55 protein-coding genes and 3 pseudogenes (1 of these 58 only partly in view) are annotated in these 56,262 nt (G+C 65.8%); 18 read left to right on the forward strand and 40 right to left on the reverse strand.

The genetic code is table 11. From position 1 onward, the window contains the following. The 4 genes from ACX80M_RS14730 to lysS all read right to left on the reverse strand — a co-directional run. On the reverse strand, nt 1-383 hold a 383-nt coding region (locus tag ACX80M_RS14730; protein ID WP_459309899.1), incomplete at its 3' end, for a hypothetical protein. Between the two features lie 323 nt (nt 384-706). After that, a complete protein-coding gene (locus ACX80M_RS14735) occupies nt 707-1,036 on the reverse strand; it encodes a histone-like nucleoid-structuring protein Lsr2 (protein ID WP_104060154.1) in 330 nt (109 codons plus the stop codon). A gap of 145 nt (nt 1,037-1,181) precedes the next feature. After that, entirely contained in the window at nt 1,182-1,361 is a 180-nt protein-coding gene (locus ACX80M_RS14740) for a hypothetical protein (RefSeq protein WP_252601721.1), read from the reverse strand. A 2-nt stretch (nt 1,362-1,363) separates the two neighbouring features. Next, entirely contained in the window at nt 1,364-2,896 is a 1,533-nt protein-coding gene (gene lysS, locus ACX80M_RS14745) for a lysine--tRNA ligase (RefSeq protein ID WP_252614478.1), read from the reverse strand. 67 nt (nt 2,897-2,963) lie between these two features. Between lysS and ACX80M_RS14750 the strand changes: the two genes are divergently transcribed. Genes ACX80M_RS14750 through ACX80M_RS14760 form a run of 3 tightly spaced genes read left to right on the forward strand, consistent with a single transcriptional unit; the run spans nt 2,964 to nt 5,615 of the window. Further along, nucleotides 2,964-3,848, forward strand: coding sequence for an alpha/beta fold hydrolase (locus tag ACX80M_RS14750; protein ID WP_252601726.1), 885 nt, complete (start codon nt 2,964-2,966; stop codon nt 3,846-3,848). Between the two features lie 38 nt (nt 3,849-3,886). Further along, nucleotides 3,887-4,750: an alpha/beta fold hydrolase gene (locus ACX80M_RS14755; RefSeq protein WP_256471135.1), complete on the forward strand. Its 864-nt coding sequence runs from the start codon at nt 3,887-3,889 to the stop codon at nt 4,748-4,750. Nucleotides 4,751-4,784: 34 nt separating this feature from the next. Next, entirely contained in the window at nt 4,785-5,615 is an 831-nt protein-coding gene (locus tag ACX80M_RS14760; RefSeq protein ID WP_252610929.1) for an alpha/beta fold hydrolase, read from the forward strand. An 89-nt stretch (nt 5,616-5,704) separates the two neighbouring features. Here ACX80M_RS14760 and ACX80M_RS14765 read toward each other — a convergent pair whose 3' ends face one another. Beyond that, nucleotides 5,705-7,168 carry a DHA2 family efflux MFS transporter permease subunit gene (locus ACX80M_RS14765; protein ID WP_459309900.1) on the reverse strand — a complete coding sequence of 488 codons (1,464 nt, stop codon included), beginning with the start codon at nt 7,166-7,168 and terminating at the stop codon, nt 5,705-5,707. A gap of 312 nt (nt 7,169-7,480) precedes the next feature. Between ACX80M_RS14765 and ACX80M_RS14770 the strand changes: the two genes are divergently transcribed. Further along, nucleotides 7,481-8,302, forward strand: a complete 822-nt coding sequence (locus ACX80M_RS14770; RefSeq protein ID WP_459309901.1) for a serine hydrolase — start codon at nt 7,481-7,483, stop codon at nt 8,300-8,302. A gap of 119 nt (nt 8,303-8,421) precedes the next feature. On the opposite strand, the gene ACX80M_RS14775 is transcribed toward ACX80M_RS14770, so the two are convergent. Beyond that, nucleotides 8,422-9,054 carry a TetR/AcrR family transcriptional regulator gene (locus ACX80M_RS14775; protein WP_252601742.1) on the reverse strand — a complete coding sequence of 211 codons (633 nt, stop codon included), beginning with the start codon at nt 9,052-9,054 and terminating at the stop codon, nt 8,422-8,424. A gap of 127 nt (nt 9,055-9,181) precedes the next feature. Between ACX80M_RS14775 and ACX80M_RS14780 the strand changes: the two genes are divergently transcribed. Next, a complete protein-coding gene (locus ACX80M_RS14780) occupies nt 9,182-9,463 on the forward strand; it encodes a hypothetical protein (RefSeq protein WP_252601745.1) in 282 nt (93 codons plus the stop codon). Between the two features lie 9 nt (nt 9,464-9,472). Here ACX80M_RS14780 and ACX80M_RS14785 read toward each other — a convergent pair whose 3' ends face one another. The 20 genes and pseudogenes from ACX80M_RS14785 to dacB form a co-directional block, all read right to left on the reverse strand. Next, on the reverse strand, nt 9,473-10,183 hold the full coding sequence (locus tag ACX80M_RS14785) for a GAF and ANTAR domain-containing protein (protein WP_252601747.1): 711 nt from the start codon (nt 10,181-10,183) through the stop codon (nt 9,473-9,475). A gap of 9 nt (nt 10,184-10,192) precedes the next feature. Next, nucleotides 10,193-10,888: a GAF and ANTAR domain-containing protein gene (locus tag ACX80M_RS14790; RefSeq protein ID WP_459309902.1), complete on the reverse strand. Its 696-nt coding sequence runs from the start codon at nt 10,886-10,888 to the stop codon at nt 10,193-10,195. Nucleotides 10,889-11,014: 126 nt separating this feature from the next. Next, entirely contained in the window at nt 11,015-11,239 is a 225-nt protein-coding gene (locus ACX80M_RS14795; protein ID WP_459309903.1) for a hypothetical protein, read from the reverse strand. A gap of 13 nt (nt 11,240-11,252) precedes the next feature. After that, complete coding sequence (locus ACX80M_RS14800; protein ID WP_252610921.1) at nt 11,253-11,474, reverse strand: hypothetical protein; 222 nt, start codon at nt 11,472-11,474, stop codon at nt 11,253-11,255. Nucleotides 11,475-11,766: 292 nt separating this feature from the next. After that, nucleotides 11,767-12,693, reverse strand: a complete 927-nt coding sequence (locus ACX80M_RS14805; RefSeq protein WP_252610919.1) for a 4-phosphopantoate--beta-alanine ligase — start codon at nt 12,691-12,693, stop codon at nt 11,767-11,769. 1 nt (nt 12,694) lies between these two features. Next, nucleotides 12,695-13,585, reverse strand: coding sequence for a Rossmann-like and DUF2520 domain-containing protein (locus tag ACX80M_RS14810; RefSeq protein WP_252601757.1), 891 nt, complete (start codon nt 13,583-13,585; stop codon nt 12,695-12,697). Further along, entirely contained in the window at nt 13,578-15,143 is a 1,566-nt protein-coding gene (locus tag ACX80M_RS14815; protein WP_459309904.1) for a PH domain-containing protein, read from the reverse strand. Before ACX80M_RS14815 ends, ACX80M_RS14810 begins: the two co-directional genes overlap by 8 nt. Next, a complete protein-coding gene (locus tag ACX80M_RS14820; protein ID WP_104060168.1) occupies nt 15,140-15,652 on the reverse strand; it encodes a PH domain-containing protein in 513 nt (170 codons plus the stop codon). Before ACX80M_RS14820 ends, ACX80M_RS14815 begins: the two co-directional genes overlap by 4 nt. Beyond that, nucleotides 15,633-16,166, reverse strand: coding sequence for a DUF3180 domain-containing protein (locus tag ACX80M_RS14825; RefSeq protein ID WP_252601763.1), 534 nt, complete (start codon nt 16,164-16,166; stop codon nt 15,633-15,635). Before ACX80M_RS14825 ends, ACX80M_RS14820 begins: the two co-directional genes overlap by 20 nt. Nucleotides 16,167-16,169: 3 nt before the next feature. Continuing rightward, nucleotides 16,170-16,709: a 2-amino-4-hydroxy-6-hydroxymethyldihydropteridine diphosphokinase gene (folK, locus tag ACX80M_RS14830; RefSeq protein WP_252601766.1), complete on the reverse strand. Its 540-nt coding sequence runs from the start codon at nt 16,707-16,709 to the stop codon at nt 16,170-16,172. Further along, nucleotides 16,706-17,107, reverse strand: coding sequence for a dihydroneopterin aldolase (folB, locus tag ACX80M_RS14835; protein ID WP_459309905.1), 402 nt, complete (start codon nt 17,105-17,107; stop codon nt 16,706-16,708). Before folB ends, folK begins: the two co-directional genes overlap by 4 nt. An 11-nt stretch (nt 17,108-17,118) precedes the next feature. Further along, nucleotides 17,119-18,039: a dihydropteroate synthase gene (gene folP, locus ACX80M_RS14840; protein ID WP_252610910.1), complete on the reverse strand. Its 921-nt coding sequence runs from the start codon at nt 18,037-18,039 to the stop codon at nt 17,119-17,121. 10 nt (nt 18,040-18,049) lie between these two features. Further along, entirely contained in the window at nt 18,050-18,694 is a 645-nt protein-coding gene (gene folE / locus ACX80M_RS14845; protein WP_252601775.1) for a GTP cyclohydrolase I FolE, read from the reverse strand. 10 nt (nt 18,695-18,704) lie between these two features. Beyond that, entirely contained in the window at nt 18,705-20,771 is a 2,067-nt protein-coding gene (gene ftsH / locus ACX80M_RS14850; protein ID WP_252601778.1) for an ATP-dependent zinc metalloprotease FtsH, read from the reverse strand. A gap of 187 nt (nt 20,772-20,958) precedes the next feature. Beyond that, nucleotides 20,959-21,902, reverse strand: a pseudogene (locus tag ACX80M_RS14855) (LacI family DNA-binding transcriptional regulator). 123 nt (nt 21,903-22,025) lie between these two features. Further along, the gene (gene hpt / locus ACX80M_RS14860) at nt 22,026-22,577 is read right to left on the reverse strand and encodes a hypoxanthine phosphoribosyltransferase (RefSeq protein ID WP_056347981.1); all 552 of its coding nucleotides are present in this window, start codon (nt 22,575-22,577) and stop codon (nt 22,026-22,028) included. Nucleotides 22,578-22,607: 30 nt separating this feature from the next. Further along, nucleotides 22,608-23,669 carry a tRNA lysidine(34) synthetase TilS gene (tilS, locus tag ACX80M_RS14865; protein ID WP_252601781.1) on the reverse strand — a complete coding sequence of 354 codons (1,062 nt, stop codon included), beginning with the start codon at nt 23,667-23,669 and terminating at the stop codon, nt 22,608-22,610. A 96-nt stretch (nt 23,670-23,765) separates the two neighbouring features. Further along, a complete protein-coding gene (locus ACX80M_RS14870) occupies nt 23,766-24,899 on the reverse strand; it encodes a zinc-dependent metalloprotease (protein ID WP_252601783.1) in 1,134 nt (377 codons plus the stop codon). Nucleotides 24,900-25,034: 135 nt separating this feature from the next. After that, on the reverse strand, nt 25,035-26,021 hold the full coding sequence (locus ACX80M_RS14875; RefSeq protein ID WP_252601785.1) for a hypothetical protein: 987 nt from the start codon (nt 26,019-26,021) through the stop codon (nt 25,035-25,037). A 496-nt stretch (nt 26,022-26,517) separates the two neighbouring features. Beyond that, entirely contained in the window at nt 26,518-28,014 is a 1,497-nt protein-coding gene (dacB, locus tag ACX80M_RS14880) for a D-alanyl-D-alanine carboxypeptidase/D-alanyl-D-alanine endopeptidase (protein ID WP_459309906.1), read from the reverse strand. Nucleotides 28,015-28,168: 154 nt separating this feature from the next. Between dacB and ACX80M_RS14885 the strand changes: the two genes are divergently transcribed. The 3 genes from ACX80M_RS14885 to ACX80M_RS14895 all read left to right on the forward strand — a co-directional run bounded on the left by ACX80M_RS14885 (nt 28,169) and on the right by ACX80M_RS14895 (nt 30,856). Continuing rightward, entirely contained in the window at nt 28,169-28,657 is a 489-nt protein-coding gene (locus ACX80M_RS14885; RefSeq protein ID WP_056347687.1) for an inorganic diphosphatase, read from the forward strand. A 160-nt stretch (nt 28,658-28,817) separates the two neighbouring features. After that, nucleotides 28,818-30,107: a carboxylesterase family protein gene (locus tag ACX80M_RS14890; protein WP_459309927.1), complete on the forward strand. Its 1,290-nt coding sequence runs from the start codon at nt 28,818-28,820 to the stop codon at nt 30,105-30,107. Next, nucleotides 30,104-30,856, forward strand: coding sequence for a DUF429 domain-containing protein (locus tag ACX80M_RS14895; protein ID WP_459309907.1), 753 nt, complete (start codon nt 30,104-30,106; stop codon nt 30,854-30,856). The genes ACX80M_RS14890 and ACX80M_RS14895 overlap by 4 nt, the downstream gene beginning before the upstream one ends. Here ACX80M_RS14895 and ACX80M_RS14900 read toward each other — a convergent pair. Then, nucleotides 30,853-33,316 (reverse strand): annotated as a pseudogene (locus ACX80M_RS14900) (phosphoketolase family protein). The gene ACX80M_RS14895 and the pseudogene ACX80M_RS14900 overlap by 4 nt on opposite strands. A gap of 143 nt (nt 33,317-33,459) precedes the next feature. Here ACX80M_RS14900 and ACX80M_RS14905 point away from each other — a divergent pair. Further along, complete coding sequence (locus tag ACX80M_RS14905) at nt 33,460-34,059, forward strand: hypothetical protein (protein ID WP_252601791.1); 600 nt, start codon at nt 33,460-33,462, stop codon at nt 34,057-34,059. A 22-nt stretch (nt 34,060-34,081) separates the two neighbouring features. Here ACX80M_RS14905 and ACX80M_RS14910 read toward each other — a convergent pair whose 3' ends face one another. After that, nucleotides 34,082-34,417, reverse strand: a complete 336-nt coding sequence (locus ACX80M_RS14910) for a DUF1761 domain-containing protein (RefSeq protein ID WP_252601793.1) — start codon at nt 34,415-34,417, stop codon at nt 34,082-34,084. A 149-nt stretch (nt 34,418-34,566) separates the two neighbouring features. Between ACX80M_RS14910 and ACX80M_RS14915 the strand changes: the two are divergent. Next, nucleotides 34,567-35,025, forward strand: a pseudogene (locus ACX80M_RS14915) (ThuA domain-containing protein); the annotation flags it as partial. 224 nt (nt 35,026-35,249) lie between these two features. Here ACX80M_RS14915 and ACX80M_RS14920 read toward each other — a convergent pair. After that, entirely contained in the window at nt 35,250-36,110 is an 861-nt protein-coding gene (locus ACX80M_RS14920) for an HAD family hydrolase (RefSeq protein WP_252610908.1), read from the reverse strand. A 171-nt stretch (nt 36,111-36,281) separates the two neighbouring features. Between ACX80M_RS14920 and ACX80M_RS14925 the strand changes: the two genes are divergently transcribed. Then, complete coding sequence (locus tag ACX80M_RS14925) at nt 36,282-36,659, forward strand: hypothetical protein (RefSeq protein WP_252601799.1); 378 nt, start codon at nt 36,282-36,284, stop codon at nt 36,657-36,659. 64 nt (nt 36,660-36,723) lie between these two features. Here ACX80M_RS14925 and serS read toward each other — a convergent pair whose 3' ends face one another. Further along, nucleotides 36,724-38,004: a serine--tRNA ligase gene (gene serS / locus ACX80M_RS14930; protein WP_459309908.1), complete on the reverse strand. Its 1,281-nt coding sequence runs from the start codon at nt 38,002-38,004 to the stop codon at nt 36,724-36,726. 92 nt (nt 38,005-38,096) lie between these two features. On the opposite strand from serS, the gene ACX80M_RS14935 reads away from it, so the two are divergent. Further along, the gene (locus tag ACX80M_RS14935; protein ID WP_459309909.1) at nt 38,097-39,155 is read left to right on the forward strand and encodes a diacylglycerol/lipid kinase family protein; all 1,059 of its coding nucleotides are present in this window, start codon (nt 38,097-38,099) and stop codon (nt 39,153-39,155) included. Between the two features lie 12 nt (nt 39,156-39,167). Here the strand turns inward: ACX80M_RS14935 and ACX80M_RS14940 are convergent, their stop codons facing one another. From ACX80M_RS14940 to ACX80M_RS14950, 3 genes are all read right to left on the reverse strand, one after another. Then, nucleotides 39,168-39,377, reverse strand: a complete 210-nt coding sequence (locus ACX80M_RS14940; RefSeq protein WP_056347667.1) for a hypothetical protein — start codon at nt 39,375-39,377, stop codon at nt 39,168-39,170. An 84-nt stretch (nt 39,378-39,461) separates the two neighbouring features. Beyond that, nucleotides 39,462-40,439 (reverse strand): prephenate dehydratase, encoded by a 978-nt coding sequence (gene pheA / locus ACX80M_RS14945; protein WP_459309910.1) that lies wholly within the window; start codon nt 40,437-40,439, stop codon nt 39,462-39,464. A 39-nt stretch (nt 40,440-40,478) separates the two neighbouring features. Next, nucleotides 40,479-40,805, reverse strand: a complete 327-nt coding sequence (locus ACX80M_RS14950) for a rhodanese-like domain-containing protein (protein WP_056347663.1) — start codon at nt 40,803-40,805, stop codon at nt 40,479-40,481. Between the two features lie 111 nt (nt 40,806-40,916). Between ACX80M_RS14950 and ACX80M_RS14955 the strand changes: the two genes are divergently transcribed. Both ACX80M_RS14955 and ACX80M_RS14960 read left to right on the forward strand, forming a co-directional pair. Continuing rightward, nucleotides 40,917-41,660: a Type 1 glutamine amidotransferase-like domain-containing protein gene (locus ACX80M_RS14955; protein WP_252610904.1), complete on the forward strand. Its 744-nt coding sequence runs from the start codon at nt 40,917-40,919 to the stop codon at nt 41,658-41,660. After that, entirely contained in the window at nt 41,653-43,107 is a 1,455-nt protein-coding gene (locus tag ACX80M_RS14960; RefSeq protein ID WP_252610903.1) for an amidase, read from the forward strand. The genes ACX80M_RS14955 and ACX80M_RS14960 overlap by 8 nt, the downstream gene beginning before the upstream one ends. A 357-nt stretch (nt 43,108-43,464) precedes the next feature. Here the strand turns inward: ACX80M_RS14960 and ACX80M_RS14965 are convergent, their stop codons facing one another. The 3 genes from ACX80M_RS14965 to ACX80M_RS14975 all read right to left on the reverse strand — a co-directional run bounded on the left by ACX80M_RS14965 (nt 43,465) and on the right by ACX80M_RS14975 (nt 47,650). After that, entirely contained in the window at nt 43,465-44,985 is a 1,521-nt protein-coding gene (locus ACX80M_RS14965; RefSeq protein WP_459309911.1) for a carboxyl transferase domain-containing protein, read from the reverse strand. A gap of 1 nt (nt 44,986) precedes the next feature. Then, nucleotides 44,987-46,204: a CaiB/BaiF CoA transferase family protein gene (locus tag ACX80M_RS14970; protein WP_252610901.1), complete on the reverse strand. Its 1,218-nt coding sequence runs from the start codon at nt 46,202-46,204 to the stop codon at nt 44,987-44,989. A gap of 78 nt (nt 46,205-46,282) precedes the next feature. After that, nucleotides 46,283-47,650, reverse strand: coding sequence for an SLC13 family permease (locus ACX80M_RS14975; protein ID WP_252610900.1), 1,368 nt, complete (start codon nt 47,648-47,650; stop codon nt 46,283-46,285). 133 nt (nt 47,651-47,783) lie between these two features. On the opposite strand from ACX80M_RS14975, the gene ACX80M_RS14980 reads away from it, so the two are divergent. Then, entirely contained in the window at nt 47,784-48,482 is a 699-nt protein-coding gene (locus ACX80M_RS14980; RefSeq protein WP_459309912.1) for a FadR/GntR family transcriptional regulator, read from the forward strand. A gap of 50 nt (nt 48,483-48,532) precedes the next feature. Here ACX80M_RS14980 and ACX80M_RS14985 read toward each other — a convergent pair whose 3' ends face one another. Beyond that, nucleotides 48,533-49,096, reverse strand: a complete 564-nt coding sequence (locus ACX80M_RS14985) for a DUF4190 domain-containing protein (protein ID WP_459309913.1) — start codon at nt 49,094-49,096, stop codon at nt 48,533-48,535. A 78-nt stretch (nt 49,097-49,174) separates the two neighbouring features. Beyond that, entirely contained in the window at nt 49,175-50,095 is a 921-nt protein-coding gene (locus tag ACX80M_RS14990; RefSeq protein ID WP_252601827.1) for a nuclease-related domain-containing protein, read from the reverse strand. A gap of 288 nt (nt 50,096-50,383) precedes the next feature. Between ACX80M_RS14990 and pgm the strand changes: the two genes are divergently transcribed. Further along, nucleotides 50,384-52,042, forward strand: coding sequence for a phosphoglucomutase (alpha-D-glucose-1,6-bisphosphate-dependent) (gene pgm, locus ACX80M_RS14995; RefSeq protein WP_459309914.1), 1,659 nt, complete (start codon nt 50,384-50,386; stop codon nt 52,040-52,042). Between the two features lie 120 nt (nt 52,043-52,162). On the opposite strand, the gene ACX80M_RS15000 is transcribed toward pgm, so the two are convergent. Next, nucleotides 52,163-52,768, reverse strand: a complete 606-nt coding sequence (locus ACX80M_RS15000; RefSeq protein ID WP_459309915.1) for a malonic semialdehyde reductase — start codon at nt 52,766-52,768, stop codon at nt 52,163-52,165. Nucleotides 52,769-53,060: 292 nt separating this feature from the next. Here ACX80M_RS15000 and ACX80M_RS15005 point away from each other — a divergent pair, with 292 nt between their 5' ends. Next, on the forward strand, nt 53,061-54,053 hold the full coding sequence (locus tag ACX80M_RS15005) for a serine hydrolase domain-containing protein (RefSeq protein ID WP_459309916.1): 993 nt from the start codon (nt 53,061-53,063) through the stop codon (nt 54,051-54,053). A gap of 193 nt (nt 54,054-54,246) precedes the next feature. Next, on the forward strand, nt 54,247-55,599 hold the full coding sequence (locus ACX80M_RS15010) for a uracil-xanthine permease family protein (RefSeq protein ID WP_252610894.1): 1,353 nt from the start codon (nt 54,247-54,249) through the stop codon (nt 55,597-55,599). Nucleotides 55,600-55,629: 30 nt separating this feature from the next. Here the strand turns inward: ACX80M_RS15010 and ACX80M_RS15015 are convergent, their stop codons facing one another. After that, on the reverse strand, nt 55,630-56,262 hold the 3' portion of the coding sequence (locus tag ACX80M_RS15015; RefSeq protein WP_252601993.1) for an SGNH/GDSL hydrolase family protein. The gene runs 231 nt beyond the window's last position; the window shows 633 of its 864 coding nt (coding positions 232-864); its start codon lies off the right edge, out of view; the stop codon is at nt 55,630-55,632.

Below are 56,262 nucleotides of genomic sequence, written 5' to 3' on the forward strand. Positions count from 1 at the left end.
TATCGCAAACAGGTGAAAATTAACAGCCAGCCCGCAACAAGATCAGCGGAATCACGCGGAAGCCATTCCACCGCATCAGCCCATGTCCAGAGTCCTGGGCCTGAAGATGCTGTGTACCAGCTTTCAAGGAATCCTGCGGCGGTGGTCCTGATCCTGTATGTTCCATTTGTCAGATCGAACGACGTGCTTGCCACGCCCGAACTTGCCGTTTGCGGGATCGCAAGCACAAGGCCGCCATCAATGGCGTTGAAGACCTCAAAGGTGACGTCGGTGGCAATTGCGGGGCCCGGACTCGCATTGATGCTGGCCAGGAGTTCCGTCGAATCCAGGACGACGCTTAAGCGCACTTCATCATCCGCGAATGCCGGAGCGCCGAGAGGCACAGCCAGCAGGAGAATCAGCGTCGCCAGGACTGCCGTAAATCGCCGAGACCCGCTAATTCCAGACATTCCAGGCTCCCGCCGCGTATACATTCGAGTGGGCGAATTCGAGCGGGCGTCCCAGACCGAAGGCTCAAACCGAATCGCCGGCTCATCCCAAGGAAATTGCGCGACGATTAGCCCAACGGTACGACCGGAGGCCGTTAGTCAGCAAGGATTTTGCGCATACCCAAGCCCGTCTTTGCGCATTCAAAATTGGCATCAAAAAACCCTGCCCCCACCCGAAGGTGAAGACAGGGCCTAATACGCCGTCGGAGAGGCGTAGGTCAGGAATTTGCCTTTTGGTAGGCTTCCTGGATTTCAGCCTGAATTCGGCCGCGGCTGTTAACCGTGTAGCCGTTATCCCGCGCCCATTGACGGATCTGCGCGGAGTCGTTGGTACGGGGACCTACCACCGCTTTGGTGCGGGTGGCTCTGCCGGCCGAGGTCTTGCGCCCGGCAGCAACAAAGCGCTCCAGGGCAGAACGGAGCTCGGCCGCGTTGGCCGAGGACAGATCGATTTCGTAGCTGACCCCATCGAGGCCAAAACGGACGTTCTCGTCCGCAGATCCCCCATCCAGATCATCGACGAGGATGATGTTTACTTTCTGTGCCATTAAATATGTCTTCCTCTTGGAAAGGTTCGGTTGTCAGAAAATGAGGATGTTCCTATTAAAAGTATGAACCTCTTTATGGCAACGCGTCAAAGCGTCGGATCGTTCCTGTGGATATCCACAGGAGTCCGCAGAAAGCTCTTCCGAGCTATTTGTCCGTTTCCGGGTTCTGTTCCTTCAATGGCGCGGTGGAACGCGCGTCCGCCTCGGCTTGGGCACGCTTTTCCGCCTGCCGCTCGGACTTATCGGCATTGAAGATGGATTTCATGGCGAACCAGAAAAGCAGGCCAACCACGAGCGACGGCAGCAGTACGGCTACATATTCCATGATTAGTGGCCTTCGGGCTTCAGAAGCGGGAAAAGGATGGTTTCGCGGATACCGGCGCCGGTGAACAACATAACCAGCCGGTCAATACCCAGACCGATGCCGCCCATGGGCGGCGCGCCGTATTCGAGGGCCCGCAGGAAGTCCTCGTCCAGCTGCATGGCCTCGACATCGCCCGCAGCAGCGTGCCGCGACTGTTCGGTCAGCCGCTCACGCTGGATGACGGGGTCGATCAGCTCGGAGAAGGCCGTGCCGCGTTCCATGCCGCCGATGATGAGGTCCCAAGCTTCGATCAGCCGGCCGTCCTCCCGGTGCGGGCGGGCCAGCGGCTGGGCAGACGGCGGGTAGTCGTACACAAACGTGGGGTTCAGCAGTGTGGGCTCCACAATTTCGCCGAACAGTTCCACGGCCAGTTTCTCGGCGTCCCACTTCGGGTCCACCTTGACCTCGTGCTTTTGGGCGATTTCGCGCAGCACCTCAAGCGACGTATCAGGTGTGACTTCCTGGCCAACGGCGTCGGACAGTCCCGGGTAGACCGAAACCCAGGCCCAGTCGCCGTCGAGGTTGATTTCCCCGGCTTCCGTCTGGAGGGTTCGGCCCACACCCGCGGCGTCAGCGGCGTCGAGGATGATCTCCTTGATGCGCTCGGCCATGACGAACTGGTCCGCCCATGCTTCGTAGCACTCAAGGGTGGTGAATTCGGGGCTGTGGGTGGAGTCCACACCCTCGTTGCGGAAGACGCGGCCCATGTCGTAGACGCGGTCGATCCCGCCCACGACAGCACGCTTGAGGTAAAGCTCGGTGGCAATGCGAAGGGTCATCTTCTGGTCGAACGCGTTCATGTGCGTCTCGAACGGGCGGGCCAGGGCGCCGCCGTGGACCAGCTGCAGGATGGGGGTTTCCACCTCGACATAGCTGTGGCGGTGCAGGCTCTCGCGGATGGAACGGGTAATCGCGGCGCGGGTGTAAACCATTTCCCGGGCTTCGTCGCGCACCATCAGGTCAACGTAGCGCTGGCGGACGCGGGTTTCCTCGTTCAGTTCCGCGTGCAACACCGGCAACGGACGGAGTGCTTTGGAGGCCATGGACCAGGACTCGGCCATCACGGACAGCTCGCCGCGGCGGGAGGAAATCACTTCGCCCTTGATGAACACGTGGTCGCCGAGGTCCACCAGCGCCTTCCAGTCCGCGAGCGCTTCCTCCCCCACGTTGGCCAGGCTGAGCATCGCCTGGAGCCGGGTGCCCTTGCCGTCAACGCCGCCTTCCTGGAGCGTGGCGAAGCAGAGCTTGCCTGTATTGCGCACAAAAACCACGCGGCCGGTGACGCCTACAACGTCGCCCGTGGTGTCGTCAGCCTCAAGGTGCGCGTACTTTTCGCGGATCTCCGTGAGGGAATGCGTGCGTTCCACACCCACCGGATATGCCTCGGTGCCCCGCTCGATCAGCTTTGCTCGCTTGTCCATGCGGATGCGCATCTGCTCGCTGGCGTCGAGCGGCTCTGGGGCATTTTTTGGGGTGGGGGTGTTTTGGGAAGTCACAATCCCCAAGTTTACCGGGAGTTCGCGCTGCCGGCTCCCGGCGGACGCCCAAGCATAGACTCGGGCTGTGGAGACGTGGAAAGTTGAAGCGGAGGACGGCGGGCGCCTCGACGTGCACTCCTTCCGCACCCCCGCAGGGCTGGACCCGACGACGGCGGGACCTCCCGGCGTCGTACTCATCCACGGAACTTTGGTCACCGACGCCCTCTACCGGCCCTTTGCCCGGAAGCTCAGCGTCCTGCTGGGCCGGCCGGTGCACTGCTACAACCGGCGCGGCAGGGCGGGGTCAGCCCCGCAGCCGGCGGACTATTCGGTGGAGACGGAGGTCAGCGACCTTGCGGCGGTCATGCGCCAGACCGGCGCGACGGATGTGGTGGCCCACAGCTACGGCGGCTTCGTGGCGCTGCAGGCGGCCCGGACCCTGCCCGTGGGCCGGCTGGTGACCTATGACGCCGCGGTGTCGCTGTCCGGAAACCTGAGCCACCGCTGGCGGCCGGAGCTTGAGGATGCCGTCACTGCGGGCCAGCTCAACCACGCCTGGGCGCACCTGGTCCAGGGCCTGGCCACGGCGGGCCCGCTGTCCTACCTCCCGCTCGGCGCGCTGCGAATGCTGAGCATCCTCTCGGCCAGGACCAACCTGGGCGCGGAGATGCGCCAGCTGCTGCCCACGGCCGTCACCGAAATGCGTGCCGTACTCGACGCCGAAGCCGAACTGGACCATTTCACCGCCCTCACCACCCCCGTCCTGATGCTCAGCGGCGGCTGGAGTCCGGCGTATTTTGCCGAGACGGGGCGGCAACTGGCGGCCGCCGTGCCGTCCATCACCTTCCAGGTGGTCCCCGGCCAGCTGCACGAGGGGCCCATCCGTCCCGGCAAGGGGCTCGCCGTACGGATTGCCCGGTTCATCAGCGGCAGCGACGGCCAGGCCCGGAAGCTGGGGAGGCGCCGGTAGGTCGCTTCGCCGATGGGGAGCTTTGCCGCGCGCCTAGGATGAGGAGCGTGAAAGAACAGGAAGTCCCCACGCACGACGGCGGCAGGCTGGCTTTGTACAGCTACGGAACCGAGGATGCGCCGGGAGAGCGCCGGGTAGTGGTCATCGGCGGTGCATTCCTCACCGCCCTGATCTACCGGCCGTTCTCGATGGCATTGGCCGACGGGCTGGGCGACGGGTGGGCCGTGGATGTCTATGACCGGCGCGGCAGGGGCAACTCCACCGAGCAGCCGGCCGACTACTCCATGGCCACGGAGATCGCCGATGTCCGCACGGTCATGGATGCCACGGGCGCCCGCAACATCCTGGGCCACAGCCTCGGCGGATCGGTTGCCCTGAACGCCGTCCAGGAGTTCGCGGGCACCCCGCACGAACCGGACAAGCTGGCGGTCTACGACGCGGCCGTCAACATCGACGGCAGCGTCGACATGTCCTGGCTGGACGATTTCGAGGCTGCGGTGAACGCCGGCAAGGTGGGGCATGCCATGGCCCGGATGAAAAAAGGCATGCAGCCGGGCACTGCGCTTTCAAAGATCCCCGAGCCGGTCCTTGCGGGGCTGATGGCCGTGGTGTCCCGCACGAAGGTGAACAAGATGCTCCGGGAGCTGATGCCCACGGGCGTGGGCGAACTGCGCGCCGCGTATGACGAAGCCGAGCATGCCAGGAACTTCGCCGTCCTGCCCGCCAACACGCACTTTATGGTGGGCGGCAAGAGCCCGAGCTACTACAAGGTCACGGCCCAGCGCCTTCATGCTGCCGTCCCGGGGAGCACGTTCGAGCTCTCACCCAAGGGCTTCCACGGCTCCATTCCCGCCGCGGTGAAGGAACTTGTCACTGACATCGCGGAATACTTCAGGGGCTAAGGCTTTCCGCAGGTTGCTCGGCTAGGCTCGGATCATGACGAGCGAGAACATCAAGACCCCCGACGGCGGCACGCTGGAGCTCTACTCCACGGGTGCTGAACTGGCGTCCGCCGGCTCCGGCGTGGTTGTGGTCCCGGCCTCCATGGTGACCGCCGCCGACTACACAAAGTTCGCCCAGAAGCTCAGCGCCGCCTTGGGCCGCCCGGTCCACACGTTCAACCGCAGGGGCCGGGGTTCGTCGTCGCCGCAGGCCGAGGATTACACGCTGGACGCGGACATCCGGGACCTGGACGCCGTTATGAAACACACGTCCAGCACGGACGTCTTTGGCCACAGCTTCGGCGGCGCGGTGGCCCTGCACGCGGCCCGGACCCTTCCGGTGGAGCGGCTGGCCGTGTATGACCCGGCTGTGTCCGTGAACCACAGTGTGAAGGCCGACTGGACCACTGAATACGAACGCGCCACGGCTGCCGGGGACGACGACCGCGCCCTGGCCGTGCTCACCAAGGGCCTGGAGACCGGCGCCTTCTCACGGATGCCGCTGTCCATGCTCACCATCGCCAACAAGCTCACCGCCGGCACCCACGTAGGCAAGCAGCAGCGTGAACTGATGCGCACCGGCGTCCGGGAAATCAAAGCGATCATCGCCGCGGACATGCCAGCCGAGCCCTTCCTGGAACTGCCCCTGGAAACGCTGATTATTGTGGGCGAGAAGAGCCCCGCGTACTTCGGTGTTGCCTGCGGCCAGATCCACGACATCCTGACCGGCTCCAGCTACACCATCCTGCAGGGGGCCGGCCACGACGGCGTCCTCCGCGCCCCGGACAAGCTCATCACCGAGCTGAGCGACTTCTTCGCCGGCTAGCCTCCATCACTCCAACGCGGGTCACTTATCGCCCCATCCGGCGGTCCGGAAGGGCGCAATGTGACCCCGCGTTGGATTGGCGGTGTCCGCTAGTGGACGCCGTGGCCCGGGGCGGCGCCTTCTGTTTTGCGCATCATCGCGGAAAGTACGACGGCGGCGAGGGCTATGACGGTTGCCGTCAGGAACGCTGCGCTCATGCCGGCAACGAGGCCGGACGCGGCCGAGACGACGGCGAAAATGGATACCAGCAGCGCCGTGCCGGCGGCGCCGGCTACCTGCTGGGCGGTGCTCATGATCGCCGAGCCGTGCGAGTAGAGATGCGGCGGCAGCGGGTTCAGGCCGGTGGTAAATGCCGGGGTGAACAGCAGCGCCAGGCCGAAACTCAGCCCCACGTGGAGGGTGACGATCCACCAGACCGGAGTGCCGGCGTCGAGCGTTGAAAATTGCCACAGCGCCAGCACCATGAGTATGGAACCGGTGACGGTGAGCGGCCGCGGGCCCACTTTGTCGAACAGCCGGCCGATGAACGGGCCCAGCAGGCCCATCGCCAGCCCGCCCGCAAGCAGCGCGAGCCCGGTCTCCAGCGACCCCAGGCCGCGGATTTCCTGCAGGTAGAGCGGCAGCAGGATCACGCCGCCGAAGAGCGCCATCATGGCCACCACCATCAGCAGGACGGAGACCGTGAACATCCTGAAGTTGAAGGCGCGGAGGTCCAGCAGCGGGGCTTCGGCCTTCTGCAGCCGGAGCTGGCGGAGCACAAAGACCGTCAGGCTGGCGACTCCGATGACCAGCGCGGCGATGGCCACGGCACTCGGACCACTTTGGCCGCCGCCGATCTGGCTGAGTCCGTACACCAGGCCACCGAAGGCAGGAACTGTAAGCAGTACGGAGAGGAAGTCGAGCTTGGTCTTCTCGGTTTCGCCCACGTTCGTCAGGTACTTGGCGCCGATGGCCAGCGCGGCCAGGGCGACCGGCAGGACAAAGACGAACATAAAGCGCCAGGTGAAGTGCTCCAGGATCAGCCCGGAGACAGTCGGCCCCATGGCCGGTGCCACGGAGATGGCGATACTGACGTTGCCCATCACAGCGCCGCGCTTGGCCAGCGGGACGAGGGTGAGGATGGTGGTCATCAGCAACGGAAGCATGATGGCCGTGCCGCCGGCCTGGACGATGCGGGCCAGGAGCAGGATCTCAAAACCGGGAGCCACTGCGGCCAGGGCGGTGCCGCCGGCGAACAGTCCCATGGCCAGCATAAAGACGGCCCGCGTGGACAGGCCTTGGAGGATGAACCCGGTAGTGGGGATGACCACGGCCATGGTGAGCATAAAGCCGGTGGAGAGCCACTGGACGGTGGGCGCGTCCACGCCAAGGTCAACCATCAGCCGCTGCAGGGCAACATTCATGATGGTCTCGTTCAGGATCACCACAAAGGTCGCCACGAGCAAGGTGGCGATGATGGTCACCGATTCGCGGGACATCTTCTCCGGCGCGGGCTTCGGCGCCGCAACCGGCCCGGGCCGCCCGGAGGCGTTCGAAGAGACTTCTGTAGACATGGGTGTTCCCCCAGGGAGTAAGAATGAAGTGGCTCGCGAGCATCGTCGCTGCAGGTTCAAACACTCTACCGGCCGGAGTAATTCCGGCGAACAGGATTTTCTTCGGCACGGGCTTTTTCTGAGCGGTCGTTTTGGCTGGCCGGTGTGGTTTAATCAGCGCACTTAGTTATGAGTCGGGGCTGGGGCCTCTAGTGATGTTCGACCGCGCAAGCGGTCAGGCAGGAGCCCCAGTTAGACGCGTACTCCTCCGCATATCCGGCAGGCCGCCACTACCACGGCGCTGGCCGAAGCCCGTTGTCCCTGGTTCTTTCGGTGGCTGCCGCTTTGATGGTTTTGCTGGCTGCCGTCACTTCGGCCGTGGTCCGCTCTGAGGGCGTCACCGGAACCGTGAATGCCCCCTTCGCCGGGACCGGGCCGGTTGGCGCCATGGCCGCGGTTGGTGCAGGCGCCGAGGACGGGAGCATCGCGAGGATTATCAGCAGGGTCTCCGGCTTCCGCGTTGGCGTGGCCGTCGCGGATACAGCGGGCGGACCGGTCCGCACTTTTGGCGACACGGCGGCCTATCCTGCGGCCAGCACTGCCAAGCTCATCACCGCAGCGGCCTATCTCAAGCTTGTAGAGGCCGGTGAAGTGCGCCTCGATGAGACGCTGGGGAACTTCACTGCCGCGTTCCAGCTCAAGTCCATGATCAACAGCAGCAACAATGACTCCTGGCTTCTGTTGATGGACAGGCTCGGCTACCAGCGGCTGATCCAGTATGCCGCCTCGATTGGCATAGCCTACGATCCCGAAGACAACCGGCTGACTCCCGGGGAAGTGGCCCAGGTCCTGACGAAGCTGTACGCCGGACGGCTGCTTAACCCCATCAATACCGCGCAGTTGCTGGGGTACATGCAGGAAACCAACAACGAGGAACTAATCCCCGCCGCCTCGGGGCCCGGCATTACCGTCTATCACAAATACGGCCAGCTTGGAGGAAACCTCCATGACGCAGCCCTTTTGGAACATGGCGGGACAACGTATGCGCTGGTGATCTTCACCGAAGGCGCCGATAGCACCGACGAGGCCGAACGGACCGAAATGATCCACGATCTGACGCGGGCAGTCGTCGGGACGCTCTTTCCGGCGGGATAGGCAAGGTGCTGTTGACTCCGTGCAATCCGGCGCTCGGCATTGAGGGAACGGAGCATTCGTGGGCAGGTGGCTTAAGTGTCCGCTCGCGCCGGGGCTTAAGTGACTGTGAGGCCGGGTGGTCAGCTGCGGTGGTGCTCAATCAGCCAGCTGGCCATCTGCTGGGCCCGCTTGGCCGCTTGGGTGTCCCCTTCGGTGGCTGAGACGATGGACCCCTTCATCAGGATGTGCCACGACCGGGCGAAATCCTCGGGGCGGTCCAGCCCGGCCTGCTCCGCGAGGGCCTGCACATGGCCCCTGATCCTGGCCAGGTAGTCAATGCTGGCCTGGCCCAGCGGATGGGCCGGGCCCATTTCCAGCAGGATGTTGATGAAGGAGCAGGCCTCGAAGTCGTCGCGCAGGAACCAGTCGCCGAAGACGTCGAAGATGGCAAGGAGCTGTTCAGTGGGGGTAGTGCCGCGCAGTTTGGCCTGGCCAACGATGGCATCAACTGTCCATACCTGGTCCCGCTGCTCCAGGAACGCCAAGACCAGTGCATCCTTGGACGGGAAGTGCCGGTAAAAAGTTGCCTTTGCCACGCCGGAACGTTCGATCAGTTCGTTAACCCCCACGTCCCGCACACCGCGGCGGGAAAACAGTTCGTAGGCTACTGCAAGGATCCGGCCCCGGGAATCGGCAGGAAGAAATGGCGCCTCGGCGGCTAACTCCGCAGGAGACAGCGCGGGTTCTGCAGTGTGGTCTGCATCGGAAATCATCGTACGAATAGTTTACTCCAAGGCGCAGACAGACCGGTCTTACTCGCTGTAGTGTTTTTCCCAGACGCAGTGCGATGACGCCGGCGGGACCCTCTAAAGCCCGTCGGCCTGGCGCAAGGAGGCCCCGATGTCAGCAGAGCGAACGTTCGATTTTATCCCGTGTGGCGACACTGACCCCTGGATAGAAAGCACCGATGCGTCCGCCGAGGTCCGGCACTTCGCGCGGGAATCCTTGCGGTGGCAGGCGCAGGAAATCATTGATGAAGTGCTCCGCGGAACGGCTCCCGGCGAGGAGCTGGCCCGGGCCAGGTTGCGCCGCTGCGTCGCCCAGAACCCGGGCAAGCCCGAACGTGCACTCCTTGAACAGCTGATGCTCAACCGCGACCCGCAGGGTGAATCAACGCAGTAACAGCCTGCCTTACAACGTGAGGCTGCGGTCCACAATGCGCCCGGCGGTCATGTGCAGGCTCTGGCTGTTGGCGCGGGCATGGTTCCGCAGCAGGTTGAATGCCGCGTCCATGTCCACCCCGGCGGTATGGGCAATGACGCCCTTGGCCTGCTCAATCAGCACCCGGGTGTTCAATGCCAGCTGCAGCTGCTCGTTGACCAGTACCGCTTCCCTGATGGTGCGTTCCTGCATAAGGCTGATAGTGGCGACGTCGGCAAGGGCCTGGCCGATCGCGGCATCCTCTGCAGTCAGGAAACCCTCCCGGGCCCCGAACAGACCCATGGCCCCGATAATCCTGCCGTGAACGCGCATGGGCACAGCATGCACGGAGCGGAAGCCCTGCGACAGCGCGGCTTGGCGAAAACCCAGCCACTTGGTAAGCCCGGCAATGTCGTCCACTGAGACTGCCGACCCTGTCACGTAGCACTCAACGCAGGGACCGGCTCCGGCTTGAAGCTGGAGCACCTCGACGAGTTGGCTCTGCTCGCTGGTGGATGCGACAACCTGCAGTTCTCCGCTGGGATCGGCAAGCAACAGACCCGCGGCTGCGACGTCAAGGAGACCCACGGATTCCTCCACCAGGATATGCAGAAGATCCACGACGTCGTAGTCGGCCACCAGCGTGTCAGTGAGCTTGACGAACGCCGCACTGGCGCGCTCGGCGCGGGTACTGGTTACCATGGCCCTATTTTACTGCAGGGCAGATCCGCTGGCCCCACCCTTGTCGGTGTCGAAGCTGAGCCTTCTTTCGAGCACAGCGGCGGCCGTCTCCCCCAACGTGAGGTCATTGGCAAAAGCGTAGGCACGCAACAAAAGCAAGGATTCCGCTGCCGTAGCATCAGACTGCGCCAGTACCATCCCGGTGGCCTGGTGGATCTCGCGGCGCGACATAAGCGCCGGCTCCAGGGCTGGATCCGTATCCGTTGAGCTGAGGCTCAGGATCTTGCGCAGGAGGTACCAGGAAGTCTGCCCGGCAAGTACGGCCGCCATCGACTGGTCCGACCGGTTCAGGTTTCCACGAACGGCGTGATACAGCTCAACAACACCGAGGTCCATCGCGCCTACTGTGAGTGGAAAAACGAACAGCGCGGCTGCGTCCGTCCCGGCGATCGCCTGCCGGAACATGGGCCATTCGTCGTCGGCTGTGGACTGTGCGTCGGGGATCAGCACGGGCAAGCGGGTCTTGTGGGCCCGCCACCGCGGGCCTTCGCCGAGGTTGAACTGCAGTTCGTCCAGGCGGGCGGCGAGTTCGTCGCTGGCGGAGACCAGGGTCTCCGCGGCAGAGCCGCCGAAGAGGGACACCGCGGCACCCGTTATGGGCAGCTTCTCCAGATATGGAGCACACACGTTCTGGTCACCGGCAACCATATCGGGTGCAATGTCCATGGTGAGCCTCTGATCCCTGAATCATCCCGCAGTGAAAGATCCGGCGGCAGGCTGAACCGGAACGGCGGAGTTGTCACTTCAAGGATACAGATTGCGGCGAACCCGCCCGTCGTCGCCGACCGGGCCTCAGTCCGGCCCTTCCTGTCCGTTGGCATTGGCCATCTCTGAGGTGACCATCAGGTGGTCACGCAACGCCCGTTCCGGTGCGCCCGGGTGGGCGGCCACACACCTGCGAAGGCGCCATTTGACGTCAGCCAGATCCGGTGCCGGGTCCTCCAAGATCGAGTAGATAATTTCGTAGGCCTGCCATCCGATCGGCGTGAATCCGTCAGCTGCGACGTGGTTGGCCATCGCCCCCTCCACCTTAGGGATCGTGGCGCTCACGGGTCTCGCCGAAAAGTACGGCCTCGCTGACCATAACGGTATAGGTGTCGTGTGCGTGGCGGGTTACCAGAATCCCGCACAGGCCAGTGCTGGAGGCAAACTGGCGGGCCATGTCAACGGCCGAATTCAAATAGTCGTCCAGGACGGACGCGTGATTCACTTTGACGAGATAGGACAGCCCGTCATCGATTGTGCGGATCATTGGATTCGCTCCTGACTTGAGCGTGGCCGGTAGGCCACGGGGATAGGGAATACACGCGAGCATCCCGCTTGCCGTGTATGCGGCTGCGCCGGGCAGACAGGAGCCGGGCAACACAAAAGGCCGAGGATAACTGCGGAAGAAGTTTGGGGTGCCCTGCGTGAAATTTGTCCTCCTGGAGTACGCCGACATAAGGCGATGCCAGGGTCTGGGGCAACAAGTTCAGCATAGCCCATGCCGAGACAGACGGACAGGAATCCGAGGCCTTGCGCGCCCCGGAAGCGGACCCTACATGTCAGCTGCTCAGCGGCACGTTGTCGATCAGCCGGACCGGCCCCACCTTGGCGGCGATGAGAGCCAGGCCTTCGCCGCGGAACGGGACTTTCCGGCAGTTCTCGGCCAGCGGCTCAAGGGTGAGCGGATCCACGACGTCGAAGTAGTCCAGTCCCACCAACGACTGCGATTCAACCATGGCCCGGGCCGATTCCAGATCAAGCGGCTGGTGGGCAGTTGCCCGCTCCGCCAGGAGCCGCAGCGCCCGTGACAACACCAGGGCGGCCTCGCGCTCCTCTGCGGAGAGGAACCGGTTGCGGCTGGAAAGGGCCAGCCCGTCCGCGGACCGGACGGTGGGCACGGCAACAATTTCGACGGGGAAATTCAGGTCCGCCACCATACGGCGCACCAGCGCCAGCTGCTGGGCGTCCTTTTGCCCGAAATAGGCCCGATAGGCCGGCAGTCCCCCGCCGCCTGAGGCAAAAGCACCGGCCGGTGGAAGCCCTGCGCCGGGGATGCCGTAGTGCAGCAGCTTGGCAACCACGGTGAGGGCCCCGTCGAAATGGCCCGGCCGTGTGGCGCCTTCCCACTTTTCCCCCAGGGTGCCGGCGGTCACGCGGACCAGCGGCTCGCCGCCGGGATAGACCTCTTCCACCGGAGGCGCAAACACGAGGTCCACGCCCTGTTCCTCAAGCAGGGCAAGATCGGCGTCGAGCGTGCGCGGGTACCGGTCCAGATCCACCGCATCGCCGAACTGGAGCGGGTTCACAAAGATGGACGCCACCACTACGTCGTTCTGTTCGACGGCGGTGCGCGCCAGCCGGGCGTGGCCTTCATGCAGCGCGCCCATGGTGGGCACCAGGCCCTGGGACCTGCCCGCCTTCTGTGCGAGCAGCCGGGCACTCGCCTCCCTGAGCTCTGCGGCCGTTGTCACCAGTTGCGTGGCCATGTCAGTTTCCCTCTTCCAGGGCCGCGCGGAGGGCCCCCACTTGATCCTCTTTGAGCAGCCCCCGGCTGCTGGCCCGCCGTGCCGTGGCACGGGCCATGGCGACGTAAGCCTCCAGCACATCGCCGTGAGCACCGGCGTCGTACTCCCTTAACGCCTCGGCGTGGGCCGCCACTGTCCCCACATCGCCGCGGGCCACCGGCCCGGTCAGCGCCGATTCGCCGGAAGCGAGCGCGTTCTCCAGCGTGGCCCGCAGCAAAGGCCCCAGCATCCGCTCCGGCGCGTCGACGCCAACGTCGCGGAGCAGCTGCGAAGCCTGCGCCACCAGGGTGACCATATGGTTCGAGCCATGGGCGAGGGCCGTGTGATAAAGCGTCCGGTCCCCCTCCGCGATGGCCACGGGTTCGGCACCCATCTCCACCACTAGCGCCTGGGCAATGGGCAGCATCGCGGCATCAGCGGTCACGCCAAAGGTGCAATCCAGCAGTCGTGTCAGGTCCAGGCTCATCCCCGTGAACGTCATGGCGGGGTGCAGTGCAAGGGGGATGGCTCCGGCGGCGCGCACCGGGCGAAGCACCCCCACGCCGAACCTGCCCGAGGTGTGCGCCACAATCTGTCCGGGCTGCCACGCCCCGAGTTTGGCGAGTCCGTCCACCAGTCCGGCCAAGGCGTCGTCGGGCACGGCCAGAAGCACCAGTTCAGACCGTTCCACAATCTCCTGGATCTCCAGGATGGGCACGCCGGGCAGCAGCGTCTCCGCCCGTTCACGGCTGGCCTCGGACACCGCAGAAACCCCGACGACGGCGTGCTCGGCTGAGCGCAACGCCGCACCAAGGACGGCGCCCACTTTCCCGGCACCGATGATTCCGACGCCAAGGCGCCCGGGCTTAGCCACGTTGCGGGCCTTCCTGTGGGGGTCTGGTTTCGGCAGGCCCAACCACCGGACTAGCGGGTTCGACAGGCTCAATCACCGGAGCTGGCTCAGCCACCGGAGCGGGCGCCACCGTTGCCAGCCATTGTTCACTGGTCTGCCGCTTGCGGGCGAGCCGGGCGCGGGCGGACTGGGCATCAAAAAGGCCCCGGGCCTCGTCAAGTCCGGCCTGGGTGAGCCGTGGCGAGACCGGCCCCGCCGTGGTGTGCAGGACAAGGTCCGCCACACGGAACCGCCGGGCGAGCGGACCCTGGTGCAGTGCCATTGACTGGGTGCGCTGGTGCGGGACCACCACCAGTTCCCGCCACCACCGGCCCGAGCGGATCAGCAGGGCGGTGTCAGTGGTGGCGAAGCCATTGCGGCGCCAGCCCAGCGGCGCGAGGAACCTGCCGCGGTGCGGCGTGGTGACAAATCCGCCGTCGGAATCCAGCCCCGTGAGCCCGGCAGCGAAGGTCCGGCCGGGCTCTGGTGTGCCGGGATCCGGCAGCACGAGCGCGAGCATGGACATCACGTCGGGCAGCTTGCCTACGGGCAGCAGTGTGGTCCGGGACGCTGTCTCGCCGTTGCTCCCGACTGCGCCGTACCCGGCCACGTTGACCTGGATCCGGTACCAGCCGAACATCCGCCATAGTGGGGACTGTGCCACTTTCAGCGCCTGGACCCTGCCCGGGGGCAGCGTCTGCGCCTGCGTGTCCAAGAGCCCGTAGCGGAGCCGGATCCCGTCCGGCGAAATGGCGGCGGTGAAGTTGTAGCCCTTGTTAAAGAAGCCCCAGTAGCTGGCTGCGAGGCCCAGCACCGCCGGGATCAGGTAGAAAAAGAAGCTCCGGTTGTCCGTCACGGCGGACAGGATCACGGCGGCGATGCCGCCCACCACCACAAAAAAGCTCTGCTCACTGAGCAGCAGGGAACCGATAAGGCGCGACGGCGGCACGGAGAGCACCGGACATTCGGGCGCCTCGGGCGCGGCCCCCTGCGGCCGGGACGGGTCCGGGACCACGCCTGCGGCCCGTGCCAGGATGGTGGCCCGGAGCTGGCGGGCATCGTCCATCCGCAGGTACGCCAGTTTGACGGCCGATTCACCGGCGTCGGCCACCTCGAACTTGAGTTCGGCGAGGCCGAAGATCCTGGCCAGGAGGGGCTGCACGATGTCGATGGCCTGGACGCGGTCCAGCCGGGCCTGGCGCTGCTGGTGGAAGAGGAAGCCGGAGTTGACCCGGACGTACCCTTCGGCGACCTGGTACTTGGTGAAGTACCAGGTCAAGATGAAGCCCAGCACGGTCACCACAAGGACGATGCCGCCGCCGGCCACCAGCCAGGGTGCCCGGCCGGCGAAGTCCTCCTCGAACAGAGGACGGCCTTGCAGCAACCGTTCGAAAAAGTCCCGCCCGAAGAAGAAACCGATGGCCGCCAGGGCCACCCAGCCGCGCACAAATGGGGACGCCGGGTGCACACGCAGCCACTCGCCGTCGGGCGCCACCGGAACCGCAGTCGGTGCGCCGGCCTCCGGAACGTTTGACGTCACAGCCCTGCCAGCCTCGCTTCACCGCGGGCGGCGAGCTGCTCGCGCAGGCGTGCCCCTTCCGCAGCGGGCAGGCCGGGGATGGTGGCGTTGGTTCCGGGCGAGGCGGTGTGGAGTTTGAGCGTGCAGAGTCCCAGCCCGCGTTCCACCGGGCCTACGCCGATGTCCACGTATTGCATGCGGCCGTAGGGAACCGTCATGGTCCGTTGGAAAAAGATGCCGCCCCGGATCAGCAGGTCATCGTCGCGCTCGGCGTAACCGATGGCGCGCACCTGGCGCGGAATCAGCAGCAGCCGCCAGATGGCCAGAACCAGAGTCACCGCCGGGACGGTGATAGCCAGCCACAGCGGGGGCCAGCGCCACCAGCCGAGCAGGACAAGAACGAGGGGCAGGCTCAGGACGACCACCGTGACCAGATTCCCTATGGCCCACTGCACCAGCCGCACCGTGACGTATTTCGGGGATACCCGCTGCCAGGTAATGCCCGGCGGATCAATCGCCTCTGTACGCATATTCGCCTTCCCCTGCGGCTTCGCCGCGTACCCCGCGGCCGGGTTTCCCCTCACCGGGCGTTGCATCGGTGTCTTCGGGCGGGATCTTGCAGAACCGCTCCACCAGCAGGCCGACGACGATCATCACCAGACCGCCGGCAGCGATCGCGATTGCCACCCAGGTGATGTCCTGGTCGCTGCGCAGGTTCCAGATGCGCAGCTGGTCCAGGAAGATCCCCGCGTGCCAGCCCAACAGGACGGTGCCCGCGTAGGCGCACGCCTGGGCGAGCACCAGGGTCCTGGCGGCAAGGATCGGGTCCAGCGCCTTCTTGCGTTTGGTGCTGTTGCGCCACCGGAGCACGCGGATGCCAAGAACCAGTGTGATGGCAACAATCACGCCCATGGTGGCCAGCGCGGTGGCCGGAAGAACCGGCGTGGCCATGCTGTAGCGCGTGGTCACCACGGTGGCCGACCAGCCGGCCACGGTCAGGACCAGGCCGATCAGCAGCAGGCGGACAGGGTTGATGGGCTTCACTGGTTACTCGACCGCCCCGGCTGTGGGGACGCCGTCGTAATCGCCGAAACCGTCGAACGGGGCGAGGTCGCCAAAATCGGGGGCGCGGGTGGCCAGCTCGCTGATGCGTTCCCCGCCCAGGGTTGCCGCCGGCTCGATGAGGGACCACGGATACAGCACAAAGGCGCGTCCGGCGGCACGCGGGTGCGGCAGGGTCAGCACCGGGTCGTCACTGGTGAGGTCGCCGTAGGTGATGATGTCGACGTCGAGTGTCCGGGGTCCCCAGCGCACTTCACGAACGCGGAGGTGCTTGTTTTCCACCGCCTGGCAGTGCTTCAGCAGCTCCGCCGGGGACAACGTGGTTTCCACGGTGATGATCATGTTCAGGAAGTCTGGCTGGCCGGCCGGGCCGCCAACGGCTTTGGTCTGCACCACCGGGGAAACGGCCTGCAGGCGCACCTCCGGCGGGTCCACCAGGTCAGCAACGGCCTCGGACAGGGTGTCGTTCCGCTCGCCCAGGTTGCTGCCGAGGGCAAGGACGGCTTTGGTGTACCCGGAGCTCATGACCGCTGCCCGTCCTGCCGCGCTTCTTGCCAGGCACTGTGTGTCCTGTTCCGGTGCACGCTGACAGCCACATCGCCGAAGGGCACCTCGATGGGCGCCTTGGGCTTGTGGACGGTGATGTCCACGGCCTGGATGCTGAATTCTGCGAGCAGGCCATCGGCGATCCGGACGGCCAGGGCCTCGATCAGGTTCAGCGGCTCCCCGGTGATCCAGTCCTTGATCCGCTCAGCCACTTCGCCGTAGTGGGCAGTGTCCCGGACGTTGTCGGATACTGCGGCTTTGGCGAAGTCCAGGTGCAGCACGGCGTCCACCACAAACGGCTGGCCCTCGCGGCGCTCGAAATCGAAGACGCCGTGATGGCCGACGGCGGTGACGCCGCTCAGCGTGATCTTGTCCATGGGTGCCCGGCCTAGGTGGTGGTAGGGGCGGCGGCCATCCGCGCGGCCACCTTGACGGCGTCAAGGCTTGGACCGACGTCGTGCACACGGACGGCCCAGGCCCCCCGGAACGCGCTGATCGCGGTGATGGCGGCCGTGGCGGACTCGCGTTCCTCCGGTGCGGCGGACTTGCCGGCGACTGTGAGGAGTGTGCCCAGGAAGCGCTTGCGGGAGGCGGCCACCAGGACCTTGTGCCCCAGGCTGTCCAGCTGGTCCAGGTGCTGCAGGAGCTCCCAGTTCTGGGCGTCGTTCTTGGCGAAGCCCAGGCCCGGGTCAACGATGATCTGCTCTTTGCTCACCCCGGCTGCGTAGAGCTTGTCGCGGACGCCGGCCAGTTCAGCCACCACTTCGCCGGCCACATCCTGGTATTCGGCCAGCGAGTTCATGGTGCGGGCGTCGCCGCGGCGGTGCGTGAGGACATACGGCACTTTGGACGCGGCTACGAGCTCGGCCATCTCCGGCTCGATGGTCAGCCCGGAAACGTCGTTGATGATGGCGGCGCCGGCCTTCAGGGCAGCAGCTGCCGTGGCGGCGTGGGTGGTGTCGATGCTGACCAGGGCGCCCGCTTTGACCAGGGCTTCGATGACGGGGATCACCCGGCGCTGTTCTTCCTCCGGGCTGACGTCCTCCGCGTCGGGGCGCGTCGATTCGCCGCCGACGTCGATGATGTCCGCTCCGGCGTAGAACATCCGCAGGCCCGCCGCGATGGCGGTGTCCGCCGTCGCATGCTTTCCGCCGTCGCTGAAGGAGTCCGGGGTGACGTTCAGGATGCCCATGACCAGGGTGCGGCCGGTGGGCAGGTCCGCGAATTTCGCGGCCGGGCGCGGTTTGCGCAGGATGGGCAGCGGAGATGTTGCGGGCCCGGTTCCCGGGGCTGCAGCGAGTGAGTCCATGGTCTGTTACTTACCTTCCGAGGATGAGGCTCATGGCTTCGGCACGGGTGGCCGGGTCATGAAGCTGCCCGCGGACCGCGCTGGTGACGGTCTTTGCTCCGGGCTTGCGGACACCGCGCATGGACATGCACATGTGTTCGCATTCGACAACGACAATCGCGCCACGCGGCTTGAGGTGGCTGACCATTGCTTCGACGATCTGCGTGGTGAGGCGCTCCTGCACCTGGGGGCGCCGGGCGTAGATATCCACGAGGCGCGCCAGCTTGCTGAGTCCGGTCACTTTGCCCTCGTGGGAGGGAATGTAGCCGACGTGGGCAACCCCGTGGAACGGCACCAGGTGGTGCTCGCACGTTGAGTAGAACGGGATGTCCTTGACCAGGACCAGTTCTTCGTGGTCCAGGTCGAAGGTGGTGGAAAGGACGTCCGCAGGATCAAGGTGCAACCCTGAGAACACCTCAGCGTAGGCCTTGGCCACCCGCCTGGGGGTGTCCACAAGGCCGCCGCGGTCCGGGTCCTCCCCGATGGCCAGGAGGATTTCACGGACGGCCGCCTCAATCCGGGGCCGGTCCACTTTCTCGTGCTTTTTGTGGTGGGATCCGTCCTCCGCCGGGTGTCCGGCGGAGGCGGGAGCGTCGTCGTCGTCGAAGTGAGTCACAGAAGAAAGCTTAGCCGTGCGTGGCGTCAGGCCCCGAGTCGGGGATGCCGCCCTGGAACGAGGCGTCATCCGGGACACCCTGCGGGTGCAGCGGCAGCGCGTCCAGCGGTTCCTCGAGACGGGCCTGCTTGGCTTCCTCCTGGGCTTCGCGCTCAGATTTCTCCAGGCGGGATTCCACGGGGCCGGCCTGCTGGACCGGACGGGTCTCCTTGGACAGCCACACCTCGCGGAAGTCACGCTTGCGGATGTCCGTGAAGATGTGCGCGATCTCAGCCTGGTTGAGGGTCTCCCGTTCCAGGAGTTCCAGGGCCAGCTGGTCCAGGACGTCCCGGTTTTCGGTGAGGATGGCGTAGGCCTCGTCATGCGCCTGGTCGATCAGGCGGCGCACTTCCTCATCCACCACGTAGGCGATCTGGTCCGAGTAGTTGCGCTCGTGCCCTGCGTCGCGGCCCAGGAAGGGTTCGCCGCCGCCCTGGCCCAGGCGTACCGCGCCGACTCGTTCGCTCATGCCGTACTCGGTGACCATCTTGCGGGCCGTGGAGGTGGCCTTTTCGATGTCGTTGGAGGCTCCCGTGGAGGGATCGTGGAAGACGATCTCTTCCGCCACGCGGCCGCCCATCGCGTAGGCCATCTGGTCCAGCAGTTCGTTGCGGGTGATGGAGTACTTGTCGTTCTCCGGGACCACCATGGTGTAGCCCAGGGCGCGGCCGCGGGGCAGGATGGTGATCTTGGTGACCGGCGCCGAGTTCCGCAGGGCTGCCGCCACCAGGGCGTGTCCGCCTTCGTGGTACGCGGTGATCTTGCGTTCGTGTTCCTTCATCACGCGGCTGCGCTTCTGCGGGCCTGCCATGACGCGGTCGATGGCCTCGTCCAGGGCGCGGTCATCGATGAGGTTGGCGTTGGAGCGTGCGGTCAGCAGGGCGGCCTCGTTCAGGACATTCGCGAGATCCGCGCCGGTGTAGCCGGGGGTTTTCTTCGCGACCGCCTTGAGGTCAACGCCCGGGGCCATCGGCTTGCCCTTGGCGTGCACCTGTAGGATCTGGTCGCGGCCGATCAGGTCCGGGGCGTCCACCGAGATCTGGCGGTCAAAACGGCCCGGACGCAGCAGGGCCGGGTCCAGGACGTCGGGGCGGTTGGTGGCCGCAATCAGGATGACGTTGGTTTTAACGTCGAAGCCGTCCATTTCAACCAGCAACTGGTTGAGGGTCTGCTCACGTTCGTCATTGCCGCCGCCGATGCCGGCACCGCGGTGACGGCCGACGGCGTCGATCTCGTCGACAAAGATAATGGCCGGAGAGTTGGCTTTGGCCTGTTCAAAGAGGTCGCGGACACGGGACGCGCCCACGCCGACAAACATTTCCACGAAGTCCGAGCCGGAGATGGAGAAGAACGGCACGCCGGCCTCACCGGCGACGGCACGGGCCAGGAGGGTCTTGCCGGTTCCCGGAGCGCCGTAGAGCAGCACGCCCTTGGGGATCTTGGCGCCCACGGCCTGGAACTTGGCCGGTTCCTGCAGGAACTCCTTGATTTCCTGGAGCTCCTCCACAGCCTCGTCCGCGCCGGCAACGTCAACGAAGGTCACCTGCGGCATGTCCTTGTTGACCATCTTGGCCTTGGACTTGCCGAACTGCATGATCTTCGAGCCGCCGCCCTGCATCCGGGTCATCAGGAACCAGAACAGTGCACCAAGCAGGATGACGGGGATCAGCAGCGAGAGCAGGCCGGAGAACCAGTTGCTTTCAATCGGCTGGTCCGTGTAGCCATTGGCGGGCTTGGCGGCTGTGACGGCCTTGACGACGTCGATGGCGCGGGCGTCGACGAAGTAGAACTGGACGCTCTTGCCCTTGTCCTGACCGTCGACCTGCAGGGTGTCTTTCAGGACCAGGTCAACGCGGTTTTCGCCGTCGAAGATCTTTGCCTGCTCCACCTTGCCGCTGTCGGCGAGGAGCTCGAGGCCCTTGTCCGTGTCGATCCGTGCCGCACCACCGGGAGCCAGTGTTGCAAAGGCCACGAGAAGCATGGCGATCACAACAACGATCCAGATGCCCGGGCCCTTGAAGAAACTCTTAGCTTTCATCTGTTCGGGGGCTGGCCCCGTCCCTCCTGGTAGTGCTGCACGGCGAATGGTCTGCGCGCGTGTGATGCTGCATCAGCTACTAGCTATACACCGTTCGGAGTAATTCACGCACGGTGCTGCGCAAAAGTTCCCTCTGGGCGTAGCGGGATGTGGGAGGCAAACGGGACTCCCCAGATCAGCCAACGGATCAGCGCGCGGGCGCCGCCACCGAATCGCGCAGTACCGGCGGGCAGTCCAGGATGGTCGGGTGGAGCGCCATGAGGGCCAGGTCCGTCTTGCCCTCGATGGCGTCGATCAGGTTCTCGGCCGCCCAGGCACCCATTTCGTAGTGCGGCAGGGCCACCGTAGTCAGGCCCGGGTACAGGTTTGCCGCGATGAGTTCCTGGTCATCGAAGCCCACCACAGACAAGTCCCCGGGGATGGACAGCTCCAGCTCCGCAGCGGCCCGGTAGGCGCCCATGGCCATCCGGTCGTTGTAGCAGAACAGCCCGGTGGGCCTGTCTTCACGCCCCAACATCCGGCGGACCGCCGCATAGCCTCCCTGCACTTCGGAGAGCTCCGACTCGACAGGTGCCGCGTCGCCGTCGAGGCCAGGAGGATTCCGACGGCGGTGCGGGCACCGCCCTCCTCGTCGGGCACCACGGCCGTGATGCCGCCGCCGGTGCTGACGGAGTCCACCAGCACCGCCGGTACGCTGCCAAGGTTGACGGGCAGCTGCACGTGGCGGTGGTACATGGTGGCGTAAAGGATGCCATCAACCCGGCGCTCCAGGAAGGCCTCGACGTCGGCATCCCTGGATTCGGGGCTCGCGGATCCGGACGTATTGATGATCATCAGGTTGTAGCCGCGGGCACGGGCGGCCTCGTCCGCGCCCAGGATGATGCGACCTGCATGGAGTGTGGTGGCGATATCCTCGCTGACCAGGCCCAGCATTCCGGTCCGCCGGGTGCGGAGCGCCTGGGCCAGGCGGTTAGGGCCGTAGCCGAGCTGCTCAGCGGCGGACTTCACCTTGTCCCTGGTTTCCGGGCTGATCCGTGCGTACGACACGTCATTCAGGACATGGGAGACCGTGGTAACAGACACCCCGGCGGCGACTGCTACGTCCTTGATCCCAATGTTCTTGTTGCTCAACGGTCTCCCACGTCCTCTGCAATGCAGCGAGATGGCATTTCACGGCAGCGTCCGTTGGTGCGACTGCCGTGAAATGCCATCTCGGCGAGAGTGGCTACTCGTAAACGTGCGGGGCGAGAGTGGCTACTCGTAAACGTGCGGGGCGAGCGTGCCCACGAAGTCCAGGTTGCGGTACTTCTCGGCGTAGTCCAGGCCGTAGCCCACCACGAACTCGTTGGGGATGTCGTAGCCGACGTACTTGACGTCGATCTCCACCTTGGCGGCCGTGGGCTTGCGGAAGGCGGTGCAGATCTCCACGGAAGCGGTGCCGCGGGATTCCAGGTTGGTCTTGAGCCAGGACAGGGTCAGGCCGGAGTCAATGATGTCCTCGACGATCAGGACGTCCTTGCCCATCAGGTCCGTGTCCAGGTCCTTGAGGATCCGGACAACACCCGAGGACTGGGTGCCGGAGCCGTAGGAGGACACTGCCATCCAGTCCATCGAAACGTGGCTGTGGAGCGCGCGGGCGAGGTCGGCCATAACCATCACAGCGCCCTTGAGTACACCGACCAGAAGGATTTCGCGGCCTTCGTAGTCCTTGTCGATCTGCGCAGCGAGCTCAGCGATCCGCTGTTGGATCTGTTCCTTGGTGTAGAGAACGTGCTTGAGGTCTGCCTGGACGTCGTTTGAATCCACCAATGGCTCCTGTGTAGATGCGGGGTGCGACTATTCTTGGGGCGGTTTTTGAGGCCGGAATACTAGCTTCCCACAGCGGGCCGCTTCACGGGGAACGGGGGCGCCGCCGTCGGGACCGTCGGGCCGCGTTTCCGCAGCGTCCCGCTGGGCCAGCTCGGCGAGGGACAGCCGGTACACGCTCACACCGCCAGGCAGCTCCACGGGACCGGCGGAACCCTGCCGGCGCAGCAGCGCTTCCGCTGCCAGAAGGCGCTGGTAGCTGGGCTGTTGGCCCCCGACGTCGGCCGCTGCCTTGGCGATGACCCGGAACCTGATGGCCGGGGAAAGTTCCCCCAGAGCCTCCTCCGGGAGGCTGACCTCCGGTCCGGACCGCTCGGCCAAGGCTGCAAATGTGCGATCTGCCACGTCCTCCAGATAGTCGGCGTCCAACTGCAGGATGGACGCGGTCCGGGCCAGGGATTCAGCCACGCCGGGCCCGAGTTTTTCCTCGAGCATCGGCAGCACTTCCACCCGGGTCCGGGAGCGGGCAAACGACGGGTCTGCATTGCTGGGATCGTGCCAGGGCTCGAGGTCTTCGACATCGCAGATCTCCAGGGTCTCTGCGCGGCGCAGGCCGAGGAAGGGCCTGAGCAACAGGCCGCGGGCTGGCCGCATTCCAGCCAGCGAGCGCGTGCCGGAGCCGCGGGCAAGACCCAGCAGGACCTGTTCGGCCTGGTCGTCCAGCGTGTGGCCGAGCAGGATGGCCGCGGCTCGGTGCTCGTGGGCCGCAGCCTCCAACGCTGCATGGCGGGCATCCCGGGCGGCGGCCTCCGGGCCCATCCCGGTGCTGGCGACGGTGACGGTCCGGAGGTCCACCGGGGAAAGACCCAGTTCCTTCAGTGTCTGGACTGTGGCCGCAGCCACCTGGGCCGAGCCCTCCTGCAGCTGGTGGTCAACCACGACGGCGCCGACCGTCAGTGGGTACCCGTCAACGTGGCCGCGGCGGGCAAAATAGGCTGCCACCGCCGCGAGGGCCAGCGAATCCGGTCCACCACTGCAGGCCACCAGCACGTGGGCCGGATAGCCGGCGTCCGCCAGGGCGTTCTGGACCATTTTGCGCGCCTTGCCGACGACGGGCGCAAGCCGGCCGGGCCGTCGTCGTCCGCTTGAAGCCGTGCGGGCGTCCGGCACCTTTGGGGCGTGCGGCACCTATAGGCCCATCCGGTCAACCCACAGCTTGGGATCGTGGATTTCAGGCTCGGTGGGAAGGTTATCCGCGGATTCCCACACCCTGTTGAAGCCCTCCATGCCAACCAGCTCCACTACGGCGCGGACAAACTTGGCGCCGTCGGAATACTGGCGCATCTTGGCGTCCAGGCCAAGGAGGCTGCGGATGAATTTCTCCATCACGCCGCGGTCTTTGCCACGGTCGGTGAAGCGCTGCCGGATGGTCCTGACCGAGGGGACGATGCTGGCGTCGACGGCGTCCATCACCACGTTGGCGTGGCCCTCCAGCAGGCTCATCACTGCCGTCAGGTGCGACAGGGACGCCTTCTCCTCGGGGTTCTGCAGCAGGTCCAGGATGGCGCCGCGGCCGGGCGTATTGCCGGTGGCGGTCCGGTCCTTGAGGGAACGCGCGGCGGCGGAGGCACGCTCCATCAGCGAATCAACGTTGCCCAGCAGGTGCCCGCTGAGGTTGTCGATCTCGGAAAGCATGTGGTGGCGGAGCCAGGGCGCAGCCGCGAACTGCACCCGGTGCGTCTGCTCGTGCAAGCAGACCCAGAGCCTGAAATCCTCCGGCGTGACGTTGAGCTCGCGCTCCACAGCCACGATGTTTGGCGCCACAAGCAGCAGCCGGCCAGCCGCGGGCGCGTTGGAACCTTCGGCGAGCGCGGCGAACGGATCGTACTGGCCCAGGACTTTGCTGGACAGGAACGCCAGGACAGCGCCGAGCTGGCTGCCCGTGATGGCGCCGCTGACGCTGGCCGCCGCCGGGCTGACGTTGCCGCGGCGGCTTTCGAGCATTTTATCCATGGCGGGTTTGAGCATCACGGCGAAGCTCTGTGTGTTTGCCTTGGCCCAATTGGCCCGGTCCACCACCAGGACAGAGGAGTCGCGCAGGTCCCGCGCGGCTTCGAGGCCCGTGATTTCGTGGACGTGCGGGACGGAGGCGTCGGCGAGGCGGCGCAGGCTGTCCACGGCTTCGCCGATTTCCGCCGAGTTGAGGGTTGGCCCCGCGGAGGCCAGCCGGGCCGCCGTGGACGCGGCCAGGTCCCAGTTGATCAGGGCCGGGGCCGGGCTGGATGATGCCGGGGCTGACGAATCACGCACAGTGGACTCCATAGCCCCATCACATCACAGCGGACGGCGGATGGTCCTTAAGTTCGCTGACCGGCGAACGGCTCGGGGCATCCGGTGACCTGCGCCTGTGTGTGGTTCGTTTCAGAAATCGGCCGGTTGCGCTGTCCTTCACCCACGTCACGGAGTCTTGGTGGCAACTTCGGCAGGAGCCGTCTTGGCGTAGACGTCCTTACTGACCTCATATCCGTGCTGGTCGAGCTCAAGTGCTTGTTCATTGACGTCGGCCAGTTGGGCGTCGGAGAGCTGTTCGATTTTTTCGAGGTCCAGGGTTTCCTGTTTCACGCCACCCTCGGCTGTCACCCTTACCAGCCCAGTGCCGGCTGAATAGAACTTACGCTGGTGGCCTACATCCGGTTCCAGCGGATTGTGCTCATCAATCACCAGCACGCCTTCGTAGCAGTCGGTGGGGACGCATAGCGCTACGTTGTCCTCGTAGGCACGCGCGCAATCGAGGAAACCCACTGAAGCCGCGTGAGCCTGAACATATTCCGGCGTGCCGGTCCGTGGCTGCGCTTGCATTGCAATGCCGGCTTGGCTCCCCGAAATCCCGTGGATGAAAGTATTGGGCGCCCCAATAAATTTGTCGTTTTCGAACTCCTCGGGATACTCACCGAAGAGCCAAACCGCTCCAGCGTTATCCTGGGCAAAAAAGGCCAGCTCCGATTCAACCAGCGCCCCGTCCTGGTAATCGCGGTCCCACATCACCAGGGTTTTCACACCGTCAATGACCTTGGTCAGGCCGGTTACGGTGTGTGTGACCCTGCGTTCGGTGGTGTCATCTTCAGCGGCGACCGTGCCGGTGGTGGAATACACGGTGCCTGGCTTTAGCGGAAACCACTTGTTGTCGATCGTCGGAGAGCTTTGGAAGGTGGTCTTGTCGAAGTTGACCGCAGACCCTGGCCCGCACAGCTCTGGCGCCTGCGACGTCGCTGTCGGCGACCCTGACGGCGATGCCGGCTCCGAAGTGCCGGTGGAGGTGGGCTGCGCTTGCCCGGCATCCGGCGCCGCGCACGACGCCACCGTCGACATTGCCAGAAGCAGCGTGAAAGCGGAACTAAGGGCTGATAGTCGTTTATTTGGCTGGAACATCATTGTGGCCTTCACTCTCGGAATTTATTGCTTTCAGCAACTGTCACGGGCGCCCCGTTTAGGAGCTCACCGAGGGGCAGCGCTGTCGAAACCGCGCCGGGTCTGGGACCGATCCGAAGACCTCTGTACGGGAGCGCGGAGAGCCGCCGAACACGCGGCCTCGAGCACAAGGTCAGGCCGTGCCGCGCCTTGGCGGGAGCGGGTCGGGACGCCATCACGGAATTTGATCGGAAATGGACACCAGCCTCACCCCTAATGACGGTTTCGACGTCGGAGGTTCCGTGCGTAGCCAAACACGGAGCCCGCGTGTGGTTGAGCCTAGGGCTGGCCTCCGTCAAGTGTCACGAGTAGCCGGTACTTGTTTTTCCGCCCGCCGCGCCGCAAGTACTTGCTCCCAAAAGAGCAGGCCCGCATAACAGCGGTCCGGACCCGCACGAACGGTGTTGCCCGGCACCGCTATTGCGGCGCAGGGCAGCGGTTACGGTAGGAACCCGGTTGCGGTAGGAGCAGGTCAGCGGCAGCCGCAGGCGGCGAGCGCCGTGGCGGCTCGGTCCAGGGCTTCCCGGTTCCCGGCGGCGCCAGGCTTCAGGTCGTTGCCGATGAAGGAGAAGACCAGGAGCCGGCCGTCGGCGTCCACCACGTAGCCGCTGAGGGCGATGACCGAATTCAGGGTCCCGGTCTTGGCCCGCACCAGGCCGGCACCGCGGGCCGTGGAGCCATCGACGTAGCGGGTGTCCAGTGTTCCGGTCAGCCCCGCGACCGGAAATCCATCCAGCGCGGCCCGCAAACGGGTGTCGGTCCCGCTGGTGATGGCACGCACCACTTCCGCGAACTGGCGGGCAGAGACCTGGTTGCCCAGCGCCAGCCCGGACACGTCCGCGAGCCGCATGGTGTCCGTAGGGATGCCCAAATCCGCGAGCTGTGCGCGGACTGCTCCAGTGGCGCCGTCGTTGCTGGCGGGCTCCCCCGCAGCCGCCGAGGCCATTCGGCCCAGGACCTCCGCCAGGTAGTTGTCCGAGGTCTGCAGCATGAGGTCCACCTGCTGGCCAACCGTGGCGGACTGGACCTCGGCAAGCACCGCCGGCTCTTCTGCCGGGGGCGCATCGCCCGAGGGTGCGGTGTAACGTTCGACGCCGGCCGCTACCGTGAGTCCCGCAGCGGCACCCGCCGTCTTGAGCTGCGCCGCAAACGCCTCGGCGGCGGTGATTGCAGAGTCCTGCGGGCGGGGTCCGGTGGTCACGGCCGGGTCAAAGCGCGCCGAGTTCAGCGCAAGCGGGTACAGCGGGGCAACCTCGCCCGCCGCAACGTCCCCGTCCGCCCAGGCGGGGTTCAGCGTTGGGCCGGTGAACAGGGAGTCGTCCACCAGGACCGTCAGCTCGCCGGTTGTTCCGGCGGCTTGGAGCGCGTTCACGGTGGCGGTGGCGAGGGTGGCGAGTCCGGCGCGGCCCATCACCTGGTTGGGCGCGGATTCCCCGGCACCCAGGAGGACGTCGCCACCGCCGGTGAGCACCACCTGATTGGCAGCGGGCCCGGCCAGGACCTTGGTGCTGAAACGGTGGTCCGGCCCGATTGCGCGCAGGGCGGCCACGGCAGTGAGCAGCTTCATATTGGAGGCGGGGATCCGGCTCTCCGAACCTCCGCGGTCAAACAGGACCTGGCCAGTGAGCGCATCCTGGACCAGCCCCGTGAAGCTGCCGTCGCCGTCGGGCTTTAACAATCCGCCCAACTGAGCGGCGACCGCGGAGGGCAGCGGGATGGGCGCCGACTCCGTGAGCGGAGAAAGGCCCATTCTGGCGGAAAGCGCGGTGGGGGCCTGCTGCCAGGCGGGCACTTCGGGTGTCGCCGCAGGACGCGGGCTGACGAAAGCAGGGGCAACCAGCCACGCGGCGGGAAGGGCCAGCATAACGATCACGGCCAGGAGCAGCGCGGTGGGCCAGGCACGCAGTCTGCGCTGGACCGTGCGCCTGAACGCCGCCCTTATCCCTGCGGGACGCGATGTTTCCTTCATGCTGGTGCTGGTCCTCAAGTCCTGAAATTTCCCCGCAAGTTCCTGAAACCTGGGCCTCTCGCTATATCCTCAATAGTAGTCGGCGGCACCGACACTCCTTTTTGTTGTTCGTCTCCTGTGCCGCGAACCCCCTGCAATTGCCGAGGAGCATTCCATGAAGCATGACGTGACCATCGAGATCCCCAAGGGATCTCGCGTCAAGTACGAAGTTGACCACGAGACCGGCCGCGTCCGCCTGGACCGCGTCCTCTTCACCTCCATGCAGTACCCCACGCACTACGGTTTCTTCGAGAACACCCTGGGCGAAGACGGCGACCCGCTGGACGCACTGGTGCTCCTGCAGGACTTCGACCTGCACCCCGGCGTCATCGTTGAGTCCCGCCCCATCGGCGTTTTCAACATGACCGACGACGGCGGCGGCGACGCCAAGGTCCTGTGCGTCCCGGTTGACGCCCGTTTTGACCACATCCAGGAAATCAGCGATGTCAGCGAATTCCTGATCAAGGAAATCGAGCACTTCTTCACCCGTTACAAGGACCTGGAGCCGGGCAAGTGGGTCAAGGCCGAGGGCTGGGGCGACCGCGCCGCCGCCGAGGCCGAGCTGGAAGCCTCCATCAAGCGTTACGTGCCGGCAGCGCACTAGTCCGCACGGTCTCAGCAACGCGGGGTCACTTCCCGCCCATTCCACCTCCGGAATTGGGCAGGAAGTGACCCCGCATTGTGGTTTAAGGTGGAGGGTGAGTTCCGAGCCTTCGAATCCCCCGTATTTTGAGCCGCCGTATTTTGAACCGCCGTGCGGGCCCATCACAGGGTGGCGGGACGGTGAGGTGGTTCGCGCAACCGGTATCCCCTACGCCACCGCGGGCCGCTTTCAGCCTCCGGTGACAGCGCCCGACTGGACTGCCGGTTTTGCTGCCACCACCCTCTCGCCCGCCTGCCCGCAGGGCCCCGTTCCGTTCCTGGACGACGTCCTGGGTACCCGGTACGGCGAGCTCCCCGGAAGTGAGGACTGCCAGCGCCTGTCGATCACGGCTCCGGCCGGGCTTGCCGACGGCGAACAGGTCCCCGTCATGGTGTGGCTGCACGGCGGCTCCTACACGTCCGGCTCCGGCGACCTGGCGATCTTTGATGCCCAGTCCCTGGTATCGGAGAACCGGGTCATCGTGGTCTCCGTGACCTACCGCCTGGGCCTGTTCGGATATTTGGCCACCGGCACCGGCCGGCCCGCGAACCTCGGCCTGCTGGACCAGTTGGAAGCGTTCCGGTGGGTGCAGCGCAACATTTCGGCCTTCGGTGGGGATCCGGGGCGGGTCACCGCGTTCGGGCAGTCCGCAGGCGGCGACTCCGTAGCCCACCTCATGGCGACGCCCGAGGCACCGTCCCTGTTCCAGCGGGCCATCATCCAGAGTGCACCGCTGGGGATCACCCGCGGCCGGCACAAGATGAGCCGTGCCATGGGCATCGCCGCCGAAGCCGTCACGGAGGACACCCCGATGCTGGACGTTGTGGCCATCGAAGACCACGTGTCACAGGTGGCCCGGAAGTACGGCCTGATGGCGGCCATGCCGTTCGGCACGCAGTACAGCCACGCCCCGCTGCCGCCGGAATCACGCGTCGAGGCCGCCTGGAACGCCACGGCCCCGGGCATCGAAGTGCTGATCGGGCACACGTCCGACGAGGCCCGGCTGTTCCTGCCCCGCAGTCCCGTAGTCAGCCTGCTGGGCAAAGTCCCGGTGCTGGGTGCGGCCGCCGTGAAAGCCATCAACTGGGCGGTGACGGAGGCGGTCTACGGCCGGGCAGCCCGGAAGTTTGCCCGCCGTCACGCCCGCGCGGGAGGCAAGGCCTACAGCTACCTGCTGTCCTGGGGCGCACCGGGAAACTTCTACCGCGCCGCACACACCGTTGACCTGCCGCTGCTCTTCGGAAACCAGCAGACCTGGGCCGCCGCCGGGCTCCTCAAGGGCGCAACCTGGGCTGAGATCGACGCCGTGGGCCGCGAGATGCGCCGGCTGTGGGCTGACTTTGCCCGCGGCGACGGCCTTGAGCAGGCGGGCAGGATTCCCGGCGCGCTGCAGTACCGTGCAGCGCGATGAGGACACTGGGCGTCGATCTAGCAGCGGCGACCAAAAAGACGGCCGTCGCCGTCTTGGAATGGGATGCTGGCACTGCGCGCCTGGAGCACCTCGCCCTCGACGTGCATGACAGGGAAATTGTGGAACTGTTCGGCGCCAGTTCGATGACCGCGATCGACTGCCCAGTTGGCTGGCCGGACGCCTTCTTGCCGTTCCTGACAGGCCACCTGAATTTTGACGCGCATCCAGTCCTGGACCACGACGGCATCGAGGGACGCCGACTGCTGGCCTACCGGGAAACTGACCGCTTCGTCACGGGGCACACCGGGCTGATTCCGCTAAGCGTCTCCGCCGACCGGCTCGCCCACCCGGCCATGCGGTGTGCTGTGATTCAGGCCAAGATCGCCGCTGAGTACGGGCCGCAGGCCAGGGACGGGTCCGGCCGCTTAGCAGAGGTCTACCCTGCAGCCTCCCTCAAAGTCTGGGGTCTCCAGGCCCGTGGCTACAAAGGCCGGGGCACTCCTGAGTCCAAGCGTCTTGGTGTGATTCTGGAGCAGCTGGTCGCGGCGGCGCCATGGCTGGACCTTGCCGGCAACGAGGACCGGCTGACTGCCTCCGACGACCTTTTTGACGCGGTGATCGCCTCTTTGACCGCCCGCGCCGTGGCGGCGACCCAGACTCTCCGTCCACCGGACCTTTATGCTGCCGCAGCTCTAACCGAAGGCTGGATCCACGTTCCGTCCGGCCCGCTGGCCGATCTCTTGGCCTAGCTGCTTTCCTTTTGGGCCATCAGCGTCCAGTTCCGGATCTCCTCCGGGTCCTCGCCGTGCGTGCGGGTGTGTTCGCGGGCCTGGATCCGCCGGTCCTGAAGGTCCTGCCGCAGCAGCGAGTGCTTTTCGGCCAGGCCGGGTACGCGGTCAATGGCGTCGATGGCCAGCTGGAAGCGGTCGATCCCGTTGAGCATGGCCATGTCGAACGGCGTGGTGGTGGTCCCTTCCTCCTTGTAGCCGCGCACGTGCAGGCCGTCCTGGTTGGTGCGGCGGTAGGCCAGCCGGTGGATCAGCGAGGGATAGCCGTGGTAGGCGAAGATGATCGGTTTGTCCGGGGTAAAGATGCCGTCAAAGTCCGACGCCGGAAGGCCGTGCGGGTGCTCACTCACGTCCTGGAGCCGCATCAGGTCAACCACGTTGACCACGCGGACCTTCAGCCCCGGGACGCCCCGCTTCAGCAGTTCGGCCGCGGCCACTGTTTCCACCGTAGGCACATCCCCGGCACAGGCCAGAACAACATCCGGGTCCTCCCCTGGCACCTCCGAACCCGCGAATTCCCAGATGCCCAGGCCGCGGCGGCAGTGGTTCGCTGCGTCGCCCGGGCCCAGCCAGGTGGGCGACGGCTGCTTGCCGCTGACCACAATGTTCACGTAATCGGTGGATGCCAGGCAGTGCTCCATGACCGAGAGCAGCGTGTTCACGTCCGGCGGCAGGTACACCCGGATGACCTCGGCTTTCTTGTTCACCGCGTGATCGATGAATCCGGGATCCTGATGCGAAAAACCGTTGTGGTCCTGCTGCCACACATGGGACGAGAGCAGGTAGTTCAGCGACGCCACGGGCTGGCGCCACGGGCTGGCGCCACGGGAGCTTGAGGTGGACCTTGAGCCACTTGGCGTGCTGGTTGAACATGGAATCCACAATGTGGATGAAGGCCTCGTAACAGCTGAACACCCCGTGCCGGCCGGACAGGAGGTACCCTTCCAGCCAGCCCTGGCACAGGTGCTCGCTGAGCACCTCCAGAACCCGGCCCGAACGCGCAAGGTGCTCGTCGACGTCGTCAATCCGGTACTGCCAGACCTTGTCCGTCACTTCGTAGACGGCCTGAAGCCGGTTGGATGCCGTCTCATCCGGCCCGAAGAGGCGGAAGTTCTCCATGTTCAGCGAGATAACGTCCCGCATCCACGAGCCCAGGGTGATCATGGGGCTGATCCGTTCGGTTCCCGGCGCCGCGACGTCGACGGCGTGGGCTGCGTAGGCGGGCAGCTTCAGCGGTGTGCGAAGGAGTCCGCCGTTGGCGTGCGGGGTGGCGCTCATCCGGAGGTTTCCGGTGGGCGCATTCGTGGCTACGTCGGGCCTGAGCCTGCCCTCGGCGTCGAACAGCTCCTCCGGACGGTAGGAGTTCAGCCACTCCTCCAGCTGTTTCAGGTGTGCGCCGTTGGTGCGGACTTCCGCCAGCGGGACCTGGTGGCTCCGCCAGGTGCCCTCCACCTGGAGTCCGTCCACTATCCGCGGTCCCGTCCAGCCCTTGGGCGAGCGCAGCACAATCATGGGCCAGTGCGGCGCAGCGGCGCTTCCTGCGGCACCGGCCGCAGTGCCGCCGTCGTCCGCTGTCCCGCCCGCCCCGTCCGCCCCGCCCCGGCGGGAGTCCTGGATGGCGCGGATCCCGGTCAGGCAGGTGTCGACGGCGGCCGCGAAGTCCCGGTGCGCCTGCTCCGTGTCGTTCGGGTCCTCGACGGTCACGAAATACGGTTCGTGGCCGTAACCGCGCAGCAGCTGCTCCAGCTGCTCCTGCGGCATGCGCGCCAGGATAGTGGGGTTGGCGATCTTGTAGCCGTTCAGGTGCAGGATGGGCAGGACGGCACCATCCGCGGCCGGATCCAGGAAGTTGTGCGAGTGCCAGCTCGCCGCGAGCGGCCCCGTTTCGGCCTCGCCGTCGCCGATCACGACGGCGGTGATCAGCTGGGGATTGTCGAACACGGACCCGTAGGCGTGGGCCAGCGCGTACCCGAGTTCACCGCCTTCGCTGATGGAACCCGGGGTTTCCGGCGCCGCGTGGCTGGGAATGCCGCCGGGGTAGGAAAACTGGCGGAAGAGTTCGGCCATTCCTGCCTCGTCGGGGCCCACCTGGCCGTAGATTTCCGAGTACGTGCCCTCAAGCCAGGCGTTCGCCACAACAGCAGGACCGCCATGGCCCGGGCCGGCAACGAAGAGCATCTCCTGTTGGTCCCGGCGGATCACACGGTTGAGGTGTGCGTACACAAAGTTCAGCCCGGGAGTGGTGCCCCAGTGGCCCAGGAGCCTGGATTTGGTGTGGTCCGCAGCAAGGGGTTCCCGCAGCAGCGGATTTGAGCGCAGGTAGATCTGCCCCACGGAAAGGTAGTTCGCGGCCCGCCACCAACGGTCCACGAGGTCCAGTGTTTCCTCCCCCAAGTTGTCCTGCCCCATGCTGCCGGCCATGACCATCCTCACGTAGCTGCGCGCCGCCGTCGGCAGCCGAGCCTCCATCGCAACACCTATCGGTACGCGGCACAACCCTGGCCCTAAGGGACTCCTTGCCGACTTGCCCTGGGCCAACTACTAACCGGTAGTCTGTGTTTCACATGTTCACGTTGACCATCAACCAGACCGACAGCCGGCGCGACGGCGACCGCGTCCCTCAGCTGCTGAAGGACCTGCGGCACATACCCGCGCGCCTGGATTTCGACCGGTCTGTGGAGGATGAAGTCCAGGGCATCGTGGACTGCCCGCATCAGGCCGTGGAGGCTGCCCTGATCGCCCTGCGCTGCGGCTCCTGGTACGTGGGGCTCGGCGTCGGGCCGGTCAACGAGCCGCTTCCCAACCAAATCAAGGATGCCTCCGGCCACGGCCTGATCTATGCCCGGCGCGCGGTGGACAGGCTCCGGAACAGCAAGGAACGCATCCCGGTCGCAGTGGAAGGACCGTTGGCAGACGTCGCCCACGAGGCCGAGGCCGTGCTGCGGCTTTTGGGCCATATAGTGCGGGACAGATCCGGGGCTGAATGGCGCGTGCTGGACCTCATGACTCCCGGCGTCCGCGGACAGCAGAAAGCGGTGGCCCAGGAACTCAGCATCACCACCCAGGCCGTCAGCAAAGCAGTGGCCCGGTCCCAATGGAACGAGGAACACGCTGCCCGCCCCGCTGCTGCACGGTTGCTTGCACTCATCCTTGAGGTGCGCTGAACGCAGCTGACTCACGCCGCCGCTACTGCATGGCGCCGATGATCGCCCCCATCGCCGTGAACGTCACGATGTTGTAGCTGGCATTGATGGCGAACAGCATGAGGCTGCGGCGTTCAAAGAGGTAGTTGACGCCCAGGGCAGCCGCAACCCAGGCCGCGCCCGCAGCCAGCCCGGCCAGGGCACCGAATCCGGCACCGCCGTCGCCGATAAACGCCGCGAGCACCACGGCCATCACCGCTGCGAGCAGGAACGATCCCACAAAAACCCGCACGGTCCCGCTCTTCAGCTGCTCAGCCGTGACACCGGCCTCGCGCTGCCATACCTTAGCGAAGAGCACCGAGTACCAGAGCCCTCCCACGATGAAGCTCGCTAGGGCGGAACGAGGGCGTCCACGAGGCCCTCAACGAGCCGTCCCACATCGGGGAGATCTACCCTGACGGCATCCACGGTGCCATCGCGGCCGGGCTGCGCTCCTACTACCCAGACGCCGAGATCACGACGGCGGTCCTGGCCACCGACGATGAGCACGGCCTCGACGAGGACATCCTCGCCGACACCGACGTCCTGCTGTGGTGGGGCCACATGGCCCACGCCGAGGTGAGCGAGGCCGTCGTCGAACGCGTCCACCGCCACGTCCTGGGCGGGATGGGGCTCATCGTGCTCCACTCGGGGCACTTCGCCAAGGTATTCACCCGCCTGCTGGGCACCAGCTGCTCCCTGGCGTGGCGGAACGACGGCGAACGCGAGCTGGTGTGGACCGTCAAGCCGTCGCATCCCATCGCCGAGGGTGTAGACAGTCCCATCGTCATCCCCGAGCAGGAGATGTACGGCGAGCTGTTCGACATCCCGGACCCCGACCACCTGATCTTCATCAGCTCCTTCGCCGGCGGCGAGGTGTTCCGGTCCGGTGTCACGTTCACCCGCGGCAAGGGCCGGATCTTCTACTTCAGCCCCGGCGACCAGGAATACCCGGTGTACCACCACCCGCAGATCCAGCGGGTCCTCGCAAACGGCGTGCGCTGGGCGGCCCAGCCTGAGCTGCACCGATCCGTACCGGCCCTTCCCGGGGCTGGTTCGAGGGGGCTTAGCGTTTGGCAAGCACCCACGAGTTTTGTCCACATAATGCCCGTTTGGAGGCGTTTGGCGGCATTATCTGGACAAAAACTCCAGGCAAGTCGGCAGAAGCAGCTCTACGACAGGAGGCTGCGCAGCACGTGCGCGGCGCCGTCGTCGAGCACCGAAAGCGTGACCTCATCCGCGGCGGCGATAACTTCCTCCGGGGCCTGGCCCATGGCGACTCCGCGCCCGGCCCAGCCCAGCATTTCGATGTCGTTCCGGCCGTCGCCAATGGCCACGGTCCGGTGGGGTTCAGCCCCCAACTGGCCGCGGAGCCGTTCGAGCGCGCTGGCCTTGGTGACGCCGGCTGCGGCGATATCCAGCCACGCCGTCCAGCCGACCGAGTAGGTAACGCCGGCCAGTCCGATCTCCTGGATGGTTGCGGTGAACTCTTCCGGGGTGTTTTCGGTGCTGAACACCACCAGGCGGACGGCGGTGGCTTCGAGCAGAGTCTGGAAGTCGACGCCGATGGCCTCGACGCCGAAGCTGGCGTCTTGGAAGCGTTCCGTGGACAGGAAGTTGCCGTCCTCGTCCTCCAGCGCGTACTTGGCCGTGGGCAGCTTCTGGCGTAACGCCCTCAGCGCCGGGGCCGGATCGAAGGTGGCCTTGTGGATGATTTCATATCCGTCGGTCAGGTCCGGATCCAGCCGGAGCGTCACGCCGCCGTTGCAGCAGACGGCGTAGCCGCGGTCGATGCCGATCTGCTCGATGATGGGCAGCGTGGCGTTCAGGGAACGGCCGGTGGCGATGAGGACGTCGTGCCCTGCAGCCACCACGGCCTGGGCGGCCTCACGGACAGGCACTGACATGTGGCCGTCGTGGTCCACCAGGGTTCCGTCCACGTCCAGGGCAACCATGAACTTGGCGGTGCTGTTTTCGCTTGCGATCCGCTGGTCATCGATGCCAGCGACTGTGGTTTCAGTCAATGTAGTCATACATCCAGTAGACCAGAGACCCCCTAAAACCGGCTAGGACGCAGGCCACAGCGCGCATGAACACCCGGTTAATACTCACAGGGTTATCCCCAGTGTGAGTGTTAACCTTGGGCACGCTGTCCGCCTCCCGGCCAGCCGTAGATTCCCCGCCGGGTCCTGGAGGTACTCGAATTGGCTGACGAGGCTTCGGAATCCGTAGGCGAGTCCCGGAGCAGAGCACTCATCCACATCTTGGGGCTCCCGGCTCCGGTCCTGCAGCATTCCTTTTATGACCATGAAGGTTTCATTGCACGGACGGACTTCTTCTGGCCTGAATGCGGCGTCGTTGGGGAGTTCGACGGCGACGCCAAGTACCTCGACGACGACCTCCTGGACGGCCGCAGCACACGGGAAACCGTCCTGGCCGAGAAGAAGCGTGAAGATCGGCTCCGGGCGCTTGGCTACAAGGTCGTCCGCTGGGACTGGAAAGCCGTAACCGACCCGGAGTTATTGCGGCGGAAACTTGAACGCGCCGGAGTAACACGCAAGAATCCCCGCCGCGTGGCCTAATCCCCCTCGCGTTACAAGGGGAATCGACCACGCGGCGGGGAATTGTCAGCGAGGCAGCCGGAGCCTAAAGGACCGGGAAGACTTCCATGCCGCCGAGGTACTTCTGCAGTGCGGCCGGGACGTTGACCGAGCCATCGGCGTTCTGGTGGTGCTCCAGGATGGCCACGATCCAGCGGGTGGTGGCCAGCGTGCCGTTGAGGGTGGCTACGGCACGGGTGCCCTTGGCAACGCCTTCGTCGTTGACCACACGCTCGCGGATGTTCAGGCGGCGGGCCTGGAACGTGGTGCAGTTCGAGGTGGAGGTCAGCTCACGGTAGGCGCCCTGCGTCGGAACCCAGGCTTCGCAGTCGAACTTGCGGGCCGCGGACATGCCGAGGTCGCCGGCGGCGGTGTCAATGACGCGGTACGGGAGCTCGCACTTGGCCAGCATCTCCTCTTCCCAGGCCAGGAGCCGTTCGTGTTCGGCTGCGGCCTTCTCCACCGTGGTGTAAACGAACATCTCCACCTTGTTGAACTGGTGGACACGGATGATGCCGCGGGTGTCCTTGCCGTGCGAGCCAGCCTCACGGCGGTAGCAGGAGCTCTGCCCGGCGAACCGGATCGGGCCGGTCGTCAGGTCCAGGATCTCGTCCGCGTGGTAGCCGGCCAAGGCAACCTCGGAGGTGCCCACCAGGTAAAGGTCGTCCTCGGCGAGACGGTAGATCTCGGCGTCGTGCTTTACATCAAAGCCTGTGCCCTGCATGGTTTCGGGGCGCACCAAGGTTGGGGTGATCATGGGAACGAAGCCGGCCTCGATGGCCTGGTCCATGGCCATCTGCAGCAACGCCATCTCCAGGCGTGCACCCACGCCGCGCAGGAAGTAGAAGCGTGAGCCCGAAACTTTCGCGCCGCGCTCCATGTCGATGGCGCCGATCAGCTCACCGATTTCCAGGTGGTCCTTCGGCTCGAAATCGGGGAACTCGCGGGGCGTTCCAACGGTTTTGACCACCACGTAGTCGTCCTCGCCGCCCTCGGGGACGCCGCCCTCAATAAGGTTCGGGATACTGCGCAGCAGTTCGTCCTGCTTGGCCTGGGCAGCGTCTGCTTCGGCCGATGCGGCCTTCACAGTGTTGGCCAGTTCCTTGACCTCGGCGAGCAGGGCTTTCTTCTCATCGCCCTTGGCCTGCGCCACCTGCTTGCCGAAGACGTTCTGCTCGGCGCGGAGGTTTTCAAACCGGATCAGGGCGGCACGCCTGGCGGAGTCTGCGGCCATGATCGCGTCCACCACTGATTCGTCTGCGCCGCGGGCGCGCTGGCTGGCACGGAACTTATCCGGGTTTTCGCTGAGGTCTTTTACGTCGATCACCAGACAAGAGTATCGAATCCGGCGGAACCAACACTGCCGGGCCGGACGGGGGGGGAATCGCGGCGCCGCGGCCGGGATACTGTTGAAGCACCATGAACGACTGGCTTCTCTACGTCCTGAGCGCGGCGGCGCTGGCTTTCGCCGTCTCCAGCTGGTGGGGCGTCCGGAAGCTCAAGGCCCTGCACGTCCGCAGCGCGGTCCATGAAGAAGCGCACGAAACGGGCCTCACCCAGCAACGCGTGGTCGTCATCCTCAACCCCGTCAAGGCACGTGCCCCCGAAGCGAAGGAAGCCATCCGGCGCGCCTGCCTGACAGCCGGCTGGGACGAACCCCTCTTCCTGGAGACGACCGCCGATGACCCGGGATACTCCCAGGCCCGGTCGGCCCTGAACTACAAGGCCGACGTCGTTCTGGTGGGCGGTGGCGACGGTACTGTGCGGGTGGTGGCAGAGTCCCTCGCACACACGGATGTGGCCATGGGCCTGATTCCGCTGGGGACGGGAAACCTCCTGGCGCGAAACGTGGATCTGGATGTCAACGACCTTCACGCCAACGTGCAGACAGCGCTTTTCGGCCACCAACGCTACATCGATACCGCGCGGATGGGCATCGAGAATTCCCGCACGGGACACTCGTCTGAGCACGCATTCCTGGTTATCGCCGGGATCGGCATGGACGCCGAAATACTCGCTGATACCAATGCCGGCCTCAAGAAAGCCGTGGGTTGGCTTGCTTATACCGAGGCCGGAATGCGTCACATGCCCGGGCGGCGACGGAAGGTATCAGTCGCGCTGGATGACAAGCCGGAGCAGGTCCGGAACATCCGCAGCGTCCTCTTTGCCAACTGTGGGCTGGTCCCGGGCGGGATCGATTTCATCCCGGAAGCCATGATCGATGACGGCATGCTGGACGTGGTGGTCATGAGCCCCCGCAGCGCCATCGGCTGGCTGGCCATGTACGCGAAAATCCTCTTTAAACACAAGGGCAACCTGCCCATCATGACGATGTACCGGGCCGGCCGAATCGTCATCAAGTGCCCGGAGCCCATGCCGACACAGATCGACGGCGACACGTCCGGGTTGGCCACCAAGCTCACCGTCCGGGTGGAGCCGCGCTCGCTTCTGATAAGGGTCAAGGGCCAACCAGCCTGAGCCGGTCCCGTCTCAGGCGGTTGCCTTCTTGGCAGCTCCAGCCTCTGCAGCAGCTTTCGCGGCACGTGCCTCGGACTGCTCACGGATCATGGCCTGCTCCTCTTCGAAGCGCAGGCGGTCGGCGCGGTCAGCGTCATCCCCGTCCCAGTCCTGGTTGTCGGCTGTGGGCTTCGGATTAACGATCATGCCCTGGCCGTCGTTGTCTGTGCTGCTGGTACTCATGACCTGTTCCCTTCATTAGGGGCCATCCCCCAAGTGGATCAAGCAAGCATACGCACAGTAACTATCACAGGGAAGTACCTTGGCCTACGCTGTGGGCGAAGCCTCGGGCGGCGTCAAGCTCCGTTCATTCCCCTGCAGAATCCGCCCGACCCATTCATGCGCCGCCCGGAATGCCTCGTCAGATGTGTGTTGCGCGACGCTGGAGCTTTGGGCGTCCGCCCGTCCATAGGAGCCAAGGAAGCGGGTGGCCGGGCTGATGCGGTGAAGGCCAGCCAAGGCGTCGGCCACACGGGCGTCCGCGATGTGCCCATCGGCGTCGATGCTGAAAAAGTAGTGTCCCAGATACTGACCCGTCGGCCGGGATTCGATCCGGCTGAGGTTCACGCCCCTCGTGGCGAACTGGTCCAGGATTTCCATCAGCGCACCCGGGCGGTCTTCCGGAAGCGGGACTACGACGGTGGTCTTATCCGCACCGGTCCGTTCAGGTAATGCGCCCGGCCTGCTCACCAGGATGAACCGCGTCACCGCACCCGGGTTGTCGCCGATGTTTTCCGCCAGGACGGTCAGCCCCGGCTGCTCCTGGGCCACAATGGGCGCACAGATCGCGGCGTCGTAGTGGGCGTCGCCGCCCAGGAGCCCCATGGCGGCCGCCGCGGTGGAGGAACCGGCAACATATTCTGCACCTGGAATATTCGCATCCACCCAGAGACGGCACTGTGCCCAGGCATGGCCGTGAGTGGAAATGCGGCGGATATCATCAATGCCCACTCCGGGTCGGGCCACCAGGACAAAGCTGATGGGGACCAGGACTTCGCGGATGATGCGGAGTTCCTGCCCGCCGGCGATGGCGTCTAGGGTGGCCGTGACCCCGCCTTCCACCGAGTTCTCAATGGGGACCATCGCTGCGTCCGCAGAGCCATCGCGGACCATGTCCAGCGCAGCGTTGACGTTGGAGGCCGGGATGCGATAGGCCTCTCCGGCATCCGGAACCTGCATCAATGCCGCCTCGGTAAAGGTGCCCTGAGGCCCGAGGAAAGTGTACGTAACAGGTGTCGCGGGCATGGATTCCTCTGTGGTGACGGGACGCAGGTTCGGGCTGAACTAAAGAATGAGCGGCTTGAGGCCGTTGTCGGACACGAGTGGCTTGCCGGACTCGAGCCACTGGTCCATTCCGCCGGCCACGTTGATGGCTGTATAGCCCTGTCCGGTGAGCCATTGCGCGGCGCGGAAGGACCGTCCGCCAGTGCGGCAGATGACATAGACGTCCTGGTCCGGGTCCAGTTCGTCAAGCCGCGCCGGAAGCTGGTCCAGGGGAATGTGCACAGCGTCCTCAGCGTGTCCGGCTACCCATTCGTAGTCTTCGCGGACATCCAGGATCACGGCGTCGGCTGGGACGTCGTTGACGGGCACGGTATCAAAATCGCTCATGGGAGTCCTCTTTCGGAGAATCACGGGTCTCCTTCCAGCCTAGCGCCAGCCGATCGTCCCGCTCCCGAAACCAGGGACAAGTTACGCTGTTGAAGACCCGTAGGAGGATCCTTGCCCGCTGAGCAGCCCACCATTTTGGCCACGTCTGGAGGCTACAGGCAAGGTGCTCGAACACGCTTGGAGTTTGACCGCCTGCTGCACTACGCCGTGGAGCTTTCCGGAGCCAGCGGACGCCCGCCGCGGGTCACCCACGTGGGTACGGCCGCCGGGGATCAGCGCGGGTTCAATGCGGAAATGGATGAGGCCGCGCGGCTGGCGGGCTTCGACTTCAGCCACCTCAACCTCTTCACCATGCCAAACCACGCAGACCCGGAGGCGCATCTGCTGGAGCAGGACGTGGTGTGGGTGAACGGCGGCTCCGTGGTGAACCTGCTTGCCGTCTGGCGTGCCCACGGGCTGGACGGCATCCTCCACCGCGTGTGGCAGCACGGAGTTGTGCTGGCGGGGGTTTCGGCCGGATCAATCTGCTGGTACCAGGGCGGCACCACTGATTCGTTTGGGCCGGAGCTGCGTGCAGTGCCCAATGGCTTGGCCTTCCTCCCGTACGCCAATGGCGTCCATTACGACTCAGAGGAAAGGCGGCGCCCGCTGGTGCACCGGCTCGTGGCTGACGGAATGCTGGGTGAAACGCACTGCACGGACGACGGCGTGGGGCTGGTCTACCACGGCACGGAACTTGTGGAAGCGGTTGCCGAGGTACGGGGCAAGGGCGCTTACATCGTCACCGCGGAAGCCGGTGGAGCGGATGGAACCACCGCTTCCGAGAGGCGCCTGGAGCCTCGCTTCCTTGGCTGACATCCACAAACTGCCGGCTGTTCGGCTCCGGGATGCGCTCCGCGCGGGAGAGCTTTCAGCGCGGGAAGCCACAGCCCATTTCCTGGCCCGGATCGCAGAGCAGAACCCGTTGCTGGGCGCCTTTGTCACGGTCACGGCGGATCAGGCGATGACCGACGCAGCCGCCGCCGATGCCCGGTTCGTCCAGTTCCGAAAAGACTCCGGGCACGACTCTGCGCGGGACTCCGGAGGCAGCGCGGGCGCCCTGCCACTTCTGCACGGCATGCCGGTGGCATTCAAGGACCTGACCGACGTCGCCGGCGTGGTGACCACCCATGGAAGCGCTGCACTTGACCACAAACCGGCGCCCGCCGATGGCGCACTCGCCAAAGTCCTCAAGGCCGCTGGCGTGGTCTCACTGGGCAAGACGCAGGTTCCGGAGTTTGGACTGACGGCGTACAGCGAAAACCGCATCGCACCGCCGTCGCGCAATCCCCATGCCCCGAGCCGGAGTTCCGGCGGCTCCTCCGGGGGCAGCGCTGCCGCGGTGGCCGCGGGCCTGCTTCCGTTCGCGCCAGGGACCGACGGCGGCGGTTCCGTCCGCATCCCGGCCGCCGCCTGCGGCCTCGTGGGACTCAAACCCGGCCGCGGCGTGGTGCCGTCGGGCGAGAGTTCAGGCGACCCCGCCCGCCTGGTCGTAGCGGGGCCCCTGGCCCGCAGCGCAGCCGACTCGGCCCTGCTGATGGATGCTCTGGCGCCGTCCCCTGACAGCAGTTATCTCGACGCCGTGGCGCACGAACCCCGCCCGCTGCGCATAGGCCTGACCCTGGAAAGCCCCTGGTTTGCCACCTTTCCGTTCACGCCCGAACCCGAAGCCCTGGCCGCGCTGCAGGCGGGCACCGAAATGCTGGAGCATGCCGGGCACGCCGTCAGCGAAGCCGCCATCCGCTACGACAACCGCTACCCGGACGCCTTCACCACCGCGTGGACCGCCGCCGTCGGAACCGCCCGGATCAGTCCGCACCGCGAAGCGCTTCTGGCCCCGCTGACCCGTACGTTCAGGCGCCGGGCCCAGCAGCGCAGCGCCGCAAAACTCAATGAATCGCTGGCGTTCCTGCGGCAATTCGAACGCGACACGATCACGCAGTACGGCGGCTGGGACCTGATGCTGATGCCGGCCCTGGCGCAGACGCCGCGCCCCGTGGGCTGGTTTACCGGCGCCACGCACGGCGACGAACCGTGGCCGGCAGCAGAATGGCCCGGGGACGCCGACGGCGACTACCGCCGGCAGTGCGAATTCGCCCCGTGGTCCTCCATGGTGAATGTCTGCGGCCTGCCTGCCATCACCATTCCCGTGCACTGGACCGGCGGGCAACCAGCGCATGGCCTGCCGATGGGGATCCAGCTTGTAGGACCGGCGGGATCGGAACTGCTCCTGCTCCAGGTGGCGGCCCAGCTCGGCTTCTGATGCCAGTTTGAACGGCTCCGGGTGTCGACTCCGGGGCCGATCCGGAGGACGATTAAGGGGCAGTCACTATGAGGAGGTCTGTGATGTGCTATTCATCGATGGAGGATTTCGGGTGGCGTAACAAGAGAGAAGCCGACCGGAAACCCGAAGCGCACCAGGAAACACCGCCGGACCGGCCGGAGCCGCATTACACGGCCCAGGACTTCACCTTCTGGGCCTTCCCGCGTCGCCGGCGGACCCATGAAGCCCAGGAACCGGCCCCTGAGCGCAGGCGCGAGAAAGTCTGATTTTGCGAGTCAGGCCCACCTGAAGAAAGGCCCCCTGCCGGGGGCCTTTCCGCTGCCCGGACGTGGGCGCCTACCCGCCGAGCTCCCGGAACTTCCTGGACCGTGCCGCCAACAGTTCAGAAACCGGAACACCAGCCAGGGTCCCCAGCTCGTATTCGATGGCCCGGGCCATCCGGGCGCAGAACTCCCTGGGCTCCAGTGACGCGTCGTCCCGTTCATCCACGATGTGGTCCACCAGGCCGTTGGCGTAGAGCGCGCCTACATTGACGCCTTGGGCGTCGGCCATCTGCGGCGCAAAATCCGTGGTGCGGTGCACAATCGCGCTGGCCCCCTCGGGCGGCAGCGGCGACAGCCAGCTGTGCTGGGCGGCGATGGTCCGGTCCGCCGGGAGCAGCGCCAGCGCGCCGCCGCCGGCGCCCTGCCCCAGCAGCACAGAGACCGACGGCGACTCCAGCCCGATCAGTTCGTGGAGGGACCGTGCGATCTCGCCGGCCAGACCGCCTTCTTCCGCTTCCTGCGACAAGGCCGCACCTGCGGTGTCGATGACGGTCAGCAACGGCAGACGGAGTTCCTCGGCAAGCTTCATCCCCCGCCGCGCCTCCCGCAGGGAACCGGGACCCATTCCGGCTGCGTCCTTGCGCAGGGGGCGGGCATGGCCCAGGACGATGCAGGACTGTCCGCCGAACCGGGCCAGGGCCAGCAGGAGGCCAGGGTCCTTTTCGCCCTGGCCTGTTCCGTTCAGGGGAAGGGCGTCATCGGCGCCGTACCGGAGGAGCTGGCGCAGGTCCGGGCGGCGCGGCTGCCTGGAAATGCCGATGGACATCCACGCGTCCACGGCCGCCGGCCGCACGGCGAGGGTTGCCGGTCGGTGAACGGGCCCGGCAGTGGGACTCGTCGTGGGCTTCGCCGCGAGGATGTCCAGTGCCCGCCCGATAATCTCCGCAAGCTCTGACGGTTCCACGACGGCGTCGATCAGGCCCTTGCTGAACAGATTCTCCGCCACCTGCACACCGTCCGGAAAGGCCTCCCCGTGCAGGGCTTCGTAGACGCGCGGGCCCAGGAAGCCCAGCAGCGCCCCCGGTTCGGCCACGTTGATGTGGCCCAGCGAGCCCCAGGAGGCCATCACTCCCCCGGTGGTGGGATGCCGCAGGTAGACCAGATACGGCAGCCCGGCCTGGCGGTGGGCACGCACGGCCCCGGTGATCTTTACCATGGACAGGAACGCCAGGGTCCCCTCCTGCATACGCGTTCCGCCTGAAGCGGGGCCTGCCAGCAAGGGGAGCCCTTCGGCGGTAGCCCGCTCCACGGCGGCGACGATCCGCTGGGCTGCCGCATGGCCGATCGATCCGGCCAGGAAGGAGAATTCGCTGACGATGACCGCCACCCGGTGTCCCCGGATCCGGCCGGATCCGGTGATGACTGATTCGTCCGTTCCGCTCCGTTCCCGCGCCTTTGCGAGGTCGCGGGCGTAGTCCACGTTCGCGTCCGGCTGCCGGACAGGCATGTCCCAGGAGACGAACGTGCCCGGATCAACAACGGCCGCCAGCAGCCCGGCCGCGTCCAGGTGCCTGACCTTTTCCGTCGTCAGCACCTTAGTTCACCCCCGCAACGGCCGCAGACATGCCCAGCCACTCGCGGATTTTCTGTCCGTCCCCGTTCAGAAGGGGCGGCGCATCGTGTTCGGTCGGGGTGGTCTCTGCTGCGTCGCCGCGTGAGAAAAACCTCAGCGGGGGCCCGGGCAGGCTGACCTTCCCAAGCACCGGATGCTCCACATCAACCACCAGCCCCTGCGATGCCACCTGCTCCCAGGCGTACACCTCGTCCAGCGAGCGCACCTTCCCGGCCGGGATCCCGGCGTCGTTCAGTTTTTCGAGCAGCTCGGCGGCACCATACGCGGCAAAAACGCGTTCGACGGCGGCAATCACCGCCGTGCGGTTTCGCACCCTCTCCGCGTTACTGGCGAAGCCCGTCGCTGCCGGATCGAGGCCAAAGGCCGCGGCGAACGAGGACCACAGCTTTTCGCTGCCGACGCTGATCTGGACGGACCCGTTACGGCACGCGAACAGGCCGTAGGGGGCGATGGACGGGTGGTGGTTGCCCTGGGCCTGGGGTACTTCGCCGGCGACGGTGGTGCGTGTCCCCTGGAAGGCGTGGACGCCGATGAGCGACGCCAGCAGTGAGGTGCGGACGATCTGCCCGGCGTCGGTCCTGTCCCGCTCCACCAGCGCTGCGAGGACGCCGAAGGCCCCGTTCATTCCGGACAGGAGGTCGGCGATGGGCACACCCACGCGCTGGGGGTCCTCCGGCCCGGAGCCGGTGAGCGACATCAGCCCGGCCTCGCCCTGAAGGATCTGGTCATAGCCGCTGCGCTGGGACTCCGGGCCGTCGTGCCCGAACCCGGTGATGGAGAGGATCACCAGCCGCGGATTGAGGTCATGCATCGCGGCGGTGGAGAAACCGAGCCGGTCCATCACGCCGGGGCGGAAGTTTTCAATGACGACGTCGGCACGTTCCAGCAGCCCGCGCAGCACCTCCTGCCCGTCAGTGCCTTTCAGGTCCAGGCTGATGGACTCCTTGTTCCGGTTGCAGGACATGAAATAGGTGGACTGCAGATCGTCCTCGGGCCCGACGAACGGCGGGCCCCAGCCGCGGGTGTCGTCACCGGATCCGGGGTTCTCCACCTTGATGACGCGGGCACCGAGATCGGCCAGCATCATGCCGGCGTGCGGTCCTGCGAGCGCCCGGCTCAGGTCCACCACGAGGTGCCCTGACAGTGGGCCGCTCCTGTGGTCTTCGTCTGTTCTGCTCATTGCTGGATTCCTTCGGGGTGAGGTTGGTGCACAATTGCCGGCAAAGCGGCCCGTGCTGGGCGGGATCGGGGCGGGCACTTAGAGCCAGCCCGGAACCACCAGGGCCAGCCACGCGAGGAGCGGTCCGGCCACGATGACGATCCCGCTGTAGCCGAGGATCTGCTTGTAGAAGCTGTCCTTGTCCACGCCTTCCGGGGCATTGGCCAGGACCAGTGCCCCGTTGGTGGAGAACGGGGAAACGTCCACGATGGTGGCGGCGACCGCGAGCGCACAGATCACGCCGACGGCGCCGATCTCACCGGTGGAGAGGAACGGCACGGCCAGCGGGATGAGGGCGGCGAGGATGGCCGTGGAGGATGCGAACGCGGACACAACGGCGCCGATGTAGCAGATGAGGAGGGCCGCCAGCAGCGGCATGCCCATGGCGGCCACGCCGTTGGAAACAAACTGGATGGTTCCGGCCTCCTCCAGGACTCCGACAAACGTGAGCATGCCGCAGATCAGGAGCACCGTTGACCAGCTGATCTTGTTGATCGCGCCCTTCTGGGCCTTCGGCGAGACCAGTGCCAGCACGATGGCGATGGTGATGGATACAAAGCCGACGTCGACTTTGAAGCCCAGGGCAATGACGGCCAGTGCGATCAGGCCGGCGATGGTCACCAGCTGGGGGATCCGCTCCGACCGCTCCTTGGTGGCTGCGACGCCGTCGCCTGCATGGTCGCGGGGGCCGTACATGCCGGAGCCGAAGCCCTTGAACGGAACATCTGATCCTGCCTTGGCGCCAACACTCACGGCCATGCGGGCTTCGGCAGCCTGCTCTACGAAATGGCTCACCCGGGAGGACAGGAGGGCCCGGCCGCCCAGGACAATGAACAGCACGAGTGCGATGACGAGGTTGAACACCAGGCTGCTCAGGAAGAGCGCGGTGGGGCTGAAATCCAGGTTTGTCTTGGCGAGGATGCCGTTGACTGTGACGCCGTAGACGGCAATCGGGGAGAATCCGCCGGCCTGGGCGCCGTGGATAACCATCATGCCCATCAGCAGCGGGCTGATCTTGTACTTACCGGCGAAGCTGAGGGCAATCGGGGCAATGATGGCGACGGCGGCGGGAGACAGTGCGCCAACGGACGTAATGAGCGCGGTGACGGCAAACATAACCCACGGAATCAGGGCCACCCGGTTGCCCACCATCCTGACGGCCCCGCGGACCAGGAGGTCGATGGTGCCGTTGTTCTGCGCAATGGCGAAAAGGTAGGTGACCCCGACGATGGTCAGGAACAGGCCGCCGGGAAAGTTAGCCAGGATCTCGTTAGTGGACATGCCCAACACCACGCTGCCCAGCAGGAAGGAACCGACAAACGCAAGGGCACCCATGTTCAGGGGCAGGACGGTGGCGAGCAGGAACATTGCGGCCAGGATGATGATCGATAAGACAGGAGCGGACATCGTTGGTCCTCCTAGGAAGGAAAAATGTGACGTGAGTAACTGACTCACTGGACTAGCCTCCTAGACACTAGGTCTATCTGTCAATACGCCTGCCGTGTATTCTTGGGGAAACCGACGACATAGTGAGGCCCATGTGGAGAAGACGGCACGGCTTGGCCTGGAGCGCGTATCGCGGCCACGGCTGTACGAGCAGCTGGTGGAGCAGATCCTGGCCTATATCGAGTCCGCCCAGCTGGTGCCGGGCGATCTGCTGCCGGCCGAACGCGACCTGGCCGATCGGCTGGGGGTTTCGCGGGCGACGCTGGCCCAGGCGCTGGTGGCGCTCGAAGTGCTGGGAGTGATCGATGTGCAGCACGGTACCGGCGCCGTCCTGGCCCGGCGGTCCAGCGTGGCATCAGTGATCAAGGGCCTGCGTGAACACCAGAGCCGGCTGCCGGAAATCGTGGAGGCGCGCAGCACCCTTGAGGTGAAACTGGCCGCACTGGCCGCGGAACGGCGCACGGAGGAGGACCTGGCGGCCATCGACGCGGCCTTGGAGGTCATGGCCGCCGAAATCGGAGGGGGCGAGCGCGGCGCGCACGGCGACGAGCTGTTCCATCAGGCGGTCACCGGCGCCGCCCACTCAGCGGTACTGGCCCAGCTGATGGCGGTCATCGCCGAAATGATCCTGGAAACGCGGATAGAGTCGTTGGGACAGCCGGGGCGGCCCGAACAGTCGCTGGCCTCGCACCGGACCATTGCAGACGCCATCCGCGCGCAGCACCCCACTGGTGCAGCCGCAGCCATGTTGGCCCACATTGAGCTGGTCTCGGACGTGGAGCTGCTCCGCTGATCCGTCAGGACGCCGGCGGCCGGCCGGGTGCGTTACCTCCCCAGGCTGGCTCAGTATGAGTACCCGGACGAGCGGTACATGGCCAGTCCGATGATGACGAACAACCAGAACGCCCCGTAACCCAGCAGGCAAAGGTAGCCCAGGACCAGCCCGGTGATGGACATGCCCTTGCCAGAGGGTTCCCGGCGGAGGGCCAGATGGCCGGTGATGATTGCGGCGATCTGCGGAATCATGAACCAGCCAAGGATGACCGAGGAAATCCCGAGGACCATGCTGGCGATGCTCAGGCCCTTTGGCTGCTGGGCGGGCATGCCGTAGTAGGCGGGCTGCCCGTACGCCGGCTGGCCGTAAGGGCTTGCGGGCTGGCCATACGTCGCGCCGTACGGATCGCCAGGCTGGCTGTAGGCACCGGGTTGGTTGTACTGGCCTGACTGGCTGTACTGGTCCTGGCCAAACTGATTCTGGCCGTACGGGTTCTGGTCATACGGCGGCGGCGCCGGAATGCTTGGGCCCTGCGGCGGCACAAACTGCGGCGGCTCGTAGCCTGCCGGCGAATCGCCGGGTCCCGCACCGGACCCTTGCGAATCAGGGCGCGGAGTTGGCTGGTCAGTCATGATTTTCCCCATTCGAAGTCTCCGCTTCCCAGCCTACCGCCGCCTGCATCACGGGCCTACAGCCGCACTCATCCAGTGCTACCGCCCCCAATACGGCAGCACGTAGACAGCAAAAACCACAAAGGCAGCCAGGAACATCAACCGGGTCATTCCATTGGCCGCGTCGTGCTGCGCCTTCGACTTCCTGGCGCGTCCCGAGCCGCCGCTGCCGGCCCCACTACGCGCCCCACGGCGGGTGCCATAGGCGGGGTGCCGGGGCCCGCGCTGGCCCCCTGTCTGCCCGGCCCGCGGCGGCCCAGCCACCGGCGGCCCTCCACCCTTCGGCTCTACGGTCGGTGACTTAGCCGGCTCTACGGTCGGTGACTTAACTGTCAGCGGCTTCACGGTCAGCGAGTTCACTGCAGGACTTTCCGCCGCGGATTCCTGCGTGAGCTGCTCGCCGAGGTGCGCATACAGGCCCACCACCGTCTGCTGGTCCAGCACCGGGGGCAGCGCCAGGACGGCAGCAACAACGCGGTCTGCCCCTGCCACGGCGACGTCTGAATTGGTGATGCCGAAGAGGTCCGGCTGCCCGGTGAGGCAGATCAACGGGCGGACGAACCGCCGGTGGGGCGGCGCCAGCACGGATGCGACGGCGGCGCACTGCGCCAATGCCCCGTCAACCGACTGCGTCCTGGCAAACCGGCCCTGCCACAGGACACCGGCGGCGACACTGACCTCTCCGGTCCAGTTCTTGGCATCGACCACCACCACCCCGCCAGGACCAACCAGCACATGGTCAAGGATGGCTTTGGGCCGCCCGGGCCAGTGGACGTCGTTCAGCAGGTACCAGCCGTGCGGAATGAGCAGGCTCAACCTGTCCGCCACAAGCCGTTCGCCCACAGCACTGGCGTCCCACGACTTCGTGGCCCGTTCGGCCTGATCGAGTTGGCGTTTCAGCCGCTGCACCCTTTCTGCAGCAAGCCTCGACTGCTCGGCCGCGCCGTCTCCTGCCCCCATGACCTACCCCCTGGCTCCCGCATGCCAACTCACTGCAGTGTGCGACTTACTGCAGTGCCAGACACTTACCGCACTGCCCGACGGCGGCGCTCCCCGCCGTCGGGCATTCTTTCCTGAGCTTTTCCGAACGTAGCAGCGCCGCGGGGAGCCGGTATATAGGTACTTTCGGGGCCAGTACTTGCTTTGACTACTTGCTGCCAAGCGTCCGGCGGGGACTTTTCCGCGTCATAGGGACCGGATTATGGACCGCGCGTTTTGACTCCAGCCCACGTCTGGCATGCTGGTGCCATGGCTAGCCGCGCGGGCACAGTTGCCCAACCCCAGGACCTTGTTGACATCACTGCGCTCCTCGACGCGTATTACGACATCACGCCGGATATGGGTGATCCCGGCCAGCGCGTGGCGTTCGGCACTTCCGGGCACCGCGGCTCGAGCCTCAAGGCGTCGTTCAACGAAAAACATATCGTCGCGATCACGCAGGCAATCGTGGAATACCGCGCCGGGCAGGGCATCACCGGCCCGCTTTTCCTGGCGAAGGACACCCACGCCCTCAGCGAGCCGGCGCAGAACTCCGCCCTCGAGGTCTTCGCCGCCAACGGCGTGCACGTGCTGATCGACGCACGGCACGGGTACACCCCCACACCCGCGCTTAGCCACGCGATCCTCACCTACAACAACAACCGCCAGCCCGGCACTCCGGAAGCGGACGGCATTGTGGTCACGCCCAGCCACAACCCGCCCGGAGACGGCGGCTTCAAGTACAACCCTCCGCACGGCGGCCCGGCCGATTCCGACGCCACGGGCTGGATCGCCAACCGCGCCAACGAACTCCTCGAAAGCGACCTGCGGGGAGTGAAGCGCATTCCCGTCTCCGACGCCCTCGCCGCGGACAGCACCGGCAAGTTCGACTTCCTCAGCAGCTACGTTGACGACCTCCCGTCCGTGTTGAACCTGGACGCCATCCGCGAGGCCGGTGTCCGCATCGGCGCCGACCCCATGGGCGGGGCTGCAGTGGATTACTGGGGCGAGATCGGCGAGCGCCACCACCTGGACCTGACCGTGGTGAACCCCACCGTGGATCCCCAGTGGGCGTTCATGACCTTGGACTGGGACGAGAAGATCCGGATGGACTGCTCCTCGCCGTTCGCTATGGCTTCCCTGATCAACAGGATGTCCGACGGCGGCAGTTCAGCCGCGTTCGACGTCGCCACCGGCAACGACGCCGACGCCGACCGCCACGGCATTGTGACCCCGGACGGTGGCCTAATGAACCCGAACCATTACCTCGCCGTCGCCATCGATTACCTCTACCGCAACCGCAGCGGCTGGAACCCCAACTCGGTGGTGGGCAAGACCCTGGTTTCGTCCTCGATCATCGACCGTGTGGCGGAAAGCCTGGGCCGCAAACTGGTTGAGGTCCCTGTGGGCTTCAAGTGGTTTGTGCCGGGCCTGCTGTCCGGCGAAGGCGCGTTCGGCGGCGAAGAGTCTGCCGGCGCTTCCTTTAACAAGCTGGATGGCAGTGTCTGGACCACCGACAAGGACGGCATCCTGCTGGCGCTGCTGGCCTCGGAGATCACCGCTGTCACCGGCAAGTCGCCGTCCCAGCTGTACAAGGGCCTGACCGACCAGTTCGGCGCCCCCGTCTACGCGCGCATTGATGCAGCAGCCACGCGGGAGCAGAAGGCGGCACTCGGCAAGCTCTCGCCGTCGGACGTCACCGCAACTGAACTGGCCGGCGAAACCATTACCGCCAAGCTGACCGAGGCGCCCGGCAACGGCGCGTCCATCGGAGGGCTCAAGGTGGTCACGGAGAACGCCTGGTTCGCTGCGCGCCCGTCCGGGACCGAGGACGTCTACAAGATCTACGCCGAGTCCTTCAAGGGCGAGGAGCACCTCAAGCAGGTCCAGGCGGAAGCCAAGGCGCTGGTGGACGGCGTCATCGCCTAACCTCCCCAAAAAAAGACCAAACGCTCTCTCACTTAATGCGCTTAAATGACCGACGCTCTCTCACTTTCGTCAAGAAAGTGAGAGAGCGTCGGCGTTAAAGCCGCATTAAGTGAGAGAGCGTTAGACGGTGCGGACAACGTCCTCGTAGCTGAACTTGGGCTTCGCTGCGCCCCAGGCGTCTGCGCCGGCCTGGCCGATGTTGACCACCAGGAAGCTCATCTGGTCGCCGGCCGGGAAGAACGCGGCGTCGATGGCACCGAAGTCGGCTCCGGTCATCGGGCCGGCTGCGAGGCCGAGGGACCGGACGGCCAGGATGAAGTAGCCGGCCTGCAGGTGGGCGTTGTTGTTGCCGGTGGACGCAGCCAGGTCCGGGGCGGCGTCGTACATGGCCTTCGGAGCGTTGTATTCGGGGAGGAAGTTGTCCCATTGCTCGGCCCAGGCGGTGTCGTAGCTGAGGATGGCAACCAGCGGCGCGGAGGCGGTCTTGGCCTTGTTGCCGTTGGCCAGGGTGTCGACCAGCGTGGCGCGGGCCTCGTCCGAGCGGACGTAGGTCACGCGGAGGGGCTGGGAGTTGAAAGCCGTGGGGCCGAACTTCGTGAGCTCATAGATGGCGCGGGCCTGGTCCTCGGTCACCTCACCGGTAAAGGAGTTGGCCGTGCGGGCCTCGGCAAAAATGGCGTCGACGGCGGCCGAATCGATAACCGCTTCTTCGTGGGCAATAGTCATGGCGTACCTTTCGCTGGGCCGCTCATCGCAAATGATGGGCCGGCGGTCTGCTTTCCATAGTTGTAACTTCAAGCAGGCCGGACCTCTTCCCAATACGCAGGTGACGTTCACCACAGCGGAGGCGGGATTTCTGCTTGACCCCTCCAGAAAGCCTGAGGAACATGGGCGGTAAAGGCGCAGCCTGCCTGATCGTGCTCCCTGCGCCGCCCGACCCCAGCAGGGACGTGAAAACATGTCGGAGCCTCGGAATCGCCCATCACGGATCCGGTTCTCCGCCGTTCTGGCCGCCATCGTGGCAGTCGTGCTGACGGGCTGCACAGCGGCACCGCCGGCGCCTGTGCAGGTCACCCGAGCGTCCGTGACGTACCGGACCATCCTGGCGGAATTCAGCAAAAGGATGCTGGACCTCGGAGCCCCGGCAGTCCTGATCGAGGCGCGGATCGACGGCGAGACATTTTCGTCGGCTCGCGGGGCCCGCAGCCTCGAAACGTCGACGCCGGCTGAGGTCACCGACCCGGTCCACGTCGCCAGTGTCACCAAGTCCATGGTCGCCGTTTCGGTCCTCAAGCTCGTCGAGGAAGGCATCATCCAGATCCAGGACCCGGTGGGACGACACCTCCCCGAATTCGACACCCTGATGAAGCCGCCAGGCCCTGTCACGGTGGAGCATCTCCTGCGGCACACCAGCGGAATGCCCAACTATCACGACCCGCAACTGACGTCGCGCACGCTGCAGCAGGCGCTGACGCAGCCCATCACGGCTGAAGAAATTCTTGCCCTGACAGCCATCGTGCCCTGGGTGCTGACGCCCGGCGACCGCATGCTGTACGCCAACGCGAACTACATTACCCTTGGCCTCATCGTGCAGCGCCTGCGCGGCCAGCCCATCGCCCAGATCTTCCGGTCAGACATTATCGACCCCCTCAGGCTGACCGGCACGCATATGACCGGCCCCGGTCCGGCACCCGCAAACATGGTCCATGGCTACATCACTGTCGACGGCGTTCGGCTGGACACTGCGTACCTGGCCGGGCTCATCGGCAACACCGCGGCCGGCCTCGTCTCGACTGTCGGCGACGTGAACACGTTCTACGCTGCGCTCATGGACGGGCGGCTCCTGAAGCCCGACACCGTCAAGGAGATGCTGCTGGCGCCCGAGGGCTACGGGCTGGGCCTCGACCGGTGGGGCGACGCCTGCGAAGGCGGCTTCTACTACGGCCACGCGGGCGACACGGCAGGATACGGAACGATGGCCCGACAACCCCGGACGCCAGGCGCCAGTTGACCATTAATCTGGCGTATCCACCTGGACCGCTAAACCTCACCCCGTACGCGCCCAGCAATGAGCTGGCCTGGGAAGTATTGAGGATCGCGCGGAAGGCACTCGACAGCACTTGCTGAACCCGGACCGGGCCGCGCGGTATTGTTGCACCGGAAGATCCCAGCCCCAGCGGCAACCCCCTTGAAAGGCCCCGACCATGAGCATGCTCGGAATGAAATGGAAGCTCCACGGCACCGGCAAATCGATTAAGCCCGGCCACGTGGTTGCTCCGGATGAGCGGCTGGCCTGGCCTCTGACCATCGGCGTGGGCATGCAGCACGTCGTAGCCATGTTCGGAGCCACCTTCCTGGTGCCCATCATCACCGGGATGCCACCGGCCACCACCCTCTTCTTCTCCGGCATCGGCACGCTGCTGTTCCTGGTCATCACCAAGGGGCGGGTGCCCAGCTACCTCGGCTCCAGCTTCGCGTTCATCGCGCCCATCATGGCGTCCCAACAGCAGTTCGGCGTGCCCGGCGCGCTGGGCGGAGTGGTGCTCGCCGGCGTCGCACTGGCCCTGATCGGCGCGATCGTGCAGAAGTTCGGCGCGGGCTGGATCAACCGGCTGATGCCGCCCATCGTCACCGGCGCCATCGTGGCACTGATCGGCCTGAACCTTGCACCCGCGGCGAAAATGAACTTCGACGCCGCCCCCGTCACCGCCGTCATTACGCTGGCCACCATCATCCTGGTCGGCGTTCTTTTCCGCGGAATCGTCGGCCGGCTCAGCATCCTCGTGGGCGTGGTGGTGGGCTACCTCGTCGCCATGCTGCGCGGCGAAGTGAGCTACGAAAAAATGGAAGCCGCCGCCTGGATCGGCCTCCCGCACTTCCAGACCCCCGAGTTCCACGTGGGCGTGCTTGGCCTCTTTGTCCCCGTGGTACTGGTCCTCGTGGCCGAAAACATCGGGCACGTGAAGTCCGTGGCGGCCATGACCGGCCAAAACCTCGACGGCGTCTCCGGCCGCGCGCTGATGGCCGACGGTGCCGCCACGGTCCTCGCCGGCATCGGCGGCGGCTCCGGCACCACCACGTACGCGGAGAACATCGGCGTTATGGCGGCCACCAAGGTGTATTCGACGGCGGCGTACTGGGTTGCCGGCGTCTTCGCCATTGTGCTGAGCTTCTCGCCGAAATTCGGCGAACTCATTGCCACGGTCCCGCCGGGCGTGCTGGGCGGAGCGGCCACCATGCTCTACGGCATGATCGGAATCCTGGGCGTCAAGATCTGGGTACAGAACAAGGTGAACTTCTCCAACCCGGTGAACCTGACCACCGCCGCCGTCGCGCTGATCATCGGTATTGCCGACTACACGTGGACCATAGGGGAACTGACGTTCACGGGCATCGCCCTCGGCTCAGCCGCCGCCCTGGTGATTTACCACGGCATGAAAGCCATCGCGAAGGCCCGCGGCTCGGTGGCTGAACCGGAAACGGAGCAGGCGGGCCTGCCTCCTGCCGTGAGGGCCGCCGTCAACGCAGCAGCGAAACGCGCGCCGAAGAAACGCTGACCTTTTCGGGCCCCGGGTCAGGCTCCTGCGTCAGGCCGCGCGACCGCCGCCGATGAATGGTCCGGGCGGGGTTCCGATGCCGAAGACCGGCCGCGGCTCGGGACGCTTGGCGGACAGCTCCGCTTCTGGCGGGTGCTTCAGTTGCCGGATCACCCACGGAACCAGGTATTCCCGTGCCCAGATGAGGTCCTCGGTCCTGGCCTCCTTCCAGCTGCGGGGCAGCGGCGGCTTGGGCGCCAGGGGCTCCAGCGTGTGCGGGACACCCAGGGCCTTCAGCACGGCCGCGGCGATGGTGTGGTGCCCCAGCGGTGAGAAGTGCAGCCGGTCCGGATCCCACATGCCCGGGTTCGACAGTTCGCGCAGGAACCACAGGTCAACCATGACCGCGTCATGGCGGGCCGCCACCGCGTGGAGGTTCTCATTGAAGATGGCCACTTTGCCGCGGATCTGGCTGAAGACCGGCGTCGCACCCCAGTCCGGCCCGGCAAAGAGGACCACGGTGGCGCCGGACCTTGCCAGTTGTGCCACACCGTCGTCGATTTTTTCTGCGAGCCGGTCAGGATCGCTGCGCCGGAAAACAATGTCGTTACCGCCGGCGGAGAGCGTGACCAGGTCAGGTTTCAGGGCGACCGCCGCGGCAAGCTGGTGGTCGAGGATCTGCTG

Source organism: Pseudarthrobacter sp. MDT1-22 (assembly GCF_054511035.1).

Bases quoted from the DNA above. Each gene is read 5' to 3' on its own strand.
- ACX80M_RS14735 (WP_104060154.1), bottom strand. From the start codon at position 1,036: ATGGCACAGAAAGTAAACATCATCCTCGTCGATGATCTGGATGGGGGA.
- ACX80M_RS14740 (WP_252601721.1), bottom strand. From the start codon at position 1,361: ATGGAATATGTAGCCGTACTGCTGCCGTCGCTCGTGGTTGGCCTGCTT.
- ACX80M_RS14755 (WP_256471135.1), top strand. From the start codon at position 3,887: ATGAGGAGCGTGAAAGAACAGGAAGTCCCCACGCACGACGGCGGCAGG.
- ACX80M_RS14760 (WP_252610929.1), top strand. From the start codon at position 4,785: ATGACGAGCGAGAACATCAAGACCCCCGACGGCGGCACGCTGGAGCTC.
- ACX80M_RS14765 (WP_459309900.1), bottom strand. From the start codon at position 7,168: ATGTCTACAGAAGTCTCTTCGAACGCCTCCGGGCGGCCCGGGCCGGTT.
- ACX80M_RS14775 (WP_252601742.1), bottom strand. From the start codon at position 9,054: ATGATTTCCGATGCAGACCACACTGCAGAACCCGCGCTGTCTCCTGCG.
- ACX80M_RS14780 (WP_252601745.1), top strand. From the start codon at position 9,182: ATGTCAGCAGAGCGAACGTTCGATTTTATCCCGTGTGGCGACACTGAC.
- ACX80M_RS14785 (WP_252601747.1), bottom strand. From the start codon at position 10,183: ATGGTAACCAGTACCCGCGCCGAGCGCGCCAGTGCGGCGTTCGTCAAG.
- ACX80M_RS14790 (WP_459309902.1), bottom strand. From the start codon at position 10,888: ATGGACATTGCACCCGATATGGTTGCCGGTGACCAGAACGTGTGTGCT.
- ACX80M_RS14795 (WP_459309903.1), bottom strand. From the start codon at position 11,239: ATGGCCAACCACGTCGCAGCTGACGGATTCACGCCGATCGGATGGCAG.
- ACX80M_RS14800 (WP_252610921.1), bottom strand. From the start codon at position 11,474: ATGATCCGCACAATCGATGACGGGCTGTCCTATCTCGTCAAAGTGAAT.
- ACX80M_RS14805 (WP_252610919.1), bottom strand. From the start codon at position 12,693: ATGGCCACGCAACTGGTGACAACGGCCGCAGAGCTCAGGGAGGCGAGT.
- ACX80M_RS14820 (WP_104060168.1), bottom strand. From the start codon at position 15,652: ATGCGTACAGAGGCGATTGATCCGCCGGGCATTACCTGGCAGCGGGTA.
- folK (WP_252601766.1), bottom strand. From the start codon at position 16,709: ATGAGCTCCGGGTACACCAAAGCCGTCCTTGCCCTCGGCAGCAACCTG.
- folB (WP_459309905.1), bottom strand. From the start codon at position 17,107: ATGGACAAGATCACGCTGAGCGGCGTCACCGCCGTCGGCCATCACGGC.
- folP (WP_252610910.1), bottom strand. From the start codon at position 18,039: ATGGACTCACTCGCTGCAGCCCCGGGAACCGGGCCCGCAACATCTCCG.
- ftsH (WP_252601778.1), bottom strand. From the start codon at position 20,771: ATGAAAGCTAAGAGTTTCTTCAAGGGCCCGGGCATCTGGATCGTTGTT.
- tilS (WP_252601781.1), bottom strand. From the start codon at position 23,669: ATGGTCCAGAACGCCCTGGCGGACGCCGGCTATCCGGCCCACGTGCTG.
- ACX80M_RS14870 (WP_252601783.1), bottom strand. From the start codon at position 24,899: ATGGAGTCCACTGTGCGTGATTCGTCAGCCCCGGCATCATCCAGCCCG.
- dacB (WP_459309906.1), bottom strand. From the start codon at position 28,014: ATGAAGGAAACATCGCGTCCCGCAGGGATAAGGGCGGCGTTCAGGCGC.
- ACX80M_RS14885 (WP_056347687.1), top strand. From the start codon at position 28,169: ATGAAGCATGACGTGACCATCGAGATCCCCAAGGGATCTCGCGTCAAG.
- ACX80M_RS14895 (WP_459309907.1), top strand. From the start codon at position 30,104: ATGAGGACACTGGGCGTCGATCTAGCAGCGGCGACCAAAAAGACGGCC.
- ACX80M_RS14905 (WP_252601791.1), top strand. From the start codon at position 33,460: ATGTTCACGTTGACCATCAACCAGACCGACAGCCGGCGCGACGGCGAC.
- ACX80M_RS14920 (WP_252610908.1), bottom strand. From the start codon at position 36,110: ATGACTACATTGACTGAAACCACAGTCGCTGGCATCGATGACCAGCGG.
- ACX80M_RS14935 (WP_459309909.1), top strand. From the start codon at position 38,097: ATGAACGACTGGCTTCTCTACGTCCTGAGCGCGGCGGCGCTGGCTTTC.
- ACX80M_RS14940 (WP_056347667.1), bottom strand. From the start codon at position 39,377: ATGAGTACCAGCAGCACAGACAACGACGGCCAGGGCATGATCGTTAAT.
- pheA (WP_459309910.1), bottom strand. From the start codon at position 40,439: ATGCCCGCGACACCTGTTACGTACACTTTCCTCGGGCCTCAGGGCACC.
- ACX80M_RS14950 (WP_056347663.1), bottom strand. From the start codon at position 40,805: ATGAGCGATTTTGATACCGTGCCCGTCAACGACGTCCCAGCCGACGCC.
- ACX80M_RS14970 (WP_252610901.1), bottom strand. From the start codon at position 46,204: ATGAGCAGAACAGACGAAGACCACAGGAGCGGCCCACTGTCAGGGCAC.
- ACX80M_RS14975 (WP_252610900.1), bottom strand. From the start codon at position 47,650: ATGTCCGCTCCTGTCTTATCGATCATCATCCTGGCCGCAATGTTCCTG.
- ACX80M_RS14985 (WP_459309913.1), bottom strand. From the start codon at position 49,096: ATGACTGACCAGCCAACTCCGCGCCCTGATTCGCAAGGGTCCGGTGCG.
- ACX80M_RS14990 (WP_252601827.1), bottom strand. From the start codon at position 50,095: ATGGGGGCAGGAGACGGCGCGGCCGAGCAGTCGAGGCTTGCTGCAGAA.
- pgm (WP_459309914.1), top strand. From the start codon at position 50,384: ATGGCTAGCCGCGCGGGCACAGTTGCCCAACCCCAGGACCTTGTTGAC.
- ACX80M_RS15000 (WP_459309915.1), bottom strand. From the start codon at position 52,768: ATGACTATTGCCCACGAAGAAGCGGTTATCGATTCGGCCGCCGTCGAC.
- ACX80M_RS15010 (WP_252610894.1), top strand. From the start codon at position 54,247: ATGAGCATGCTCGGAATGAAATGGAAGCTCCACGGCACCGGCAAATCG.